At 61.7% G+C, this 48,646-nt stretch carries 40 protein-coding genes, 2 tRNA genes and 3 pseudogenes (1 of these 45 running past the window's edge); 31 read left to right on the forward strand and 14 right to left on the reverse strand.

The window, feature by feature from the left end; translation table 11 throughout:
- The 3 genes in view from asd to BLL36_RS13080 are tightly spaced (at most 58 nt apart) and all read right to left on the reverse strand, a layout consistent with a single transcriptional unit that may run on beyond the window.
- Positions 1–76, reverse strand: the start of a protein-coding gene (gene asd, locus BLL36_RS13070; protein WP_076951849.1) for an archaetidylserine decarboxylase. It extends 785 nt beyond the left edge of the window; only the first 76 of its 861 coding nucleotides appear in the window; it begins with the start codon at positions 74–76; the stop codon falls past the left edge of the window.
- 15 nt (positions 77–91) lie between these two features.
- Positions 92–907: a thiosulfate sulfurtransferase gene (rhdA, locus tag BLL36_RS13075; protein ID WP_076951850.1), complete on the reverse strand. Its 816-nt coding sequence runs from the start codon at positions 905–907 to the stop codon at positions 92–94.
- A gap of 58 nt (positions 908–965) precedes the next feature.
- Positions 966–2,501: an HDOD domain-containing protein gene (locus tag BLL36_RS13080; protein ID WP_076951851.1), complete on the reverse strand. Its 1,536-nt coding sequence runs from the start codon at positions 2,499–2,501 to the stop codon at positions 966–968.
- A 166-nt stretch (positions 2,502–2,667) separates the two neighbouring features.
- Here BLL36_RS13080 and motA point away from each other — a divergent pair, with 166 nt between their 5' ends.
- Both motA and motB read left to right on the forward strand, forming a co-directional pair.
- A complete protein-coding gene (gene motA / locus BLL36_RS13085; protein WP_016976894.1) occupies positions 2,668–3,519 on the forward strand; it encodes a flagellar motor stator protein MotA in 852 nt (283 codons plus the stop codon).
- Positions 3,520–3,522: 3 nt separating this feature from the next.
- Positions 3,523–4,542, forward strand: coding sequence for a flagellar motor protein MotB (motB, locus tag BLL36_RS13090; RefSeq protein ID WP_076951852.1), 1,020 nt, complete (start codon positions 3,523–3,525; stop codon positions 4,540–4,542).
- A 60-nt stretch (positions 4,543–4,602) separates the two neighbouring features.
- Here motB and BLL36_RS13095 read toward each other — a convergent pair whose 3' ends face one another.
- Together BLL36_RS13095 and rsgA are read right to left on the reverse strand one after the other, a co-directional pair.
- The gene (locus BLL36_RS13095) at positions 4,603–4,965 is read right to left on the reverse strand and encodes a type II toxin-antitoxin system PemK/MazF family toxin (protein ID WP_267903506.1); all 363 of its coding nucleotides are present in this window, start codon (positions 4,963–4,965) and stop codon (positions 4,603–4,605) included.
- A gap of 319 nt (positions 4,966–5,284) precedes the next feature.
- Positions 5,285–6,316: a small ribosomal subunit biogenesis GTPase RsgA gene (gene rsgA / locus BLL36_RS13100; RefSeq protein ID WP_003171340.1), complete on the reverse strand. Its 1,032-nt coding sequence runs from the start codon at positions 6,314–6,316 to the stop codon at positions 5,285–5,287.
- Positions 6,317–6,425: 109 nt separating this feature from the next.
- Here rsgA and orn point away from each other — a divergent pair, with 109 nt between their 5' ends.
- Together orn and BLL36_RS13110 are read left to right on the forward strand one after the other, a co-directional pair.
- The gene (gene orn, locus BLL36_RS13105) at positions 6,426–6,968 is read left to right on the forward strand and encodes an oligoribonuclease (protein WP_076951854.1); all 543 of its coding nucleotides are present in this window, start codon (positions 6,426–6,428) and stop codon (positions 6,966–6,968) included.
- A gap of 178 nt (positions 6,969–7,146) precedes the next feature.
- Positions 7,147–7,761, forward strand: coding sequence for a trimeric intracellular cation channel family protein (locus BLL36_RS13110; RefSeq protein ID WP_076951855.1), 615 nt, complete (start codon positions 7,147–7,149; stop codon positions 7,759–7,761).
- Here BLL36_RS13110 and queG read toward each other — a convergent pair.
- Complete coding sequence (gene queG, locus BLL36_RS13115; protein WP_076951856.1) at positions 7,755–8,822, reverse strand: tRNA epoxyqueuosine(34) reductase QueG; 1,068 nt, start codon at positions 8,820–8,822, stop codon at positions 7,755–7,757. The genes BLL36_RS13110 and queG overlap by 7 nt on opposite strands.
- A gap of 63 nt (positions 8,823–8,885) precedes the next feature.
- Here queG and BLL36_RS13120 point away from each other — a divergent pair, with 63 nt between their 5' ends.
- The 13 genes and pseudogenes from BLL36_RS13120 to BLL36_RS31680 all read left to right on the forward strand — a co-directional run.
- Complete coding sequence (locus BLL36_RS13120; protein ID WP_076951857.1) at positions 8,886–9,746, forward strand: NAD(P)H-hydrate dehydratase; 861 nt, start codon at positions 8,886–8,888, stop codon at positions 9,744–9,746.
- Entirely contained in the window at positions 9,734–10,204 is a 471-nt protein-coding gene (gene tsaE / locus BLL36_RS13125) for a tRNA (adenosine(37)-N6)-threonylcarbamoyltransferase complex ATPase subunit type 1 TsaE (RefSeq protein WP_076951858.1), read from the forward strand. The genes BLL36_RS13120 and tsaE overlap by 13 nt, the downstream gene beginning before the upstream one ends.
- Before the next feature lie 15 nt (positions 10,205–10,219).
- The gene (locus tag BLL36_RS13130) at positions 10,220–11,641 is read left to right on the forward strand and encodes an N-acetylmuramoyl-L-alanine amidase (protein ID WP_076951859.1); all 1,422 of its coding nucleotides are present in this window, start codon (positions 10,220–10,222) and stop codon (positions 11,639–11,641) included.
- Positions 11,641–13,557, forward strand: coding sequence for a DNA mismatch repair endonuclease MutL (gene mutL, locus BLL36_RS13135; protein ID WP_076951860.1), 1,917 nt, complete (start codon positions 11,641–11,643; stop codon positions 13,555–13,557). The genes BLL36_RS13130 and mutL overlap by 1 nt, the downstream gene beginning before the upstream one ends.
- On the forward strand, positions 13,557–14,528 hold the full coding sequence (miaA, locus tag BLL36_RS13140; RefSeq protein WP_076951861.1) for a tRNA (adenosine(37)-N6)-dimethylallyltransferase MiaA: 972 nt from the start codon (positions 13,557–13,559) through the stop codon (positions 14,526–14,528). The genes mutL and miaA overlap by 1 nt, the downstream gene beginning before the upstream one ends.
- Before the next feature lie 94 nt (positions 14,529–14,622).
- Positions 14,623–14,883 carry an RNA chaperone Hfq gene (gene hfq, locus BLL36_RS13145; protein ID WP_016976904.1) on the forward strand — a complete coding sequence of 87 codons (261 nt, stop codon included), beginning with the start codon at positions 14,623–14,625 and terminating at the stop codon, positions 14,881–14,883.
- Between the two features lie 12 nt (positions 14,884–14,895).
- On the forward strand, positions 14,896–16,197 hold the full coding sequence (hflX, locus tag BLL36_RS13150; RefSeq protein ID WP_076951862.1) for a ribosome rescue GTPase HflX: 1,302 nt from the start codon (positions 14,896–14,898) through the stop codon (positions 16,195–16,197).
- A gap of 96 nt (positions 16,198–16,293) precedes the next feature.
- Positions 16,294–17,469, forward strand: a complete 1,176-nt coding sequence (gene hflK, locus BLL36_RS13155; RefSeq protein ID WP_076951863.1) for an FtsH protease activity modulator HflK — start codon at positions 16,294–16,296, stop codon at positions 17,467–17,469.
- Positions 17,469–18,335 carry a protease modulator HflC gene (hflC, locus tag BLL36_RS13160; RefSeq protein ID WP_076951864.1) on the forward strand — a complete coding sequence of 289 codons (867 nt, stop codon included), beginning with the start codon at positions 17,469–17,471 and terminating at the stop codon, positions 18,333–18,335. The genes hflK and hflC overlap by 1 nt, the downstream gene beginning before the upstream one ends.
- 293 nt (positions 18,336–18,628) lie before the next feature.
- Positions 18,629–19,816, forward strand: coding sequence for an ATP phosphoribosyltransferase regulatory subunit (locus tag BLL36_RS13165; protein WP_076951865.1), 1,188 nt, complete (start codon positions 18,629–18,631; stop codon positions 19,814–19,816).
- A gap of 54 nt (positions 19,817–19,870) precedes the next feature.
- Positions 19,871–21,160: an adenylosuccinate synthase gene (locus tag BLL36_RS13170; protein ID WP_076951866.1), complete on the forward strand. Its 1,290-nt coding sequence runs from the start codon at positions 19,871–19,873 to the stop codon at positions 21,158–21,160.
- Between the two features lie 1,114 nt (positions 21,161–22,274).
- Positions 22,275–22,328 (forward strand): annotated as a pseudogene (locus BLL36_RS31675) (hypothetical protein); the annotation flags it as partial.
- A 390-nt stretch (positions 22,329–22,718) separates the two neighbouring features.
- Positions 22,719–23,234, forward strand: a pseudogene (locus BLL36_RS31680) (methyl-accepting chemotaxis protein); the annotation flags it as partial.
- A gap of 123 nt (positions 23,235–23,357) precedes the next feature.
- Here the strand turns inward: BLL36_RS31680 and BLL36_RS13180 are convergent.
- The 4 genes from BLL36_RS13180 to BLL36_RS13195 form a co-directional block, all read right to left on the reverse strand.
- Positions 23,358–24,911, reverse strand: a complete 1,554-nt coding sequence (locus BLL36_RS13180; RefSeq protein ID WP_076951868.1) for an ABC transporter permease — start codon at positions 24,909–24,911, stop codon at positions 23,358–23,360.
- Positions 24,911–25,936, reverse strand: coding sequence for an iron ABC transporter substrate-binding protein (locus BLL36_RS13185; protein WP_076951869.1), 1,026 nt, complete (start codon positions 25,934–25,936; stop codon positions 24,911–24,913). Before BLL36_RS13185 ends, BLL36_RS13180 begins: the two co-directional genes overlap by 1 nt.
- A 145-nt stretch (positions 25,937–26,081) precedes the next feature.
- Positions 26,082–26,168 (reverse strand) — tRNA-Leu (locus tag BLL36_RS13190).
- Positions 26,169–26,322: 154 nt separating this feature from the next.
- Positions 26,323–26,409 (reverse strand) — tRNA-Leu (locus BLL36_RS13195).
- A gap of 224 nt (positions 26,410–26,633) precedes the next feature.
- On the opposite strand from BLL36_RS13195, the gene rnr reads away from it, so the two are divergent.
- From rnr to BLL36_RS13265, 13 genes are all read left to right on the forward strand, one after another.
- Complete coding sequence (rnr, locus tag BLL36_RS13200; protein WP_076951870.1) at positions 26,634–29,273, forward strand: ribonuclease R; 2,640 nt, start codon at positions 26,634–26,636, stop codon at positions 29,271–29,273.
- Positions 29,270–30,025 carry a 23S rRNA (guanosine(2251)-2'-O)-methyltransferase RlmB gene (gene rlmB / locus BLL36_RS13205; RefSeq protein ID WP_057724256.1) on the forward strand — a complete coding sequence of 252 codons (756 nt, stop codon included), beginning with the start codon at positions 29,270–29,272 and terminating at the stop codon, positions 30,023–30,025. Before rnr ends, rlmB begins: the two co-directional genes overlap by 4 nt.
- Before the next feature lie 305 nt (positions 30,026–30,330).
- The gene (gene rpsF, locus BLL36_RS13210; RefSeq protein ID WP_003236224.1) at positions 30,331–30,753 is read left to right on the forward strand and encodes a 30S ribosomal protein S6; all 423 of its coding nucleotides are present in this window, start codon (positions 30,331–30,333) and stop codon (positions 30,751–30,753) included.
- A 28-nt stretch (positions 30,754–30,781) separates the two neighbouring features.
- Entirely contained in the window at positions 30,782–31,012 is a 231-nt protein-coding gene (gene rpsR, locus BLL36_RS13215; RefSeq protein WP_002551829.1) for a 30S ribosomal protein S18, read from the forward strand.
- Positions 31,013–31,048: 36 nt separating this feature from the next.
- A complete protein-coding gene (locus BLL36_RS13220; protein ID WP_076951871.1) occupies positions 31,049–31,942 on the forward strand; it encodes a YybS family protein in 894 nt (297 codons plus the stop codon).
- An 18-nt stretch (positions 31,943–31,960) separates the two neighbouring features.
- The gene (gene rplI / locus BLL36_RS13225) at positions 31,961–32,407 is read left to right on the forward strand and encodes a 50S ribosomal protein L9 (RefSeq protein WP_003171376.1); all 447 of its coding nucleotides are present in this window, start codon (positions 31,961–31,963) and stop codon (positions 32,405–32,407) included.
- Positions 32,408–32,517: 110 nt separating this feature from the next.
- Complete coding sequence (dnaB, locus tag BLL36_RS13230) at positions 32,518–33,915, forward strand: replicative DNA helicase (protein ID WP_076951872.1); 1,398 nt, start codon at positions 32,518–32,520, stop codon at positions 33,913–33,915.
- 189 nt (positions 33,916–34,104) lie between these two features.
- Positions 34,105–36,408 carry a YgiQ family radical SAM protein gene (locus tag BLL36_RS13235; protein WP_076951873.1) on the forward strand — a complete coding sequence of 768 codons (2,304 nt, stop codon included), beginning with the start codon at positions 34,105–34,107 and terminating at the stop codon, positions 36,406–36,408.
- Positions 36,409–36,632: 224 nt separating this feature from the next.
- On the forward strand, positions 36,633–37,562 hold the full coding sequence (locus BLL36_RS13240) for an NAD synthetase (RefSeq protein WP_076951874.1): 930 nt from the start codon (positions 36,633–36,635) through the stop codon (positions 37,560–37,562).
- Positions 37,550–37,999 carry a hypothetical protein gene (locus BLL36_RS13245; protein ID WP_076951875.1) on the forward strand — a complete coding sequence of 150 codons (450 nt, stop codon included), beginning with the start codon at positions 37,550–37,552 and terminating at the stop codon, positions 37,997–37,999. The genes BLL36_RS13240 and BLL36_RS13245 overlap by 13 nt, the downstream gene beginning before the upstream one ends.
- Positions 38,000–38,186: 187 nt before the next feature.
- The gene (locus BLL36_RS13250; RefSeq protein ID WP_076951876.1) at positions 38,187–41,477 is read left to right on the forward strand and encodes a transglutaminase family protein; all 3,291 of its coding nucleotides are present in this window, start codon (positions 38,187–38,189) and stop codon (positions 41,475–41,477) included.
- 185 nt (positions 41,478–41,662) lie between these two features.
- Positions 41,663–44,149, forward strand: a complete 2,487-nt coding sequence (locus BLL36_RS13260; protein ID WP_076951878.1) for a circularly permuted type 2 ATP-grasp protein — start codon at positions 41,663–41,665, stop codon at positions 44,147–44,149.
- A complete protein-coding gene (locus BLL36_RS13265) occupies positions 44,146–45,039 on the forward strand; it encodes a transglutaminase family protein (RefSeq protein WP_076951879.1) in 894 nt (297 codons plus the stop codon). Before BLL36_RS13260 ends, BLL36_RS13265 begins: the two co-directional genes overlap by 4 nt.
- A gap of 141 nt (positions 45,040–45,180) precedes the next feature.
- Here the strand turns inward: BLL36_RS13265 and BLL36_RS31025 are convergent, their stop codons facing one another.
- Positions 45,181–45,357, reverse strand: coding sequence for a hypothetical protein (locus BLL36_RS31025; protein ID WP_165448089.1), 177 nt, complete (start codon positions 45,355–45,357; stop codon positions 45,181–45,183).
- Between the two features lie 334 nt (positions 45,358–45,691).
- Here BLL36_RS31025 and azu point away from each other — a divergent pair, with 334 nt between their 5' ends.
- On the forward strand, positions 45,692–46,138 hold the full coding sequence (gene azu, locus BLL36_RS13270; protein ID WP_076951880.1) for an azurin: 447 nt from the start codon (positions 45,692–45,694) through the stop codon (positions 46,136–46,138).
- Positions 46,139–46,275: 137 nt separating this feature from the next.
- Here the strand turns inward: azu and nadE are convergent, their stop codons facing one another.
- From nadE to BLL36_RS30500, 3 genes and pseudogenes are all read right to left on the reverse strand, one after another.
- Positions 46,276–47,103 carry an ammonia-dependent NAD(+) synthetase gene (gene nadE, locus BLL36_RS13275; RefSeq protein WP_076951881.1) on the reverse strand — a complete coding sequence of 276 codons (828 nt, stop codon included), beginning with the start codon at positions 47,101–47,103 and terminating at the stop codon, positions 46,276–46,278.
- 3 nt (positions 47,104–47,106) lie between these two features.
- Positions 47,107–48,321 (reverse strand): nicotinate phosphoribosyltransferase, encoded by a 1,215-nt coding sequence (pncB, locus tag BLL36_RS13280; RefSeq protein ID WP_076951882.1) that lies wholly within the window; start codon positions 48,319–48,321, stop codon positions 47,107–47,109.
- 213 nt (positions 48,322–48,534) lie between these two features.
- Positions 48,535–48,646, reverse strand: a pseudogene (locus BLL36_RS30500) (LysR family transcriptional regulator); the annotation flags it as partial.

Genomic DNA, 48,646 nt, shown 5'->3' on the forward strand with positions numbered 1-48,646 from the left:
CAATGCAGCCGGCCAGGCGCGACAGCAAGTGGTGCGGCAGCAAGTACTGGCTGAGGATAAACAACTGCTTTTTCATAACTGTCCTTAAACCTTAAATCTCGACGGGGGTGTCGGGGTGGTTGCCCCATTCGCCCCAGGAACCGGCATAACCTTTGACCCGCGGATAACCGAGCGCCTTGGCCACCAGGTAGGTGAAGCCAGAGCGGTGGTGGGTCTGGCAATGGGTGATGATTTCTTTGTCTTTGGTCAGCCCCAGGCCTTCGAGGATTTGCGGCATGTCGCGGCGGATGCGCAGGTTGCGCGCCTGGTCCATGCCGGCGGTCCACTCGAAATTCACGGCGCCGGGAATGTGCCCACCTTTGGCGGCGAGCACCTTTTCACCGGAGTACTCCAGCGGACCCCGCGCATCCCAGATGCCCAGGTCGGCCGCGCCCAGGCGGCTTTGCAGGTATTCGCGGGTGGCGGTGGGGCCGTCGTGCAGCGTCAGGCTGACCGGGCCGCCGACGGGCGCGGGCACATCGGTGGAGACAGGGTGTTTTTCTGCCAGCCAGGCCAGCAGGCCGCCGTCCAGGTAGTGGTATTTCTGGTGGCCGATCACGTCGAGCAGCCAGATGAAGCGCCCGGCCCAGCCGCCGCCTTCGTCGTCGTAGACCACGTAGGTCGCGTCCGGAGTGTGGCCCAGTTCACCGAACAGGGTTTCCAGGTCGGCTTTGGCCGGCAGCAGCCCAGGAGCAGGCGCCTGGCCCCATTGGGTGCGCTTGGGGTCAACGAAATGCGCGCCGGGGATATGCCCTTCGGCGTAGCGGACGGCACTGGTAAGGTCCACCAGGATCAGGTGTTCGGCCTCCAGGCGACCGAGCAGGTCGCTGGGTTCGATCACCAGCGGCAAGCCAGAGAAGTCAGGCATGTGAGGTCTCCTGGGCACAAAGGTTGGCGATAAAAGAGGGGCGATTGTAGCGCAAGCATCAGGTGCTGCGGTTGGTAAAGCAGTGCAGGGCCTTCTCGATACATTGGGCGGTTTTGCCGAAGGCTTGCACCGTGGTTTCCGAGAACGGCCCGCCGCCCTGGTCTGCCACCATCAGCATCACCACCTTGCCGTTGCAGCTCAGCGAGCGCAGCAGCAGGTGTTCGCCGGTAAACAGGCGACGCAGGATCGGCGGCAGCAAGGCCGAGAACTGCGCATGGTTGTCTGGATTGAGGCGCACCTGGGCGGACTTTTCCAATAGACGCTGCAGCAGCGTGCTGTTGGTCACGTCCAGGCTGAGGTTGGCGGCGTCCTTGGGCAGGCCGTCGACCTGATGCACGCGCAAGGTGCTCTGGGCACGATCGGTCATCAGCAGCATGACCCGCTGCATGCCACTGGCCACCAGGGCCTCCTTGGCGCAGGTGGTCAGGTGCATGGCGTTGGCAAAGCGGCTCGGCTCCACCAGCAGCTCGGTGCAGCGCTTGCGCCACAGGGCCAGGGACTCGGCGGTGGGCGGCGGCGCCGGCAGCAGGCCGCGATGGATCTTCTGCACGTGCCACGGCCAGATCAGCGACAGCGCCGGGTGCCACAGGTCGGGCATCAACGTGGTGCGGGCGTTGGTGACGGCTTGTTGGTGGACCTGTTGCTGAACGTCGCCCAAGGGTTGTTGCAGGTACAGCGCAGTCAGGTACTGCCAACGCTCGGTGTGCGGGCAGGTCCAGGACTCCTGAGCCGACATCGCCAGGCCGTTGGCCAGCAACACGGTGTTGGCCGGCTGGTTCAACCAGCGGCGCAGGTTGGGTTCGGCGTCAAGCAGCTGTTGATGACGCAGCGGGTCATCTTCGCGGGCGATATGCAGTGCCTTGACCAGCAGGCGTTGTTCGCTCAGCAGCAATTTATAGCCTTGGGATACCCAGATCGGCAGGTGCCAGGCTTCAGTCAGGCCGACGCACAGATCCAGCAGGCGCACGCCGAACAATTGCTGCTCGACCTCGCGGGCCGGCTGGTTCTTGTGGATAACCCGCAGCTCCCATTCTTCCAGGAGTTTGGGGTAGGCAACCGCCATCGGCCACATGGGTGAAAGAAACAGCAGGCTGCCCCAATGAATATCCTGCCACAGCCGCGCCAGGCGGCTGCCAAACAAGCCGTTGGCTTGCTGCGAAGCGTGCTGGCTCACCAGCAGCAATTGGCGCAACGCCACCGGAATCTCGTGGGCCGGTACCGCAGGCAGGCGCGCCAGCAGTTCTTCGGCGCGCTTGAGGCCCAGGCGGTTAAGCGCCACTTCGAGGTTTTCCGCCGGTTCCGCCAGGCTGCCATGGGTGTGGCTGTTGGCCTCGCGCATTACGCTGAGCACGAGGGCCGGGCTGTCTTGCATCAGCTCGGCAATATCTCGCAACGAGCTGCGGCTGTCGCGGATGCCTTTGCACACACGGTCGTGGCTGGCCTGGGGAACAGGCAGCAGCACCTCATCCAGGCGCTTGATCCAAGCGGCGAGAGAAGTGGGTTTTGCAGTTGGGACTGTCGTTTCATTGGCCATGGTTGGGGCGCGATCATCACTTGCTGTCAACACGCCCGGAGCGGGCCGAACTGGCTTTTCGCCTTAACGGCCTATAGTCTGGCGCAGTTTTGCCGATAAGAGGAACAAGAGTTTTCAGTTCCTCCCAATATGTCCATGAACCCGACGGCGCAAGTACTCATCTCCTATGGCTAAAATTATCGGCATCATCGTCGTCATCGCAAGCGTGCTTGGTGGCTACGTCCTGTCCCACGGTAAAATTGCTGCGCTGATCCAGCCCTTCGAAGTGCTGATCATCGGTGGTGCGGCGTTCGGCGCTTTCTTGCAGGCGAACCCTGGCTACATGACCATGCACGTGGTCAAGAAGTCGCTGGGTATGTTCGGTTCGCGCTTCACCCACACCTTCTACCTGGAGGTGCTGGGCCTGGTCTACGAGATCCTCAACAAGAGCCGCCGCGAAGGCATGATGGCCATCGAGGCCGACATCGAAGACGCCGCTGCCAGCCCGATCTTCGCCAAGTACCCGGCCGTGCTCAAGGATGAGCGCATGACCGCCTATATCTGTGACTACCTGCGCATCATGTCCTCCGGCAACATGGCCCCCCATGAACTGGAAGGCCTGTTCGACATGGAACTGTTCAGCCTTAAAGAAGAGCTGGAACACCCTTCCCACGCCGTAACCGGTATCGCCGACGGCATGCCCGGCTTCGGTATCGTAGCGGCGGTACTCGGTATCGTGGTGACCATGGCGTCGCTGGGCGAGGGCGACCAGGCCGCGATCGGCATGCACGTGGGTGCGGCGTTGGTGGGTACCTTCTTCGGTATTCTCGCGGCCTACGGTTTCTTCGGGCCCCTGGCGACCTCCCTGGCCCATGACGCCAAGGAAGAAATCAACCTGTACGAGTCGATCAAGGCCAGCCTGGTCGCTTCGGCTTCCGGCATGCCGCCATCGCTGGCGGTGGAGTTCGGTCGCAAGGTGTTGTACCCCAAGCACCGCCCAAGCTTCGCCGAGCTGGAACAAGCGGTTCGCGGTCGCTAAGCCATGGAAAACAACCAGCCGATAATCATCAAGCGCGTCAAGCGCTTCGCTGCGGGGCACCACGGCGGCGCCTGGAAAATCGCCTTCGCCGACTTTGCGACGGCGATGATGGCGTTCTTCCTGGTGCTGTGGCTGATGTCCACCGCCACGCCGGAACAGAAGATCGCCATCGCCGGCTACTTCAAAGACCCGATTGGCTTTTCGGAAAGCGGCACGCCCTTCGTAATCGATCTGGGCGGTTCGCCGCAATTGGCGCCGGAGCGCACCATCAATCCGGAAGTGCAGACCGAATCGCCGCAGGAAAAAATCCCGATCGAGCGCGATACTGTGGAAGCGATGGCCGAGCAGGTCGAGCAGGAACGCCTTGAACTGTTGCTGCAGGAACTGCAGAACAAGGTCGAGGAAAACCCGCAACTGCTGAAGTTCAAGGATCAGATTTCGTTCGAAATCACTCCGGATGGCTTGCGCATCCAGATTACCGACGCCGCCAACCGCCCGATGTTCGACTCCGGCAGCGCGCGCTTGAAGCCGTACTTCGAAGACATCCTGCTGGCCATGGCCGACACCATCAAGGCGGTGCCGAACAAGATCAGCATCAGCGGCCATACCGACGCCAAGCCCTACTCGGGCCAGGGCGACTTCGGCAACTGGGAACTCTCGGCCAACCGCGCCAACGCCGCACGCCGTGCGCTGGTGGCCGGCAGCTACCCGGACCCGCAAGTGGCGCGGGTGGTGGGGTTTGCGTCTTCGCAGCTGTTTGACGCGAAGGACCCGTTCAACCCGATCAATCGGCGTATCGACATCGTGGTACTGACCAAGAAAGCCCAGCGTGCGATTGAAGGTGACCAGCCGCCGCCACCGCAGCCGACCCCAGGCGCGGGCGCGCCAGGCGAAGTGCCCGCCGACCCGAACGCCATTCCCCCAGGGCAACAGCCGTTGCCGGCGCATGAGCTGCGTCAGAAGCTGAATCTGTTTGATGATGGCGGGGTGAAGGATCCTACGGTGCCTGGTACGGGGTCGTAGAACACTAGCGACAATCTCAACTGAAAACGCCCCGACTCATCGGGGCGTTTTCAGTTCTGGCTAGGGCGGGAGGTAGGCTTTGACACCACTGATCACTCCTCGCATGTCGTCGGTACACAGGCGTGGTACGAAATATTCTCGCCCTTTGGATCGGCTTTTTCTATGGAGCTTGTCGAGGCGCTCGAAGCTTACGGTGTAAATCATGTCGCACTTCACCCACAGTTCCTTGTAGCCATCAGATTGAAGTGGGTTAGTACGTAATAAGTGGTGCCAGTCGTGCTGTACCTCAGGTGCGGTAGAGGAGATCGGCACCACCGTGCAGAGCTTGCGATTGTGCGTAGCGGTAGGAGATATCACCACGACTTTGCGGATTTTGAGCATTTCTGGTGCGACGAAACCTCGCGTGAAGTCGCAGAGGAGCACGTCGCCCTGTTTGGGGTGATAGTAAAGAGCCAATCGTTAATGCCCCACAAAAAGCAAAGCCGCCCGAAGGCGGCTTCATTCGACACGCAGTGGAGCTTGCTTCGCCCCTTCTGCGCCGCTGGATCAACCCCGAAGAGGATCCAGACTCCTGCCAGCTTGCGCTGGTGACGGAGAGATTATGAGCATCAGACGTTTCGAATTCAAGCTGGCTTGCGTCGACGCGCCACCCAGTTGTGCCGAATTCTTGATGCCGGCGCCCGTTAAATCAATGGATAAGGGCGCTTTGCGATGCCATTTATATGTATCAGGAAATGGCCGCTCAGTAACTGCTCTCCGGCAAACTCGCAATAATCGACCGATAGCTGTTCATCCGCTGCTGCTGCACGCGGCCGTCTTCCAGCGCCTTGAGCAACGCACAGCCCGGCTCGCGGTCGTGCTTGCAGTCGCGGAAGCGGCAGGTGCCGATCAGGTCGTTGAACTCGATGAAGCCCGCTTCCACATCGCTGCGGCTGACGTGGCCCAGGCCGAATTCACGGATGCCGGGGGAGTCGATCAGTTCACCGCCGCCGGGGAAGTGGAACAACCGCGCGGTGGTGGTGGTGTGGGTGCCCTGGCCGGACAGCTCCGACAGCGGGCCCACGCGGGTGTCGACTTCCGGCAGCAGGCTGTTGACCAGCGAGGATTTACCCACGCCCGACTGGCCGACAAACACGCTGATGCGCCCGTCCAACTGCTGTTGCAGCTGTTCCATGCCGTTGCCGTGGTGCGCCGAGACTTCCAGCACCGGGTAACCGAGGGTGCGGTACACCGCGAGCAAGGCGTTGAGCGCCGGGGCGTTCTGCTCGTCGATCAGGTCGAACTTGTTCAGCAGCAACAGCGGGCGAATGCCGGCATGCTCGGCCGCGACCAGGTAGCGGTCGATCAGGTTGGCATGCGGCTCGGGCAGCGGCGCGAACACGATCACGATCATGTCGACGTTGGCCGCCACCGGCTTGAGCTGCCCGCGACTGTCGGGGCGGCGCAGTTCGGTGGTGCGCGGCAACTGGGCGACGATCACGCCGATGCCCTGGTTGCCGGCACGCCAGACGACTTTGTCGCCGGTGACCAGCGCCGGCAGGTTGGCGCGCAAGTGGCAACGAGACACCGAACCCGCGAGTTCGCCTTCAAGTGCCTCGACTTCGACCTGCACACCGAAGTGCGCGATCACCAGGCCCGTTTGTTCGGGGCCCAGGTCACCGCCCTCGAGCGCTTCCACGGCGGAGGACTCACGTTTGGCGGCGCGCGCGGCGCGCTCACCCTGAATCTTTTCGATGCGCCAGTTTTGGCGACGATTGAGCTGGCGTTTGGCCATTGGTGTTCCGTGTCGATAATGCAAAGGTTTAGATGAAACGGTCGCGAGTCTAGCACGGCCCTGCCTGCTAAACTGCGCAGCTACGCCAAGGTGCCAAGAGAATCAAGCCATGCAAAACCCACAGAACCTGATTTGGATCGATCTGGAAATGACCGGTCTGAACCCCGACACCGACGTCATCATCGAGATGGCGACCATTGTCACCGACAGCAACCTCAATACCTTGGCCGAAGGTCCGGTGATCGCGATCCATCACAGTGATGAAGTGCTGGCGACCATGGATGAATGGAACACTCGCACCCACGGTAACTCCGGCCTGACCCAGCGCGTGCGCGACAGCCGCATCAGCATGGCCGAAGCCGAAGCCGAAACCATCGCCTTCCTGGAAAAATGGGTGCCGAAGGGCAAGTCGCCGATCTGCGGCAACAGCATCTGCCAGGACCGCCGCTTTCTCTACACCCACATGAAGGCGCTGGAAAGTTACTTCCACTATCGCAACCTGGACGTTTCGACGCTGAAGGAGCTGGCTGCACGCTGGGCGCCAGAGGTCAAAGACAGCTTTCATAAAGGCAGCACGCATTTGGCGCTGGATGATATTCGCGAGTCTATTGCCGAATTGCAGCATTATCGCAAGCATTTCATCAAGGCGTGATTCAGTGGCGCCTGAACTGGCGCTATCGCAGGCAAGCCAGCTCCCACATTGGACCGAGTTGTCATGACGAGCGCGGAACAAATGTGGGAGCGGGCTTGCTCGCGAAGGGCGCGACTCGATCTTTCGCCGAACGCCCCCAAATAATTAGACAGCCAGCCCAATCGCAAGGATCGCCCTCATGCTGCTGATGCTCTACCTCATCGCCATTACCGCCGAAGCCATGACCGGCGCCCTGTCGGCCGGGCGGCGTGGCATGGATTGGTTTGGCGTGGTGCTGATCGCCTGCGTGACGGCGTTGGGCGGCGGTTCGGTGCGCGACGTGCTGCTGGGGCATTACCCGCTGACCTGGGTCAAGCACCCGGAATATCTGGTGCTGACCTCCATCGCTGCGCTGGTGACGATCTTCGCCGCGCCGCTGATGCGGCATCTGCGCTCACTCTTTCTGGCGCTGGACGCCGTTGGCCTGGTGGCCTTCACGCTGATCGGCTGCATGACCGCCCTGGAAATGGGCCACGGCATGTTGGTGGCGTCGGTCAGTGGTGTGATCACCGGCGTATTTGGCGGCATCCTGCGGGATATCTTCTGCAACGACATCCCGCTGATTTTCCGCCGCGAGCTGTACGCCAGCGTGTCGTTCCTCGCCGCCTGGTTCTATTTGTTGTGCCTGTACCTGGAACTGCCTGGCGAACAAGCCATCCTGCTGACTCTGTTCAGCGGCTTTCTCCTGCGTCTGCTGGCGATCCGGTTTCACTGGGAAATGCCCAAGTTCGTCTACAACGACGACGTTCACTGACGCTCGGCGTGCTGTTTGAGCGCCCATTCCACATGCTCGCGCACCAGCTCCGAGGGGTAATCCCGGCGCGCCTTCAAGGCCTCCAGCACGGGGATGCTTGACGGTGCATTGCCCAGGCCCACCGCCAGGTTACGCAGCCAGCGCTCAAAACCGGCGCGACGCAGGGGCGAGCCTTCAGTGCTGCTGAGGAATTTATCCTCGTCCCACATGAACAGCTCGGCCAGTTGCGCGTTGTCCAGATTGTGCCTTGGCTTGAAATCGCCTTCGGCGGTGGATCGGGCGAAACGATTCCACGGGCAAACGATCTGACAGTCATCGCAACCGAACACGCGGTTACCGATCAATGGGCGCAGGTCCTCGGGGATCGCGCTCTTGAGCTCGATGGTCAGGTAGGAAATGCAGCGCCGCGCATCCAGCACATAAGGGCCGACGAAGGCATTGGTGGGGCAGATGTCCAGGCAGGCGGTGCAGCGCCCGCAATGTTCGGTGCCGTGGGGCGGGTCGACCGGCAACGGCAAGTCGACAAACAGTTCGCTGAGGAAAAAATAACTGCCGGCCTTGCGATTGAGTACCAAGGTGTTTTTACCGATCCAGCCCAGGCCGGCTTGTTCGGCAATGGCTTTTTCCAGTACCGGCGCGCTGTCGACAAAGGCGCGAAAGCCAAAGGGGCCGATCTGGGCCTGGATGCGATCCGCCAGTTGCTGCACGCGCTTGCGGATCAGCTTGTGGTAGTCGCGGCCCAGGGCATAGCGCGAGATGTAGGCTTTTTCCGGCTGGGCCAGCCGTTGCGCCATGTGTGTGTCGCCGGGCAGGTAATCCATGCGCAGCGAGACCACGCGCAACGTGCCCGGCACCAGCTCATCGGGGTGGGAGCGTTTGCTGCCATGGGCGCCCATGTAGTCCATTTCGCCGTGGTAACCCGCGTCGAGCCAGCGTTGCAGGTGCTGTTCGTGCTCGGCCAGGTCCAGGCCGCTGATGCCGACTTGTTGAAAGCCCAGCTCGCGGCCCCAGTCTTTGATCGATTGGGCGAGGGCGGGCAGATCGGTGGTGATGGCAGGCATGAGACAAGGGAAACCGCAGGTTAGATAGGTATAATTCTGCCAGACATCGGAGCTTGAAGACGCATGCCGCAGACAAAACACGCAATAACCGACGTACAGCGCCTTTTACACGGCCATTTGCCGCAACTGCCTGCACGTTCCCCGGATGCTCATAAAGGCCAGTTCGGCCACCTGCTGGTCATTGGCGGTGACCGTGGTACCGGCGGCGCTGCGCTGTTGAGCGCCGAAAGCGCCTTGCGCAGTGGCGCGGGCGTGGTATCGCTGGCAACGCGCATTGAGCATCTTCCCGCTGCGCTGGCGCGTTTGCCGGAAGTCATGAGCGTGGGGGTGAGTTCGGCCAATCAAATGATGGGCTTGCTGGAAAAGATCTCGGTCATTGTGATCGGGCCCGGCCTGGGTGACGCGTCCTGGGGTAAAAGCTTGCTGTCCGTCGCCGCCAACGCGCAACAACCGCAAGTCTGGGACGCCGACGCCTTGAACCAACTGGCCACCGGCAGCGTCAGCCTGCCGCCCAACTGCGTGATCACCCCGCACCCAGGCGAAGCCGCGCGCTTGTTGGGCATCTCGACAGCCGAGGTTCAGGCCGATCGCCTTAAGGTGGCGCGCGCGTTGAGCCAGACCTTCAACGCAGTGGCTATCCTCAAGGGGGCTGGCAGTTTGATCGCCAGCCCGGACGGACGTGTTTCACGATGTGACCAAGGCCATCCGGCGATGGCGACGGCCGGGCTGGGCGACGTGTTGGCCGGGCTGGTAGGCGCACTGCTGGCCCAGGGCATGCCCGCCTATGAAGCAAGCTGCCTGGCCGTGTGGTTGCACGCCACGGCGGGGGATCGCCAGGGCACCTTTGGTCGAGGCCTGGCCGCCAGCGACCTGATACCGGCCATTCGTCAATTGTTGGAGGAACAGTCCCCGTGCCTGAAGTAATTCTTTTCCTGGCCGATGAAGAAGCCATGGTCAGCTTCGGCCAGCGCATTGCCCAGGTCACGGCCGGGGCGGGGCTGATCTTCCTCGAAGGCGATCTGGGGGCGGGCAAGACCACGCTGTCGAGGGGGATCATTCGCGGGTTGGGCCATGCCGGGGCGGTAAAAAGTCCGACGTTCACCTTGGTGGAACCCTACGAGATTGGCAACGTGCGAGCGTTCCATTTCGACCTCTATCGCCTGGTGGACCCCGAAGAGCTCGAGTACATGGGCATCCGGGATTACTTCGATGAAGATGCGTTGTGCCTGATCGAATGGCCAGATAAAGGCACAGGCTTTTTGCCAAAGCCGGACCTGACCATTACCATTACGCCGCATGAGCACGGACGTCGGTTGAAGTTGTTGCCCCAGAGCGCGCGCGGCCAGTCGTGGTGCGCCGCTTTGGCATTGGAATTCAAATAATTGGTGGGGTTAGGTATGCGCTTTCGCGCGTTGGTTGCTGTCGTGGGGGTGTTGCTTGCGGCAATGACTGTCAATGCTCTGGCTGCTTCACAGGTGAAAAGTGTTCGCCTGTGGCGGGCGCCGGATAACACGCGACTGGTGTTCGACCTGTCTGGCCCGGTCCAGCACAGTGTCTTTACCCTGACGGCGCCCGATCGCCTGGTGATCGACATCAACGGTGCAACGCTGGGCGGGCCGTTGAACGTGTCCACCGCCAACACTCCAATTACCGCGATGCGCTCGGCCCAGCGTACGCCGACCGACCTGCGCGTGGTGATCGACCTGAAAAAGGTCGTGACCCCAAAAAGCTTCTCCCTGGCGCCAAACGCCCAGTACGGCAACCGACTGGTGGTCGACCTGTTCGACAACGCCGCCGATGCCGCGCCGCCGCCTGCGCCAACGCCGAGCGTGGCAACTGTGCCGGCCGTTCCGGTCAACCCGTCGCAGCCACAGGTCAAGCTGCCACCACCGCCGCCGGCTCCGGCCGGCAAGCGCGACATTATTGTAGTGATCGACGCCGGTCACGGTGGTGAAGACCCTGGCGCGTCCGGCTCGCGTGGCCAGCATGAGAAAGACGTGGTACTGGCCATCGCCCGCGAGCTGCAGCGCCAGGTCAACGGCATGAAAGGCTACCGCGCCGAGTTGACCCGTACCGGCGATTACTTCATTCCGTTGCGTGGCCGTACCGAAATCGCGCGCAAGAAGGGCGCCGACCTGTTCGTATCGATCCACGCCGACGCCGCGCCGTCTACGGCTGCCTTCGGGGCGTCGGTGTTTGCCCTGTCGGATCGCGGCGCCACGTCCGAAACCGCACGCTGGCTGGCCGACAGTGAAAACCGTTCCGACTTGATCGGCGGGGCCGGCAACGTGTCCCTGGATGACAAGGACAAAATGCTCGCCGGCGTGCTGCTCGACCTGTCGATGACCGCTTCGCTGACGTCCAGCTTGAACGTGGGCCAGAAGGTCCTGAGCAATATCGGCCGGGTCACCTCGCTGCACAAGCAGCGCGTGGAGCAAGCGGGGTTCATGGTGTTGAAGTCGCCGGATATCCCGTCGATTCTGGTAGAAACCGGGTTTATCTCCAACGCCAACGAAGCCTCGAAGCTGGCCAGCGCCAGCCACCAGCAAGCCCTGGCGCGCTCGATCAGTGCCGGTGTTCGCCAGTTCTTCCAGCAGAACCCGCCGCCGGGCACGTATATCGCCTGGCTGCGTGATTCCGGCAAGATCGCCCAGGGCCCGCGTGACCATCGCGTGCAGCCCGGCGACACCCTGGCCATGCTGGCGGTGCGTTTCCAGGTCTCGGCGGCGACCTTGCGCAGCGCCAACAACCTGCGCACGGATGAGTTGAAAGTCGGCCAGGTGTTGACCATCCCCGGCACTGAATTGGCGGCGCAGTAATGAGCGAAACCCTCTTGAACAGCGGCTCGCGTATCGAGCTGCTTAGCCCACGCCTCGCCAACCAGATCGCTGCGGGCGAGGTGGTCGAGCGCCCGGCATCGGTGATCAAGGAACTGCTGGAAAACAGCATCGACTCCGGCGCCAAGCGTATCGATGTCGATGTGGAGCAGGGCGGTGTCAAGCTGCTGCGGGTGCGTGACGATGGCAGCGGCATTTCCGCCGATGACCTGCCGCTGGCCCTGGCGCGTCACGCCACCAGCAAGATCCGCGACCTGGAAGATCTTGAGCGCGTGATGAGCCTGGGCTTTCGTGGCGAAGCGCTGGCGTCCATAAGCTCCGTCGCGCGCTTGACCCTGACGTCGCGCACCCGCAGCGCCGAACAGGCCTGGCAAGTGGAAACCGAAGGCCGCGACATGGCGCCTCGGGTCCAGCCGGCAGCCCACCCGGTGGGCACGTCGGTGGAAGTGCGCGACCTGTTCTTCAACACCCCGGCGCGGCGTAAATTCCTCAAGGCCGAAAAAACCGAATTCGATCACCTGCAGGAAGTCATCAAGCGCCTGGCCCTGGCCCGTTTCGACGTGGCGTTTCACTTGCGCCACAACGGCAAGACCATTCTCAGCCTGCACGAAGCCCATGACGACGCCGCGCGTGCGCGCCGAGTGTCGGCGATTTGCGGCGCAGGGTTCCTGGAGCAGGCGCTGCCGATTGAAATCGAACGCAATGGCCTGCGCCTGTGGGGCTGGGTCGGGCTGCCGACCTTCTCCCGTAGCCAGGCGGACTTGCAGTATTTCTTCGTGAACGGCCGCGCGGTGCGCGACAAACTGGTGGCCCACGCGGTGCGCCAGGCGTATCGCGATGTGCTGTTCAACGGGCGGCACCCGACGTTTGTGCTGTTCTTCGAGGTCGACCCGTCGGTGGTGGACGTCAATGTGCACCCTACCAAGCACGAAGTGCGCTTCCGTGACGGACGCATGGTGCACGACTTCCTCTATGGCACCTTGCACCGCACCCTGGGCGATGTGCGCCCGGACGATCAGCTGTCGGCGCCGATCGTGACGGCGATGGTCCGGCCGAGCGGGCCGGAAGCCGGCGAGTTCGGACCCCAGGGCGAAATGAGCCTGGCGGGCAACCTGCTGCAATCGCCGCAACCGCAACCTTCCTATGCCGCACCAGGTTCTGGCGCGGGCTCGGGTTATCAGTACCAATACACGCCACGCCCGCAATCGACGGTGCCGGTGGCCGAGGCCCAGGCTGCGTATCGCGAATTTTTTGCGCCGTTGCCAGGTGCCGAGCCGGGCGCTGCGGTCGCCTTGCCCGAAGGCGGTGGCGACATTCCACCGCTGGGTTATGCGCTGGCGCAGCTCAAGGGCATCTATATCCTCGCGGAAAACGCCCACGGGCTGGTGCTGGTGGACATGCACGCCGCCCATGAGCGGATCATGTACGAGCGCCTCAAGATTGCCATGGCCAGTGAAGGCCTCAGCGGCCAGCCGCTGCTGGTGCCGGAATCCCTGGCGGTCAGCCAGCGTGAAGCCGATTGCGCCGAAGAGCACCACGCGGTGTTCCAGCGGCTGGGCTTTGAACTGCAACGCCTGGGTCCGGAAACCCTGGCTATCCGCCAGATTCCCGCGCTGCTCAAGCAGGCCGAGGCCAATCGTCTGGTCGCCGACGTATTGGCTGACTTGATGGAATACGGCACCAGCGACCGTATCCAGGCGCACATCAACGAACTGCTGGGCACCATGGCCTGCCATGGCGCCATCCGCGCCAATCGCCGTCTGGCCCTGCCGGAAATGAACGGCCTGCTGCGCGACATGGAAAACACCGAGCGCAGCGGGCAATGCAACCATGGCCGACCGACCTGGACCCAAATGGGCCTGGACGATCTGGACAAACTGTTCCTGCGCGGCCGTTGATGAGTGCCTTGCCCCCTGCGATCTTCCTGATGGGCCCCACGGCCGCCGGCAAGACCGACCTGGCCATCGAGCTGAGCAAGGTGCTGCCATGCGAGCTGATCAGTGTCGACTCCGCGCTGGTCTACCGAGGCATGGACATCGGAACCGCCAAGCCTTCAAAGGAATTGCTGGCCCAGTATCCGCACCGTTTGATCGACATCATCGACCCCGCAATGAGCTACTCGGCGGCGGATTTTCGTACCGATGCCCTCGCGGCCATGGCTGAAATCACCGCGCGCGGCAACATTCCGCTGCTGGTGGGCGGCACGATGCTCTATTACAAGGCTTTGCAGGAAGGCCTGGCGGACATGCCGCCGGCGGATCTCCAGGTGCGCGCTGAGCTTGAAGACGAGGCTGCACGCCTTGGCTGGCAGGCCCTGCACGACCAATTGGCGGCGGTAGACCCCGTGTCGGCCGCGCGCATTCACCCCAATGACCCCCAGCGCCTGAGTCGCGCCCTGGAAGTCTGGCGTGTCAGTGGGCAGACCATGACCGAGCATCGGCAGCGACAATCTGCGCAAAGTGCTGACGCAGGCGCATCTGGACACTCACAATTGCCCTATACTGTGGCCAATCTGGCCATCGCTCCGGCAAATCGCCAGGTGCTGCATGAACGAATTGCACAAAGATTCACAAATATGTTGGAACAGGGGTTTGTGGACGAGGTCGTAGCTTTGCGTTCCAGAGGTGACCTGCATCCAGGGTTGCCTTCGATACGTGCCGTAGGCTACCGCCAAGTCTGGGATCATCTGGATGGCAAGCTGACGTCAGCCGAAATGCAGGAGCGTGGCATCATTGCCACACGCCAATTGGCGAAGCGACAGTTCACCTGGTTGCGCAGCTGGAGCGATTTGCACTGGCTGGACAGCCTGGACAGCGACAATCTGTCACGCGCCTTGAAATACCTGGGAACGGTCTCCATATTGAGCTGAGTCCTTGCAATTGCCGTCTATCCTTGGGGGTGTGACGGCCTTGAGCTATCTATTTTCCGATTTTTTATTATTGATCCTTAAAGGAGTGCGGCACATGTCAAAAGGGCATTCGCTACAAGACCCTTACTTGAATACTTTACGTAAAGAGAAAGTGGGGGTTTCCATCTACCTGGTCAACGGCATCAAGCTGCAAGGCACGATCGAGTCGTTCGACCAGTTCGTGATCCTGCTGAAAAATACCGTCAGCCAAATGGTTTACAAACACGCTATCTCGACCGTCGTCCCTGTTCGTCCGATCCGTCTGCCTAGCGCAGCAGGTGATGAAGCAGCTGACGCTGAGCCAGGTAACGCCTGATAGGAGTCTCCTTTGTTCTTTGAGCGCCACGGTGGTGGTGAGCGAGTCATCCTCGTTCACTTGGATGGACAGGACCCTGAGGCGCGCGAAGATCCGCAGGAGTTTCAGGAGTTGGCAAATTCGGCCGGCGCCGAGACCGTTGCGTTTTTTAACGTGCCGCGTCATCGGCCAACCGCCAAATACTTGATTGGCAGCGGCAAGGTCGAGGAACTGCGCGACCTGGTCCACGCCGAAGAAGCCGATCTGGTGATCTTCAATCACACCCTCACGCCCAGTCAGGAACGTAACCTCGAACGTGTCTTCGAGTGCCGCGTGATCGACCGTACCGGCCTGATTCTCGATATTTTCGCCCAGCGCGCGCGTACCCATGAAGGCAAGCTCCAGGTCGAACTGGCCCAGCTTGACCACATGAGCACGCGGCTGGTCCGCGGCTGGACTCACCTTGAGCGCCAGGGCGGCGGTATCGGCATGCGCGGCCCGGGTGAAACCCAACTTGAAACGGACCGACGCCTGCTGCGGGTTCGCCTGCGCCAGATCAAGGGCCGTCTCGAGAAAGTGCGCAGCCAGCGCGAGCAGTCGCGACGTGGCCGCTCGCGCGCGGATATCCCTACCGTGTCCCTGGTGGGCTATACCAACGCCGGTAAATCCACGCTGTTTAACAATGTGACGAAGTCCGATGTGTATGCGGCCGACCAATTGTTCGCCACCCTCGACCCGACCCTGCGCCGTCTGGATCTGGACGACCTGGGGCCGATTGTCCTGGCTGACACGGTGGGCTTCATTCGTCACTTGCCGCACAAGCTGGTCGAGGCATTTCGGTCTACGCTCGAAGAGTCGAGCAATTCCGACCTGCTGTTGCACGTGATCGATGCGGCCGAACCGGATCGCATGTTGCAGATTGAACAGGTGATGCTGGTGCTGGGCGAGATTGGCGCCCAGGACTTGCCGATCCTGGAGGTCTATAACAAACTCGATTTGCTTGAAGGCGTTGAGCCACAAATCCAGCGCGATGAGAATGGCAAGCCCCAGCGGGTCTGGCTGTCGGCGCGTGATGGCAGTGGTCTTGAGTTGCTTGAACAAGCCATCGCCGAGTTGCTCGGCGGCGATTTGTTCATTGGCACCTTGCGCTTGCCGCAGCGTTTTGCTCGACTGCGTGCACAGTTTTTCGAGCTGGGCTCGGTACAGAAAGAAGAACACGACGAAGAAGGGGTCAGCTTGCTGGCCGTTCGATTGCCGCGCTCGGAACTGAATCGGCTGGTCAGCCGTGAAGGTGTTGTTCCGGCGGAGTTTCTCGAACAACACACTTTGCAATAAAAGCCTCCTAAAGCGGTTGTGCCGCAGTGGCAGGCATTCTGTAGCATTGGTCGGCGCGCCGTGGGTGCGTCTTTGCTTTATCAGATGGAGAGCGCTATGGCTTGGAATGAGCCGGGTGGCAACTCGAATAATCAGGATCCTTGGGGTGGTAAACGCCGCAATAATGGCGACCGCAAGGGGCCACCGGATCTCGACGAGGCCTTCCGAAAGCTGCAGGAAAGCCTGAATGGGTTGTTCGGTGGTGGAAAAAAACGTGGTGGTGACGGTGGCGGTCGTACAAGCAAGGGCGGTGGCTATGGCCTGCTGGGCCTGGGTCTTGTCGTGCTGGCGGCCGTGTGGCTGTACAGCGCCGTTTACGTGGTGGACGAGCAGGAGCAAGCCGTGGTGCTGCGCTTCGGCAAGTACTACGAAACCGTCGGCCCGGGCTTGAACATCTACTTCCCGCCGATCGACAAGAAGTACATGGAGAACGTCACGCGTGAGCGTGCCTACACCAAGCAGGGCCAGATGCTGACCGAAGACGAGAACATCGTCGAAGTGCCGCTGACCGTGCAGTACAAGATCAGCAACCTGCAGGACTTCGTGCTGAACGTCGACCAGCCGGAAATCAGCCTGCAGCACGCCACCGAAAGTGCCCTGCGCCACGTCGTCGGTTCTACCGCGATGGACCAGGTGCTGACCGAAGGTCGTGAGCTGATGGCCAGCGAAATCAAGGAGCGCCTGCAGCGGTTCCTCGATACCTATCGCACCGGTATCACCGTGACCCAGGTGAACGTACAGAGCGCAGCCGCACCGCGTGAAGTGCAGGAAGCCTTCGACGACGTGATCCGTGCCCGTGAAGACGAGCAGCGTTCGCGCAACCAGGCTGAAACCTACGCCAACGGCGTCGTGCCGGAAGCCCGTGGTCAGGCCCAGCGTATCCTCGAGGATGCCAACGGTTACCGCGACGAAGTGGTCTCCCGCGCCAAGGGTGAGGCGGACCGCTTCACCAAGCTGGTCGCCGAGTACCGCAAGGCACCCGAGGTTACCCGCGAGCGTCTGTACCTGGACACCATGCAGGAAGTCTTCAGCAACACCAGCAAGGTTCTCGTGACCGGCAGCAAAGGTGGGCAGAACAACCTGCTGTACCTGCCGCTGGACAAGATGATCGAAGGTGGTCGTAGCAGCACCGGCGCACCGTCCACCGGTTCCAATGCCGCTGCCAACGAAGCGAGCGCCCGTGCGGCCGCTGACTTGCTGCAACAGCAAACACGTACCAGGGAGAGTCGTTGATGAGCAATAAATCGCTGACCGCCCTGATTGTGGGCGTCGTCGTGGTCATCGCTGCCTGGAACTGCTTCTACATCGTCGCTCAGACCGAGCGTGCGGTGCTGCTGCAATTCGGTCGCGTGGTCCAGGCGGATGTCCAGCCGGGCCTGCATGTGAAAGTCCCCTACGTCAACCAGGTGCGCAAGTTCGACGCGCGCCTGATGACCCTGGATGCACCGACACAGCGCTTCCTGACCCTGGAAAAGAAAGCCGTGATGGTTGACGCCTACGCCAAGTGGCGCGTCAAGGATGCCGAGCGCTTCTACACCGCGACCTCCGGCCTCAAGCAGATTGCCGACGAGCGTTTGTCGCGCCGTCTGGAATCGGGCCTGCGCGACCAGTTTGGTAAGCGCACCCTGCACGAGGTGGTATCCGGTGAGCGTGATGCGCTGATGGCTGACATCACGCGTTCGCTGAACACGATGGCGGAAAAAGAGCTGGGCATCGAAGTGGTCGATGTTCGGGTCAAGGCGATCGACCTGCCCAAGGAAGTGAACCGCAGCGTGTTCGAGCGCATGAGCACCGAGCGTGAGCGTGAAGCCCGTGAGCACCGCGCCAAGGGTAACGAGCTGGCCGAAGGGATCCGTGCGGATGCCGACCGTCAGCGCCGTGTACTGTTGGCAGAGGCCTATCGCGAGTCTGAAGAGGCCCGTGGTGATGGTGATGCGCAAGCAGCGTCGATCTACGCCAAGGCCTACGGCCAGGACCAGGAGTTCTACGCGTTCTACCGTAGCCTGCGTGCCTACCGTGAAAGCTTCGCGAACAAGACCGACGTGCTGGTGCTGGACCCAAGCAGCGACTTCTTCCGCTACCTGGAAAAGTCCAAGTAACAGGCCTGTGATCCGATAGGACCCCTCCGTCGGGCGGCTAAAATGCCTGGCGGGGTGATCCTTTCAGAAAACGGGTGTATGATGCGGCAGCCGGGAAATTCCCGGCTTTTTTGCGTCTGCATGTTTGATTTGGCAGGCGTGACAGGTTTTTCGAGGAAAGTGCCCGACGAGGCCGGTTACAGGCCGTTCGTCACGTCGCTCTTGCGCGTGGTTTATGCAAGGGGGCGGGTATTTTCTGCTCTACTCAAGGCTCGGCCTAGGGCTGGCCGCCCGGATCAAAGGGGAATGGCGTAATGGCAACGGTAGACCGCTGGCTGCTGCCAGATGGCATCGAAGAAGTACTGCCACCAGAAGCTGCGCGCATTGAAGTAGCGCGTCGCCAGGTGTTGGATCTGTTCCAGAGCTGGGGCTACGAGTTTGTCGTGACCCCCCATATCGAGTACCTGGAATCCCTGCTGACCGGCGCGGGCCAGGACCTGGATCTGCGCACCTTCAAGGTCATCGACCCGCAATCGGGCCGGCAAATGGGCTTCCGTGCCGACATCACGCCGCAAGTGGCGCGCATCGATGCGCACACCCTGCGCCGCGAAGGCCCGAGCCGCCTGTGCTATGCCGGCAGCGTGCTGCATGCGCAACCGCGTGCACTGTCGTCTTCCCGTAGTCCGATCCAGTTGGGCGCCGAGCTGTACGGCGATGCCAGCCCGAGCAGCGACGTTGAAGTGATCAGCCTGATGCTGGCCATGCTGCAACTGGCTGACGTACCGGATGTCCACATGGACCTGGGCCACGTCGGTATCTACCGTGGCCTGGCCCGCGCGGCCGGTTTGTCCGGCGAAGCGGAGCAACAGTTGTTCGATGCCCTGCAACGCAAGGCTATCGATGAAGTGATCGCCCTGACCGAAGGCGTGCCTGCGGACCTCGCCGGCATGCTGCGTGCGCTGGTCAATCTGTGCGGTGGCCGTGAAGTGCTGGTGGCTGCGCGCGAACGCCTGGCCAATGCGCCGGCGCCGGTGCTGGCGGCTCTGAACGATTTGCTGGCGATTGCCGAGCAGTTGTCCGCGCGCTTCCCGCAGTTGCCGTTGTATTTTGACCTGGGCGAGTTGCGCGGCTACCACTACCACACCGGTGTGGTGTTCGCGGTGTTTGTACCGGGTGTTGGCCAAGCCATCGCCCAAGGCGGTCGTTATGACGATATCGGCGCCGACTTCGGTCGTGCACGTCCGGCAACCGGCTTTTCCACCGACTTGAAAACCCTGGTGACCCTGGGGCGTGCTGAGGTCGAGCTGCCGTCTGGTGGCATCTGGATGCCCGACAGTACGGACGCAGCACTCTGGCAGCAGGTTTGCCAGTTGCGCAGTGAGGGTCAGCGTGTCGTCCAGGCCTTGCCTGGGCAACCATTGGCCGCCGCCCGTGAAGCGGACTGCGACCGGCAATTGATTCTGCAGAACGGGCTTTGGCAAGTAACGCCACTGGCTTCTTGAGTTTTCCTGCCGGCCATCGCCGGCACCAAGTTTGCGCGAATGAGGACAAGTGTTATGGGTAAGAATGTCGTAGTCCTGGGCACCCAATGGGGTGATGAGGGCAAAGGCAAGATCGTTGATCTGCTGACCGAACATGCTGCCGCCGTAGTGCGCTACCAAGGTGGCCACAACGCTGGCCACACCCTGGTCATCGATGGCGAAAAAACCGTATTGCACCTGATCCCGTCGGGTGTGCTGCGCGAAGGCGTGCAGTGCCTGATCGGTAACGGCGTGGTGGTTGCACCGGACGCCCTGTTGCGTGAGATCACCAAGCTGGAAGAGAAAGGCGTACCGGTGCGTGAGCGCCTGCGTATCAGCCCGTCCTGCCCGCTGATCCTGTCCTTCCACGTTGCGCTGGACCAGGCCCGTGAAAAGGCCCGTGGCGAGCTGAAGATCGGCACCACCGGTCGTGGCATCGGCCCGGCCTACGAAGACAAGGTGGCGCGTCGTGGCCTGCGTGTGGGCGACCTGCTCAACATGCCGCGCTTCGAAGACAAGCTGCGTGAACTGGTGGATTACCACAACTTCATGCTGGTGGGTTACTACAAAGAGCCGGCCATCGAGTTTGAAAAGACCTTGGCCGAGTGCAAGGAATACGCCGAGCTGCTCAAGCCGTTGATGCTGGACGTGACCGCCGAGCTGCACGACCTGCGTCGCGCCGGCAAGGACATCATGTTCGAAGGCGCCCAGGGTTCCCTGCTCGACATCGACCACGGCACCTACCCTTACGTGACCAGCTCCAACACCACCGCTGGCGGCGTTGCGACCGGTTCGGGCGTTGGCCCGATGTTCCTGGACTACATCCTGGGCATCACCAAGGCCTACACCACACGCGTAGGTTCGGGCCCGTTCCCGACTGAGCTGTTCGACGCAGTCGGCGCGCACCTGGCCAAGCAAGGTCATGAGTTCGGCGCGACCACCGGCCGTGCTCGTCGTTGTGGCTGGTTCGACGCCGTTATCCTGCGTCGCGCTATCGACGTGAACAGCATCTCGGGCATCTGCCTGACCAAGCTGGACGTGCTCGACGGTCTGGAAGCGATCAACATCTGCACCGGTTACAAGAATGCAGAAGGCAATGACGTTGCCCCGACTGACGCTGACAGCTACGTAGGCCTGCAGCCTGTGTACGAAGAAGTGCCGGGCTGGACCGAATCGACCGTGGGCGCCAAGACCCTGGAAGAGTTGCCGGCCAACGCCCGTGCCTACATCAAGCGTGTAGAAGAACTGATCGGCGCACCGATTGACATTATTTCGACGGGCCCGGACCGCAACGAAACCATCGTTCTGCGTCACCCGTTCGCTTAATAAGCTGTTGATGTAAAAAGCAAAGGGCTCCTCAGGGAGCCCTTTGTCGTATCAGTTCTCCAAGCGGCACGACCCTTGCTATGTTTCTCTCTTTCGCGGTGCTATCAAATTAATGGCACCCGTGGTGGAGGGATTCCCGATGTCTGCCGTTCTCTCATTGTTACAAAGCCGTCTGTTGCGGCCGGTGTTCGTTACCCTAGGTATCGCTCTTTTGGTGCAAGTGCTGGTAGCCGTCGCTCTCACACGAAGCACGGTCACGGCGCTGGAAGCTGATCTGGGCAATCGCCTGGGCATCGACAGCCAGAAACTGTCCGGCGAGCTGGCGCAGGCTGGCCAGGAAGTCACGTCCAGCCTCGATAGCTTGTCCACCAGTACCCGGCAGCGTTTGACTGCCGGGCTGTCGACGCGCCTGCAGGAAGAGCAGAAGCAACTGCGTGCGACCCTGGAAAAAGACCTGAAAGACTCCGCCAATGATATGGCGCAACTGCTGGCCTCGGTGGCGCCTCGCGCCATGTGGGATAACGATGTGCCGACGCTGTCGGAATTTGCTCGGCGCGCGCAGCGCAATCCCAACGTGCTGTTCGTGGTGTATGACGACGCGGCGGGTGAGCATTTGACCCGCTACCTGAATCGTGAGAATCCGATCAACCAGGCGCTGCTGGCCAAGGGCGCGGGTGATCGCGCGTTGGACAAAGTGTTGGATGCGGCCAGGAGCGACCCTTCCGTGTACTACGTCGAGGCCTCCATCAGCCCCAACGGGGTGGAGATCGGCAAAGTCCGCATGGGCGTGTCGACCGCGTCGGTCGAGGCCGACCTGCAGGCACTGGACAAGCGTTTCGCCGCGCTGATTGCCAGCGGTGATCAACTGGTTGGCGACAGCCTCAAAGGCGCAGCGGCCGACAGCGCTGCCGCCATGGGCGCGCGCCTGCAATCGGCGCAAGCCACGGCCACCCAGATGACCGCCAACACCACCAGCGCGGTTCAGGACGCTGCTGGCACCTTGCGCTGGCGCATCGGCATGGGCCTGGCGCTGGTCGGTCTTGGCGTATTGCTGCTGATCGCCATTGTGCTCGGTCGCCGTGTGGTCAACCGCCTGAAGCTGTTGATCGCCGCCATGGATGACCTGGCGGCGGGCGAGGGCGATCTCACCAAGCGCGTGCAGATCAGCAGCAAGGACGAGATTGGCGCCATGGCGTCTGCGGTCAATCGCTTTGTGGATAAGTTGCAGCCCATCGTGCGCGAGGCGGGCGATGTGGCCCAGCGTACCGGCGTAGAAATCGGCGCCATGACCTTGCGCAACGCCGGGGCCGATGCTGCGGCAGGCTTGCAGCGCGATGAGGTGGCCGAGAGCCTGCGCGCGCTGTCGCAGATGGCCGATGAGGCGCAGGCCGAAAGCCATGCGATGCAGGCGGCGTTGCAGCAGGTGGTGGATATCCGCCAGGCCACGGATGAGAACTCGCGCACGTCAACCGAAGTGGGCGGCTTGATCGAGGCGTTGGCGGGCCAGGTGCAGGCAGGTTCCCAAGTCATCGAGCGGTTGGCGCAGCAAAGCGAGCAGATAGAAGTGGTGTTGACCGTGATTCATGGAATCGCCGAGCAAACCAATCTGCTGGCGCTCAATGCCGCAATCGAAGCGGCCCGTGCCGGCGAAACCGGGCGTGGCTTTGCCGTGGTCGCAGACGAGGTGCGTGCGCTGGCGAGCAAGACCCAAAGCTCCACCGGAGATATCCAGGCACATATCGTCGCGTTGCAGCAGGGGGCTCGGGAGGCGGTGGAAACCATCGGCAAGGCCGGGCGCCAGGCCGACGAAGGCTTGCGGGTGCTGCGCGACAGCGTGCGCTTGCAGCAGACGGTGCAGGCTTCGGTGGAGCAGGTGCATGCGGCGATTGGCTTGGCGACGCGCGCTGCCGAGCATCAGGCCCAGGGCGCCCATGCGGTGCGCGGGCGGGTCGAGGTGATCCATGCCCAGGCCGAGCGTGCCGCGCAGGCGGTGGTGGAGACGACGGCCAGTGGCAAGGTGCTGGATGGGTTGGCGGCGCAGTTGAAGGCGAGTTTGGGGCAGTTTCGGGCCTAGCGTGGTCAGTTCGGGCCCTTTCGCGAGCAAGCCCGCTCCCACATTTGATCGGGTTCCAACTTTGGAATGCATTCCAATGTGGGAGCTGGCTTGTCGGACCGCCGCACCGCTGCGATAACGGTCTCAGCGGCTCAGATACATCCGAGTCGTCAGCAAATAAACCGGCAGCCCCGACACCAGAATCAACAGCGCCGCATAAGGCGCCGCTGCCGCAAACTCCACATTCGAGGTATGCGCCCACACCGCTGTCGCCAAGGTATTAAGCCCGGTCGGACTGAGCAGCAACGTCGCCGTCAATTCCTTCATCGCATCCAGAAACACCAGCGCAAACGCCGCGCCCAGCGCCGGGAAGATAATCGGCAAGGTCACCCGGCAAAACGCACTGAACGATGACGCTCCCAGTGTCCGCGCAGCCTCTTCCAACTGCGGTGCGGCCTTGTTCAGTGCCGTGCGAATCGGCGCCTGGGCCAGCGGCAAAAACAGCAGTGCATACGCAATCAACAGTAACGCCGATGTCTGGTACAGCGCCGGCACGTAATGCAGGGCGAAATACACCAGGGTCAGTGCGATCACCAGGCCAGGCAGGGCGTGGAGCAGGTACGGCAGGCGCTCGGCCCAGATCGCCAGTTGGCCTTTATAGCGCACCACCAGCAATCCCACCGGCACCGCCAGCACCAGGCACAGCGCTGCGCCGCCCAGAGACAGTGCCAATGAAGACAGCAGCGCCTCACTGATCTGCGCCACCGGGAATGCGGCGGAGGAACCCACCGCCAGCCAATAGCCGAGCATCCCCAGCGGAATGCCGCTGCCGATGATCGCCAGCGCCAGGCAGTACACCTGGCCCAGCGCTGCCCACTTGCCCAGCCGGACCTGCTCGGCATGCCGCGCCGCGCCCTGGCCGATACGCACGTGTCGGCCCTTGCCGCGCACGCGCAGCTCCAGCCACAGCAGCGTCAGGCACATCACCAGCAGCACCGCCGAAAGCATCGCGGCATTCGCGTTGCTGAATTCCAGTTCGAACTGTTGGTAGATTGCCGTGGTGAACGTCTGCAACCCGATGATCGACAGCGCGCCGAATTCCACCAGCATATGCAGCGCAATCAACAGCGCCCCAGCCAGCAGCGATGGCCACAACAACGGCAAAGTGATGTGAAAGAATACGCCCCAGCGATTCAACCCCAGGGTGCGGGCTGACTCTTCCAGCGCGGGATCAAGATTGCGCAGCGTCGCCGCCACCGGCAGGAACACCAGCGGGTACTTCGACAGGCTCATCACCAGGATGGCGCCGGCCAGCCCTTCGAAATTGGCGCTCAGCGACACCCAGGTAAAACTGCTGACAAACGCCGGCACCGCAAACGGCAGGCACAGGACCACGCCCCAGATGCGCCGCCCCGGCAGATTGCTGCGCTCCAGCAGCCAGGCCAGGGAAAGCCCGACAACGGCGCAGGCCAAGGTCACTCCAATCATCAGCGCCAGGGTATTGCGCAGCAGTCCGAAGACATACGGACGCCACAGCAGATGTACCGCCTGCGCCCAGCCGGCCTGCCAGGCCTTGAGCCCGACATACGCCAGTGGCAGCAGGCTCAAGCCAACCAGAAGCAGCACGGGCAGCAGCAGCCAGATCGAAGGGCGTTTGCGCCGAGGGCTGAACCCCGCAGCGCTTAGCGATGGGTTCATCAGTTCAAGCCAACGTCGCGTTCCAGGTCCAGGGCTTCTTCGGCGTTGCCCAGGTCGGCGGGGGTGACTTTCGGCGGTTGCAGCTCGCTGAAAGGCTTGAGCCCGCGATTGGACTCCATGCCTTTGCGCAGTGGGTACTCGGCTGAGGTATTGGTGATGACGCGCTGGCCTTCTTCACTGGCCATGAACGCCAGCAGTTGCTGGGCTTCCTTGGGGTGCTTGCTGGATTTGAGTGCCGCGGCCGAAGACACGGTGATCAGCCCGCCAGCGTCGCCGTTGGTGAAGTAGTGCAGTTGCGAATCCAGGTTGGTTTTTTCTTTCTTCAGGGCAAACCAGTAGTAGTTGTTCACCAGGACGGTGGCCACTTCGCCGTTTTCCACTGCTTTAAGGGCGACCATATTATTGCTGTACACCTTGCCGAAGGCGCGCAGGCCGGTCAGCCATTCTTCGGCGGCTTCGCGACCGTGCAGCTTGATGATCGCCACGGCCTGTTCCTGGAACGCGCCGCTGGTGGGCACGAAACCGACTTTGCCTTGCCACTCGGGGCCGGCGAAATCCAATACCGATTCCGGCAGGTCTTTTTCAGCGATCAATTTGGGGTTGAAGGCCACGACGCGCGTGCGTGCGGTGACGCCCATCCAGTCGCCGTTGGTGCCGACGTAATCCTTGGGCAGCACGTCGAGGGTGCTGGCGTCGATCTTGGTCAGCAGGCCTTGCTCGCCGAGTTTGTTCAGCGGCGGAGACTCTTCGGTGTAGATCACGTCGGCAGGCGAGCGGTCGCCTTCTTCCACGACTTGGCTGGCCAGCTGGTTGCTGCTGCCTTTGCGCACGTTGACGTGAATGCCGGTCTTGGCCTCGAAGGCCTTGGCGAGCTCATCGCCGACTTCTTTGTGCTGGCCGTTGTAGAGGGTCAGGGAAATCTTGTCGGCGCAATAGGCGGTGGGCGAGAGCAGGGTCAGGCCGAGCAGGGTGAGGGTCAGGCCACGCAGAAGGGATGTTGTGAGTCGGTTATCGCGGATCATCATCCGAAGTGTTCCTCGCTTATATGCAACAAATCATTGCAAGGATAAACGATAAAACTTCTCAAGTGCGGCGCAGGGAGGTATCGGGGGTGGAGTTTTTTAGCCCCCGGAAACGAAAAAACCCGCTTTCGCGGGTTTGATCTGAATTTGGTGCCCAGGAGAAGACTCGAACTTCCACGACCTTGCGATCACCAGCACCTGAAGCTGGCGTGTCTACCAATTTCACCACCTGGGCATTTATCAGCAGCGCTTGCGCCGTTGATGGGACGAACTATACGGAGGGCTTTTTGATCTGTAAACCCCTGATTCGAAAATATAAATCAAGTTTTTCCGTTGAAAATCAAAGGCCTGAAACGAAAAAACCCGCTTTCGCGGGTTTGATCTGAATTTGGTGCCCAGGAGAAGACTCGAACTTCCACGACCTTGCGATCACCAGCACCTGAAGCTGGCGTGTCTACCAATTTCACCACCTGGGCAGCATCAACAACGTTGCCGTCGTCGATGGCGCGCACTATACGCAGCGTACTTTTGGCTGTAAACCCCTGCCATGAAAAAAGCCTGGAAAATTTCGCCAATGGTCGTGCAAGGTGCTTCCCAGGGGCTGCAAAGGGCTTTAAAAGGCTTGATGACGTCTGAAATTTCCCGTTTCAATACGCGTATGCCAAACTAACCCGCATATAGACAAGGTGAAAACTCTCTAATGGCCGATTGGCAGTCCCTCGATCCCGAGGCCGCTCGTGAAGCGGAAAAATATGAAAACCCTATTCCTAGCCGCGAACTGATCCTGGCGCACCTCGCCGATCGAGGTTCGCCTGCTAGCCGCGAGCAGTTGGTTGAAGAATTCGGTCTGACCACCGAAGACCAGCTCGAAGCCCTGCGCCGCCGTTTGCGTGCCATGGAGCGCGACGCCCAACTGATCTACACCCGCCGTGGTACTTACGCGCCGGTGGATAAGCTCGACCTGATCCTGGGCCGCATCGCCGGCCATCGTGATGGTTTCGGCTTCCTGATCCCGGACGACGGCAGCGATGACCTGTTCATGAGCCCGGCGCAAATGCGCCTGGTGTTCGATGGCGACCGTGCCCTGGCGCGCGTTTCCGGCCTGGACCGTCGCGGTCGCCGTGAAGGTGTGATCGTGGAAGTGGTGTCCCGTGCCCATGAGTCCATTGTCGGCCGTTACTTCGAAGAAGGCGGTATCGGCTTTGTGGTGCCGGATAACCCGAAGGTCCAGCAGGAAGTGCTGATCACCCCAGGTCGCAATGGCGCCGCCAAGGTCGGCCAGTTCGTCGAGGTGAAGATCACCCACTGGCCAACCGCGCGCTTCCAGCCGCAGGGCGATATCGTTGAAGTGGTCGGCAACTACATGGCGCCGGGCATGGAAATCGACGTTGCGTTGCGCACCTACGATATTCCTCACGTCTGGCCTGAGGCTGTGCTCAAAGAAGCCGCCAAGCTCAAGCCTGAAGTCGAAGACAAAGACAAAGAAAAACGCATCGACCTGCGTCATCTGCCGTTCGTCACCATTGACGGCGAAGATGCCCGCGACTTCGATGATGCGGTCTACTGCGAGGCCAAGCCGGGCAAGCTGCGCCTGTTCTCCGGCGGCTGGAAGCTGTTTGTCGCGATTGCCGACGTGTCCAGCTACGTGAAGATCGGTTCGGCACTGGACAACGAAGCCCAGGTGCGCGGCAACTCCGTGTACTTCCCTGAGCGCGTGATCCCCATGCTGCCCGAGCAGCTGTCCAACGGCCTGTGCTCGCTGAACCCGAAAGTCGACCGCTTGGCCATGGTGTGCGAGATGACCATCTCGAAAACCGGCGAAATGACCGACTACCAGTTCTATGAGGCGGTGATTCACTCCCAGGCGCGCCTGACCTACAACAAGGTCAGCACCATCCTGGAAACGCCGAAGACCAGCGAAGCCAAGGCCCTGCGCAGCGAATATGCCGATGTGGTCCCGCACCTCAAGCAGCTTTACTCGCTGTACAAAGTGCTGCTGGGCGCCCGTCACACCCGTGGCGCGATCGATTTTGAAACCCAGGAAACCCGGATTGTCTTCGGTTCCGAGCGCAAAATCGCCGCGATCACCCCGACGACGCGTAACGATGCTCACAAGCTGATTGAAGAATGCATGCTGGCGGCCAACGTGGCCACTGCAGAGTTCCTCAAGAAACACGAGATCCCTGCCCTGTACCGGGTGCACGACGGCCCGCCGCCGGAGCGTCTGGAAAAACTGCGCGCCTTCCTCGGTGAGCTCGGTCTGTCCCTGCACAAAGGCAAGGATGGCCCGACGCCGAAGGACTACCAGGCATTGCTCGCGAGCATCAAGGACCGTCCGGATTACCACGTGATCCAGACCGTCATGCTGCGCTCCTTGAGCCAGGCGGTGTACAGCGCGGATAACCAGGGCCACTTCGGCCTGAATTACGAGGCGTATACCCACTTCACCTCGCCGATTCGTCGTTACCCGGACCTGCTCACGCACCGCGCGATCCGCAGCGTGATCCACTCCAAGCAGAACACCCCGCACGTCAAGCGCGCCGGTGCCATGACCATTCCGAAAGCGCGGATCTATCCGTACGACGAAGCGGCCTTGGAGCAGTTGGGCGAACAGTGCTCCATGAGCGAGCGCCGTGCCGACGAGGCCACGCGCGACGTGGTGAACTGGCTCAAGTGCGAGTTCATGAAGGACCGCGTGGGCGAGTCGTTCCCAGGCGTGATCACCGCCGTGACCGGCTTTGGTCTGTTTGTCGAGCTGACCGACATCTATGTCGAAGGCCTGGTGCACGTCACCGCCTTGCCGGGCGACTACTACCACTTCGACCCTGTGCATCACCGCCTGGCGGGCGAGCGCACCGGTCGCAGCTTCCGCTTGGGCGACACCGTGGAAGTGCAAGTCATGCGCGTCGACCTCGATGAGCGCAAGATCGACTTCGGCATGCCTGATAAGCCCGCGGAAGCGCCGGGCAGTCGTAAAAAACGTGGCAGCGAAGCGACTCCGGCCAGCAAAGGCAAGGGTGCTCCAGCGAAAGCTAAACCTGCGGCCACCGAGCCTGCGCCAGCCAAGCCCGGCCGTCGCTCGTCGACCAAGGAAAAGGCCCCTGAGGCCTATCGCCCAAGCGATGCGGCGGCGAAAAACGCCGAACTGCGCAAGAGCCGTGAGTTGAAGCAGCAGTTGCTCAGCGAAGCCAAAAGCGGTGGTAAAGCGGCGTCTGGGGGAAAGTCCCAAGGGGCGGAAAAACCGTCGAGCAAGCCGAGTAAACACCGTAAAGGCCCGCCCAAGGCGGGTTCGGCTCCCGCCAAGAGCGGCGGGTCGCGCAAACCTAAGGCCAAGCCATGAGTCTGGAAAAAATCTACGGCGTCCACGCCGTAGAAGCACTGCTGCGTCACCACCCTAAACGCGTCAAGCAAGTGTGGTTGGCAGAGGGCCGCAGCGAGCCGCGCGTACAAGCGCTGGTCGAGTTGGCCACGCAAAACAAGGTTGCCATCGGCCAGGCCGAGCGTCGTGAAATGGACGTGTGGGTGGAAGGTGTGCACCAGGGCGTGGTTGCGGACGTCAGTCCGAGCCAGGTCTGGGGTGAAGCCATGCTCGACGAGCTGCTGGACCGTACCGAAGGCGCGCCGCTGCTGCTGGTACTGGACGGCGTGACCGACCCGCACAACCTCGGTGCCTGCCTGCGTTCGGCGGATGCAGCCGGCGCGCTGGCGGTGATCGTGCCCAAGGACAAGTCGGCCACCCTCACGCCGGTCGTGCGTAAAGTGGCCTGTGGCGCGGCGGAAGTCATTCCGCTGGTGGCCGTGACCAACCTGGCGCGCACCCTGGAAAAACTCCAGCAGCGCGGCCTGTGGATCGTGGGCACGGCAGGCGAGGCCGAGGTCAGTATTTATGACCAGGACCTCACCGGCCCGACCATCCTCATCATGGGCGCCGAAGGCAAGGGCATGCGTCGCCTGACCCGCGAGCATTGCGATTACCTGGTGCACTTGCCGATGGCCGGCAGCGTCAGCAGCCTGAACGTGTCGGTTGCGACGGGTGTGTGCTTGTTCGAGGCTCGGCGTCAGCGTGGCGCAAAGGCTAAAGCCAAGAAGTAATCTCATTGCATGCGCCGGCTTCTGTGGGAGCTGGCTTGCCTGCGATGGCATCACTTCGGTTTAACTGAAAGACCGAGGTGCCTGCATCGCGGGCAAGCCCAGCTCCCACAGTTGTTTTGAGGTGTTTGGGAGATTGTTCAAATAATCACCAATTGCCTTGCGCGCTTTCTCCCCCTTCTCTACAATTGCGCCCCTTGCCTTCCTGGCAGGCACGCATGTGCCTCTCTGCGGCAGGATCCATAAGTGTCATTCACTCCTTGTCTGACCGTTTTTGAGCGGCAGGCTACAACCCGTAAGGAGCATTCATGCGTCATTACGAAATCATCTTTTTGGTCCACCCGGATCAAAGCGAGCAAGTCGGCGGCATGGTTGAGCGTTACACCAAGCTGATCGAAGAAGACGGCGGCAAAATCCACCGTCTGGAAGATTGGGGCCGTCGTCAACTGGCCTACGCAATCAACAATGTTCACAAGGCTCACTACGTGATGCTGAACGTTGAGTGCACCGGCAAGGCCCTGGCCGAGCTGGAAGACAACTTCCGCTACAACGATGCAGTGATCCGTAACCTGGTCATCCGTCGCGAAGAAGCCGTTACCGGCCAATCCGAGATGCTCAAGGCTGAAGAAAACCGCAGTGAGCGCCGTGAGCGTCGCGACCGTCCTGAGCACGAAGGCGCTGATAGCGCTGATAGTGATGACAGCGACAACAGCGATAACGCTGACGAGTAATCCACGGACCTTTTAAGGAGCCTATCAAATGGCACGTTTCTTCCGTCGTCGTAAATTCTGCCGCTTCACCGCTGAAGACGTGAAGGAGATCGATTACAAAGATCTCAACACTCTGAAAGCCTACGTATCCGAGACCGGCAAAATCGTTCCAAGCCGTATCACCGGTACCAAAGCACGTTATCAGCGTCAGCTGGCCACCGCTATCAAGCGCGCCCGCTTCCTGGCCCTGCTGGCCTACACCGACAGCCACGGCCGCTGAGACCGGGCAGTCGACAAGTAGTAAGGGATTGAATGCATGCGCGCCTTAGCTGAGTTCATCATGCGCGGTCGTGTGCAGGCCACTCTGGTAGTGGCTGGATGCGCAGCATTGCCGTTGTTGTATTGGTTGGGTGCCGCCGCTGGATGCCTCGTGCTTCTGCGGCGCGGTTTGCAGGATGCCATTGGCGTCCTGGCCCTGGGAGTGTTGGCCGCCTTGATCTGGTGGCTGCAACTGGGCGAACCCAAGGTACTTCTGGTACTGCTGGGGTCGTCGAGCCTTGCGTTGGTTTTGCGCGCAAGTGAGTCCTGGGTCCGCACGCTGCTGGCCAGCGTGGCATTGGGGTTGGTGTTTTCGGTGTTGATTGACGCGGCTTTCCGCCCGCAAATCGAGGCGCTGGCGCAAGAGATCGTCAAGATCCTGCCGCTGGCCTTCGGGGAACTCTACCAGCAGTTTTCGGTAGATGAGCGAGCGCGACTGGCAACACTGATTGCACCGGCCCTGATCGGCCTGATGGCGGTAATGATGCAGATCGTCAGCGTGCTGAGCCTGATGCTTGGGCGATATTGGCAGGCGTTGTTGTACAACCCGGGTGGTTTTGGTCGCGAGTTTCGCAGTATCAGAATCCCCGTGGGCCCGGCGATGTTGCTGCTGGCACTCATGGTCATCGGACCGAACCTCGGTTCACAGATGGCCCTGATGGTGCTGTTTTGCAGCGTACCGCTGGTGTTTTCCGGGCTGGCCCTGATTCATGGGCTGGTCGCGCGCAAGCGCCTGGCCAAGTTCTGGCTGGTGGGGATGTACGTGACAATGTTGTTGTTCATGCAGCTGATCTATCCGTTACTCGTGGTTTTGGCCATTGTCGACGGCCTGATTGATTTTCGCGGACGTCTGGCATCGAAAGATGTCGATAGCGCGAACGGTGAAGGTTAAAAGTTAGAGGATTTTCACATGCAACTGATCCTTCTGGAAAAAGTCGCCAACCTGGGCAACCTGGGCGACAAAGTGAACGTTAAGGCCGGCTACGGTCGTAACTACCTGCTGCCTTACGGCAAAGCCACCGCTGCAACCGCTGCCAACCTGGCTGCGTTTGAAGAGCGCCGTGCGGAGCTTGAAAAAGCCGCAGCAGACAAAAAAGCTTCGGCTGAAACGCGCGCTGCCCAACTGGCTGAGCTGGAAGTGACTATCACTGCCACCGCCGGTGACGAAGGCAAGCTGTTCGGTTCGATCGGCACCCACGACATCGCTGATGCACTGACCGCCTCCGGCGTTGAAGTGCAGAAGAGCGAAGTTCGTCTGCCGAACGGCACCATCCGCAACGTAGGCGAATTCGACGTAGCCGTGCACCTGCACGCCGAAGTTGAAGCCACCGTACGCGTTGTCGTGGTAGCAGCTTAAGCAGCACCTGACTGGGTGGCACCTCGCGTGCCAGCCGGTTAACATCGGGCACGATCCTGTTTACAGGTCGTGCCTTTTGTTTTTCTACACACCCCTAATTCCAAGTGGCCATGAACGATATTTCAGCTCCCGAGCAATACGATCTGCAAACCGCTGCCCTGAAGGTGCCGCCGCATTCCATCGAGGCCGAACAGGCCGTGCTCGGTGGTTTGATGCTGGACAACAACGCCTGGGAGCGCGTGCTGGATCAAGTCTCGGACGGTGACTTCTATCGGCATGACCACCGCCTGATCTTCCGCGCCATCGCCAAGCTGGCCGACCAGAACTCACCGATCGACGTGGTGACCCTGGCCGAGCAGTTGGACAAGGAAGGCCAGACCTCCCAGGTCGGCGGCCTGGGCTACCTCGGTGAGCTGGCGAAAAACACGCCGTCCGTCGCCAACATCAAGGCCTATGCCCAGATCGTCCGCGAGCGGGCCACGCTGCGCCAGTTGATCGGCATCAGCACCGAAATCGCCGACAGCGCTTTCAACCCCGAAGGCCGCACTGCCGCCGAGATTCTCGATGAGGCCGAGCGGCAGATCTTCCAGATCGCCGAGGCCCGCCCGAAAACCGGCGGTCCGGTCAGCGTCAACGACCTGCTGACCAAGGCCATCGACCGTATCGACACCCTGTTCAATACCGATGCGGCCATTACCGGGATCTCCACCGGTTATACCGATCTGGACGAGAAAACCAGCGGCCTTCAGCCGTCCGACCTGATCATCGTCGCCGGCCGTCCGTCCATGGGTAAAACCACCTTTGCGATGAACCTGGTGGAAAACGCCGTGTTGCGCAGCGATAAGGCGGTGCTGGTGTACTCCCTGGAGATGCCAGGCGAATCGCTGATCATGCGGATGCTCTCGTCCCTGGGGCGCATCGACCAGACCAAAGTGCGTTCCGGCCAACTGGAAGACGACGATTGGCCGCGCCTGACCTCGGCGGTCAACCTGCTCAATGACCGCAAACTGTTCATCGATGACACCGCCGGCATCAGCCCTTCGGAGATGCGCGCCCGTACCCGCCGACTGGTGCGTGAGCACGGTGATATCGCGCTGATCATGATCGACTACCTGCAGCTCATGCAGATCCCGGGCTCCAGCGGCGACAGCCGGACCAACGAGATTTCCGAAATCTCCCGGTCCCTGAAAGCCCTGGCCAAGGAATTTAACTGCCCGGTGGTGGCGCTGTCCCAGCTCAACCGTTCCTTGGAACAACGTCCCAACAAGCGCCCGGTGAACTCCGACTTGCGTGAATCCGGAGCGATCGAGCAGGATGCCGACGTGATCATGTTCGTGTACCGCGACGAGGTGTATCACCCCGAGACGGAACACAAGGGCATTGCCGAGATCATCATCGGCAAGCAACGGAACGGCCCCATCGGCTTTATCCGCCTGGCGTTCATCGGCAAGTACACGCGCTTCGAGAACCTGGCGCCGGGCAGCTATAACTTCGATGACGACGAGTAGTTTCAAGCGCCTGTAAGGGCCTCATCGCAGGCAAGCCAGCTCCCACAATGATTTGTGGATACAGGCAAATGTTGGGGCTGGCTCGCCTGCGATGGCGTCACCACAATTCCGACCATTACCGTCGGAATTGGTCAAATTTTGTGCTATATTCCGCGCCCGCGATTTTTCATCTCAACACCGGTCACCGTCATGCAAACAGCCAAGCCGTTATTTGACTATCCCAAGTACTGGGCCGAATGTTTCGGTCCTGCGCCATTCCTGCCGATGAGCAGGGAGGAGATGGATCAGCTTGGCTGGGATTCGTGCGACATCATCATCGTTACCGGTGATGCCTACGTGGACCATCCGTCGTTCGGCATGGCGATCATTGGCCGGCTGCTGGAGTCCCAGGGCTTTCGCGTCGGGATCATTGCGCAGCCGAACTGGCAGTCCAAAGACGACTTCATGAAGCTCGGCGAGCCGAACCTGTTCTTCGGCGTCGCGGCCGGCAACATGGACTCGATGATCAACCGCTACACCGCCGACAAGAAAATCCGCTCCGACGACGCCTACACCCCCGGCGGCATGGCCGGCAAACGCCCGGACCGCGCGAGCCTGGTGTACAGCCAGCGCTGCAAGGAAGCCTACAAGAACGTGCCGATCGTACTCGGCGGCATCGAAGCCTCCCTGCGCCGCATCGCCCACTACGACTACTGGCAGGACCGGGTGCGCAACTCGATCCTGATCGACGCCACCGCCGATATCCTGCTGTATGGCAACGCCGAGCGCGCCATCGTCGAAGTCGCCCAACGCCTGTCGTGGGGCCACAAGATCGAAGACATCACCGACGTGCGCGGCACGGCGTTCATTCGCCGTGATACGCCGGCGGGCTGGTACGAAGTGGACTCCACGCGCATCGACCGGCCGGGCAAGGTCGACAAGATCATCAACCCGTACGTGAATACCCAGGACACCCAAGCCTGCGCCATCGAGCAGGAGAAAGGGCCGGTGGATGATCCGGACGAGGCCAAGGTGGTGCAGATCCTGGCCAGCCCGCGCATGACCCGCGACAAGACCGTGATCCGCCTGCCCTCGGTGGAAAAGGTCCGTGGCGATGCGGTGCTCTATGCCCACGCCAACCGCGTGCTGCACCTGGAAACCAACCCAGGCAACGCCCGCGCCCTGGTGCAGAAGCACGGCGAAGTGGACGTGTGGTTCAACCCGCCGCCCATTCCGATGACCACCGAAGAAATGGACTACGTATTCGGCATGCCTTACGCACGTGTCCCGCACCCGGCGTACGGCAAGGAGAAAATCCCGGCCTACGACATGATCCGCTTCTCGGTGAACATCATGCGTGGCTGCTTCGGCGGCTGCACCTTCTGCTCGATCACCGAACACGAAGGCCGCATCATCCAGAACCGCTCCGAAGAGTCGATCATTCGCGAGATCGAAGAGATCCGCGACAAGGTTCCGGGCTTTACCGGCGTGATTTCCGACCTCGGGGGCCCGACCGCGAACATGTATCGCATCGCCTGCAAGAGCCCGGAAATCGAATCCGCGTGCCGCAAGCCGTCGTGCGTGTTCCCTGGTATCTGCCCGAACCTGAACACCGACCACTCGTCGTTGATCCAGCTGTACCGTAGCGCCCGTGCCTTGCCGGGGGTGAAGAAAATCCTGATCGCCTCCGGCCTGCGCTACGACCTCGCCGTGGAATCGCCGGAATACGTCAAGGAGCTCGTCACCCACCACGTCGGCGGCTACCTGAAGATCGCCCCGGAACACACCGAGGAAGGTCCGCTCAACCAGATGATGAAGCCGGGCATTGGCAGCTATGACAAGTTCAAGCGCATGTTCGAGAAGTACACCAAGGAAGCGGGCAAGGAGCAGTACCTGATCCCGTACTTCATCGCCGCCCACCCCGGCACCACCGATGAAGACATGATGAACCTGGCCCTGTGGCTCAAGGGCAACGGCTTCCGCGCCGACCAGGTGCAGGCGTTCTACCCGTCGCCGATGGCCACTGCCACCGCCATGTACCACTCGGGCAAGAACCCGCTGCGCAAGGTCACCTACAAGAGCGACGCGGTAACCATCGTCAAGAGCGAAGAGCAACGCCGCCTGCACAAGGCGTTCCTGCGCTACCACGACCCGAAAGGCTGGCCGATGCTGCGTGAAGCGCTGACCCGCATGGGCCGCGCCGACCTGATCGGGCCGGGCAAGGACCAGTTGATCCCGTTGCACCAGCCGAGCACCGACAGCTACCAGAGCGCCCGTCGCAAGAACTCGACGCCGGCCGGCAGCCACAAGGTCGCCAAGGAAACCACCACCAAGATCCTCACCCAGCACACCGGCCTGCCGCCTCGCGGCAGCGACGGCAGCAACCCGTGGGACAAGCGCGAACAAGCCAAGGCCGCGGCGCAGGCGCGCAATAAGCAGGCGGCCAAGGAACGCACCGATGCGGCCAAGGGCAAAGGCGGCAAGCCTACCCGCAAGCCGGTGGTGCCGCGTTGATTGCAACCTGAACAAACAGAACGCCAGCCTCAGTGCTGGCGTTTTGCTTTCTGGCAGGCGGGTAGCCTGTTTGTTAAGGTGGCGCCCATTAGATTGCTATCGCAGGCAAGCCAGCTCCCACCCTTGACCTCGTTCCCGCATGAGCATGCGGTCAACATGTGGGAGCTGGCTTGCCTGCGATAGCGTCAGTCCAATCACCACCCCTTTCAAGGAAGAACCTCTCCATGGGCAACCCCCTGGCCGGCATCGGCATGGACTCCAACCGCTCCCAGTTCATGGCGCGCCAGCGCATTGAAAGCCAGATCAACCTGCCGCGCCTGTTTGCGGCCATCGACGCCGACCCCGGGATTGTCGGCGCGGGTGTGGTGTATATCGATGCCGACTTCAACATCGTCACCCTGCGTGAATTCAAGCCCATCTGCAGCATCCAGCCCAAGCGCATCATCCTGCGGGAGGCGCAAAACTACGTTGCGCCGACACAGTTCGCTCAACATGTGGCGAGCAATCCGAGAGAGTCCAGGCTGATCGGCGAGGCGGTGAACACCGGGATCTCGTGCCTGGGCGCGGTCATCAGTTGGGCTGCGATTGCCAGCGGTACCCTGCTGGTGCCGTTCAGCGCGGGCGCCAGTTCCGTCGTTGTGGTGATAGGCTACGCGGCGGCGGGCGCGAGTTCACTGCAGTGCATCAATGGCCTTGCCCGCACGACGCTCGAGGTGGCCAAGCCCGAGGTCAACGATTGGCTCGACAGCGAAGGCTGGTACCAGAATGCTTCCATCGTGCTCGACGCAGCGTCGCTGGTCGGCGTGGGCGCTTCGACCCTGACGACGGTCAAGCTGGTCAGGGCCGCCAAAGCCTCGACGGGCAAGAGCCTGCGTGAAGTGCTGCGCGGTTTGAATCGCCAGGAAAGAGCCAAGCTGACCAAAGAACTGTTGAGCATCAACGATCCCAAATTGACCTCGAAGCTACTCAAGCTCAAGCAAGCGTCGGGTGAGCTCACCAAGCGTTTCACCCCCACGCAGCTCAAGCACGGCACAACGACCCAGATCAAGGACGCCCTGAGCGCAGTCATAGGGTTCGGCGGGAGCGCCTACTCCGGAAATGTCAAAACAATCGCGATCGGGCTGTACGAGGAAGCCAAAGAATGGGCGAATTGATGACGCTGCGAGACTTTTTCAAGCATTACTTTCTGACGTTTCTGAGCGGCGTATTTGCGGCGTATTTTTCATTGGCGTTGGCCATGGCGTTGGCGTTCGTCACCTATTTTGATGATGCACCCCTTGCTCAAGTGGGGCTCAAGATCATGCTGGCTGGGGCAGTGCTCACGCTGCTCACGGTGCACAGCAACTTTATGATTCTACGGGGCAAGCCCGGTTGGGCATGGGTGATGGTCGGTCTCTACGCCGCCTGCCTGCTGTTTGTGTTGCCGATGATCCAATACGGCCCTCACCGGGTTCTTTATGGGTTGGCGCTGGTTTTTCCACTGTTCGGGCTGCTGATACTCAACAGTAAGGGGCAGCGCGAGATGCGCGCCAGACTCGTGGAAATCCGCCACCTGCGTCAAGCCCTCGGCGCCCGGCACAAGGCCCGGTGACTGGGTAGATTCACCACCTCCTTTCACACGTTCGCCACAAATATGTGCGGCACTTGCACCATGGCGTCACCGCTGGCGCCGTTTTGGTGCTGTACTGCACCGGGTCTTACGATAAAGCGCAACGACGGCTGCTCTGGCATAAGTCTTGCGCACGTTGTGTCCATGCCCTGGCTCGCAGGAGGCCGCCGTGTCGATTCATGTCGCGTTGCACCACGTCACGCATTACCGCTACGACCGCGCTGTCGAACTCGGCCCGCAAATTGTGCGTTTGCGCCCGACGCCCCACAGCCGTACGCGGATTCTGTCCTACGCGCTGAAAGTGCTGCCCGAGCAGCATTTCATCAATTGGCAACAAGACCCTCAGGGCAATTACCTGGCGCGATTGGTGTTCCCGGAAAAAACCGCTGAACTGCGCATCGAAGTCGACCTGGTCGCCGAGATGGTGGTGTTCAACCCGTTCGACTTTTTCCTTGAGCCCTACGCCGAAAAAATCCCCTTCAGCTACGCGGCCGATGAACAGCGCGAGTTGGCGCCGTACCTGGAAACCTTGCCGCTGACGCCGAAGTTTGCTGCCTACCTGGCCGGCATCGACCGCACGCCATTGCCGGCCGTGGACTTTCTGGTGGGCCTCAACCAGCGTCTTGCCGCCGATATCGGCTACCTGATCCGCATGGAACCAGGCGTGCAAACCCCGGAATTCACCCTGCAAAATGCCTCCGGCTCCTGTCGCGACTCCGCCTGGCTGCTGGTGCAATTACTGCGCAACCTCGGCTTGGCGGCGCGGTTTGTGTCTGGCTACCTGATCCAGCTCACCGCCGACGTCAAGGCACTCGACGGGCCCTCCGGCACCGAAGTGGACTTCACCGACCTGCACGCCTGGTGCGAAGTGTATTTGCCCGGCGCCGGCTGGATCGGCCTGGACGCCACCTCCGGGTTGTTCGCCGGTGAAGGGCATATCCCGTTGGCCTGTAGTCCCGATCCATCCTCGGCGGCACCGATCAGTGGGCTGGTGGAACCGTGCGAGTGCCAATTCACCCACGAAATGTCGGTGGAGCGGATCTGGGAAGCCTCTCGGGTCACCAAGCCTTACACCGAGGAGCAATGGCTGGCGATCCAGGCCCTGGGCCGGCAGATCGATGGCGACCTGCTCAAGCACGACGTGCGCCTGACCATGGGCGGCGAGCCGACCTTTGTCTCCATCGACGACCCCGACGGTGCCGAGTGGAACACCGCTGCGCTCGGGCCGGACAAGCGTCGTCTGTCCGCCGAGCTGTTCCAGCGCATGCGCGCACATTACGCGCCTCAAGGCCTGGTGCACTTCGGGCAGGGCAAGTGGTACCCCGGCGAGCAATTGCCGCGTTGGTCGCTCAATTGCTACTGGCGCCGTGACGGCGTGCCGATCTGGCACAACAGCGCATTGATCGCCGATGAGCAACAGCACTACGGCGCCGACGGCGCCATGGCCGGGCGTTTCCTGGCCAGCGTCGCCGAACGCCTCAAACTGCCTGCGCGCTTTGTATTCCCGGCCTTTGAAGATAATTTCTACTACCTGTGGCGCGAAGGCGCGTTGCCGCAGAACGTCACCGCCCAGGACCCGCGCCTGAGCGACGACCTGGAGCGCGAGCGCCTGCGCAAAGTGTTCGCCCAAGGGCTGGATAAAATCATCGGCCAAGTGCTGCCACTGGCGCGTACGGCGGCCAATGACCGCTGGCAGAGCGGGCGCTGGTACCTGCGCGACAACCATTGCCGCCTGGTGCCGGGCGATTCGCCGCTGGGCTACCGCCTGCCCCTGGCCTCGCAACCTTGGGTCACGGCGGCCGAGTATCCGTTTGTGCATCCGACCGATCCTAACCAGGACCAGCCGGAGCTGCCGGGTACCGCTCAACTGCAAAACCATGGCCAACCCGCACCGAACGATGAGCGTGTGCCAAAAATCGATGAGTCCGCCGATTGGCTGACCCGCACCGCCCTCTGCGCCGAGGCACGGGAAGGGCGCCTGTATCTGTTCATGCCGCCCTTGGAGCGCGTCGAAGACTATCTGGAACTGGTGGCCGCCATCGAGGCGACCGCCCAAGAGCTGCAGTGCCCAGTGTTGCTCGAAGGCTACGAGCCGCCGGCCGATACGCGCCTGAGCAACTTTCGCGTCACGCCGGACCCGGGTGTCATCGAGGTCAACGTACAGCCTTCGGCCACTTGGGATGAGTTGGTGGAGCGCACTGAATTCCTCTACGAAGAGGCGCGGCAAACCCGTCTCACCACCGAGAAATTCATGATCGACGGACGCCACACCGGCACCGGCGGCGGTAACCATTTTGTATTGGGTGGCGCGACGCCCAAGGACTCTCCCTTCCTGCGCCGGCCCGATCTGCTGCGCAGCCTGATCAGCTATTGGCATAACCATCCCTCGCTGTCTTATCTGTTCTCCGGCCTGTTCATCGGCCCGACCTCCCAGGCGCCGCGGGTGGATGAAGCGCGCAACGATGCGCTGTACGAGCTGGAAATCGCCTTTGCGCAAATGCCCGAGCCCGGCGAAGAGTGCCCGCCATGGCTGGTGGATCGCCTGCTGCGCAACCTGCTGATCGACGTGACCGGCAATACCCACCGCGCCGAATTCTGCATCGACAAGCTCTACTCGCCGGACGGTGCCACCGGCCGCCTGGGCCTGCTGGAGCTGCGTGCGTTTGAAATGCCGCCGCACGCGCGCATGAGTCTGACCCAGCAACTGTTGCTGCGTGCCTTGGTCGCGCGGTTCTGGCGCGAACCCTATGCACCGCCGAAACTGGCACGCTGGGGCACCGAACTGCATGACCGCTTCCTGTTGCCGCACTTTATCGAGCAGGATTTCGCCGACGTGATCGCCGAGCTCAACGCCGCCGGCTACCCGCTGCGCGCCGAATGGTTTGCCGCGCACCTGGAGTTCCGTTTCCCCAAGGTCGGCGACTACGCCGTCAATGGCATCGAACTGGAGCTGCGCCAGGCCCTGGAACCCTGGCATGTGCTGGGCGAGGAGGGCGCGGTGGGCGGCACGGTGCGGTATGTGGACTCGTCCCTCGAGCGCCTCCAGGTCAAATTGACCGGGCTGCCACCGCAGCGCTACCTGCTGACCTGCAATGGCATCCCGGTACCGTTGCAGCCCACCGGGCGAGTCGGAGAGTTCGTCGCCGGCGTGCGCTACCGCGCCTGGCAACCGGCCAACTGCCTGCAACCGACCATCGCGGTGCATGCGCCGTTGGTGTTCGATTTGCTGGATACCTGGATGCAACGCTCGTTGGGCGGCTGCCAGTATCATGTGGCGCATCCGGGCGGGCGCAATTACGACAGCCTGCCGGTGAACGCCAATGAGGCGGAGAGCCGCAGGATGGCGAGGTTTTTCCGGTTGGGACATAGTCCTGGAAAGCTTCCGGTGCCTGGCGTGACGATTAATGACGAATTACCGATGACCCTCGATTTACGGCGTCACCCCAATAAAAATGACTGAACGCAATTCAAAATGTGGGAGCGGGCCGGTGTGGGAGCTGGCTTGCCTGCGATAGCATCACCTCGGTTTGCCTGGCACACCGAGGTGCCTGGATCGCAGGCAAGCCAGCTCCCACACAAGTCACACACACTGGATCGCAATGAATTTGAGTTAACCTGAGCCCCCTTGCCCCTGCCGAGCGTTCCATGTCCGATTTGCTCGACCGTTACCCGCTGACCGCGGGCACTTATCACGAACTGCTGGACCACGGCGGCGCGGTGCGTGCCCATTGGCGGCGCCTGCTCGACCACCTGCAACGCAGCACGCCCGCGCAACTGGCCCAGCGCCAGGCGCTGCTGACCCGGCAGATCCAGGAAAACGGCGTGACGTACAACGTTTACGCCGACCCCAAGGGCGCCGACCGCCCGTGGGAGCTCGACCTGCTGCCCCACGTGCTGGCCGCTGATGAATGGCAGCACCTGTCAGCCGGTATCGCCCAGCGCGCGCGCCTGCTCAATGCGGTGCTGGCGGATCTGTATGGCCCGCAACGCCTGATCAAGGAAGGCTTGCTGCCGGCCGAGCTGGTGTTCGGTCACAACAATTTTTTATGGCCGTGCCAGGGCATCCGGCCGCCGGATGGGGCTTTCCTGCACCTCTATGCGGTCGACCTGGCGCGTACGCCGGACGGTCGCTGGTGGGTCACCGCCGACCGCACCCAGGCGCCTTCGGGGGCGGGGTACGCGTTGGAAAACCGCACCATCGTGTCCCGCGCGTTTCCGGACCTGTACCGCGACCTGCAGGTGCAGCACCTCACCGGGTTCTTCCGAACCCTGCAGGAAACCCTGGCCCGCCAGGCGCCCGGTGATGACCAGCCGCCGCTGATCGTGCTGCTTACGCCTGGGCGCTTCAACGAAAGCTATTTCGAACACCTCTACCTCGCCCGCCAGCTTGGCTACCCCCTGGTGGAAGGCGGCGACCTCACCGTGCGCGACAGCACCGTGTTCCTCAAGACCCTCAGCGGCCTGCGCCGGGTGCACGCGATCATGCGCCGCCTCGACGATGACTTCTGCGACCCTCTGGAGCTGCGCACCGACTCGGCCCTCGGCGTGCCCGGCCTGCTCGATGCCGTGCGCCAAGGCAATGTGCTGGTGGCCAATGCCCTGGGCAGCGGCGTGCTGGAGTCGCCTGGTTTGCTGGGATTCCTGCCGAAGATCAACCAATTCCTGTTTGGTGAAGAATTGATCCTGCCGTCCATCGCGACCTGGTGGTGCGGCGAGGCGCCGGTACTTGCCCAGGCGCTGGAGAAACTTCCCGAGCTGCTGATCAAGCCTGCATTTGCATCGCAAAGTTTCGCCCCGGTGTTTGGCCGTGACCTGGACGACGCGCAACGCGAGGCCTTGGCTGAACGCATGCGCGCACGGCCCTACGCCTACGTGGCCCAGGAGTTGGCGCAATTGTCCCAGGCACCGGTGTGGCACACCGTGGATGACCACCTGCAACACCGCGCCATCGGCATGCGCGTCTACGCCGTGGCGAGCGATGACGGCTATCGCGTGCTGCCGGGCGGGCTCACGCGAGTGGCCGCCGAGGCCGATGCCGAGGTGGTGTCGATGCAACGCGGCGGCGCCAGCAAGGACACCTGGGTACTCGGCGAGCGCGCAGCCGGTGCCGAACATTGGCGTGCACAACGTGCAATCGGTGCCCATGACCTGGTGCGCCGCGACCCGTATCTACCGTCCCGCGTCGTGGAAAACCTGTTCTGGTTCGGCCGTTACTGCGAGCGCTGCGATGACAGCGCGCGCTGGCTGCGCATCGTGCTGGCGCGTTATGTGGATGGCGACGATCCATTGGCCTTGCAAGCAGCCGTGGCGCTTGGTGAAAACCTGCGCCTGCTGCCGGAAGAGGGCGAGCTGCCCGAGCGCCTGCTCGCCGCCTTGCTCGGTGATGACTGGCCATCGAGCCTGCGCGCCAACCTGCAACGCTTGCAGTGGGCGGCGTCCCAGGTGCGCGGCAAGTTGTCCCGGGAAAACTGGCAGGCCCTGGTGGAACTGCAGCGCGAAGCCCTGGAGCTGGAAAGCGAGGCGCCGGACTTTGGCGAACTGCTGGATTTTCTCAACCGTCTGGTGATGTCCCTGGCGGCGCTGTCCGGGTTCGCCCTGGACGACATGACCCGCGACGAAGGCTGGCGCTTTTTGATGATGGGCCGTCGCATCGAACGCCTGCAATTTCTCAGCAGCAGCCTGGCGGCATTCCTGCGTGGCGTGGCGGTGTTCGATCAGGCCGGGCTGGAGTGGTTGCTGGAATTGGGCAACAGCAGCATCACCTATCGCTCGCGCTACCTGGCGGTGCCCCAGTTGATCCCGGTGCTCGACCTGCTGCTGCTCGACGAGCAGAACCCCCACGCGGTGTTGTTTCAGCTCAAGCTGGTGAGCCGCACCCTGCGGCGTCTCAACGATGACTTTGGCGTGCCTCGGGAAACCGGCCTCGGGCCGTTGGTGGAGCGCCTGGCGCGCTTCGACCTGGGCTGCCTGGAGAACCCGCTGTTTGGCGAGTCCAGCGTGCGTGCCGCGTTGGACGGTCTGGCCGACCTGTTGCAGGCGGTCGCCGATGAGAGTGGGCAAGTGTCGGACCGCCTGGCGTTGCGCCATTTCGCCCATGTGGATGCGGTCAGCCAGCAAACGGTGTCGGTATGACGAGTGCGCGCTACCAGATTTTCCACGATACCCACTACCACTACGACAGCCCGGTGTCCCTGGCCCAGCAGCTGGCGCACCTGTGGCCACGGCCGTGCGCCTGGCAACGTTGCAGTTCGCAGCAATTGGATATCGTCCCGGAACCGACTTCGCGTCGCGATGAGCTGGATGTGTTCGGCAATCCCATCACGCGGCTGGCGTTCGAACGGCCCCACGACGAACTGCTGGTGAACGCCGGGCTGACCGTGGAGGTGCTGGCGCGGCCGACGCTGGATTTCCAGCAATCGCCGGCCTGGGACCAGACCCGCGACAGCCTGACCTACAGCAGCCAGGCCATGTCCCTTGAGCTGATCGAAGCCTGCCGCTTCCGTTTCGAATCACCCTACGTGCACCTGAAACAAACCTTCGTCGAGTTCTCCGAAAGCTGTTTTCCCGCCGGCACGCCGCTGCTGCTGGGCGTGCAAGCGCTGATGGAAAAGATATTCAGCGAATTCACCTTTGATGCCGAAGCCACTCAGGTCGCTACGCCACTGGTGGAAGTGCTGGAGCGCCGCCGTGGCGTGTGCCAGGACTTCGCCCACCTGATGCTCGCCTGCCTGCGCTCACGCGGCCTGGCGGCGCGTTACATCAGCGGCTACCTGCTCACCCAGCCGCCGCCCGGGCAGGCACGGATGATCGGCGCGGATGCGTCCCATGCGTGGGTCTCGGTGTATTGCCCGATCTCGGGTTGGGTGGATTTTGATCCGACGAATAACGTGCAGCCAGCACTGGAGCACATCACCCTGGCCTGGGGCCGGGACTTTTCCGATGTGTCGCCGTTGCGCGGGGTGATTCTGGGAGGAGGCAGCCATGACCCGGAGGTGCGGGTGACGGTGATGCCGCTGCAATAGCAGGTTGTGACGCTGGCTTGTGTGGGAGCTGGCTTGCCTGCGATGGCAGCGCCCCGGTGTAACCGATAGACCGAGTCGCCTGCATCGCGGGCAAGCCCGGCTCCCACATTAAGCCGGGTTCAGCAGGTACTGCGCTGTTGCTCAGGCCTGAGGCGGTGTTTCAGCTTCGTCACTCGCCACTTCGCCTTCCGCTTCCGGGTTCAGTGCAGCGGCCTCTTCTTCTGCGGTGGCTTTCTTGCGTTGCAGTTTTTCCTCTTTCTTCTGTTCCTTGGCCAAGTCTCTCTGACGTTTGGCGAAGGAGTAATTAGGTTTGGCCATGAGCGGTCCTCTAGGGTCGAAGGTGAGGGTGGCGGCGCGCAGCTGCCTTTGGGCTGCCATGGTAGCAGCTTAGCAGCGTGCTTTGCTTTCACTTACCGCAGGCGTACGCAGCCAGCAGGCCGTTGAACAGTTGATTGAGGTGCATGGCGCGGACTCCGATGGGTGGTGCGCCGATCATAGGCAGGTGGCGGTACTTTGGCTGGTAGATTGTGTTGATAAGTCTGATAGCCTAAAGTTGTATACAATCTGTTGATTCAGATCATAAGAATTTCTGCCTGCTTCAGGCACCCTTTGTCGCAATACGCGTTTTTTAAACCCTGCCTTGGAGATTCACATGTTTGCCAAACTCGTTGCTGTTTCCCTGCTGACTCTGGCGAGCGGCCAGTTGCTTGCCGCAGAGTGCAAGGTCACCGTCGACTCCACTGACCAGATGTCCTTCAACACTAAAGCCATCGAAATCGACAAGAGCTGCAAGCAGTTCACCGTTGAGCTGACTCACTCCGGCAACCTGCCGAAAAACGTGATGGGCCATAACTGGGTGCTGACCAGCGCCGCCAACATGCAACCCGTCGCCACCGACGGCATGGCCGCCGGCATCGACAAGGATTATTTGAAGCCAGGTGATGACCGCATCATTGCCCACACCAAGATCATCGGTGCAGGCGAGAAAGATTCGGTGACTTTTGACGTGTCGAAGCTGGCCGCCGGGACTGACTATGCGTTTTTCTGCTCGTTCCCGGGCCACATCTCGATGATGAAGGGCACTGTGACCGTCAAGTAAGACCGCGTTATCGTTCATCGCAGGCAAGCCAGCTCCCACAGTTGACCGGATTCCAGCATGAGAATGCGGTCGAAATGTGGGAGCGGGCTTGCCTGCGAAAGCGGTGTGGCAGTCAAAGCAAAACTTCCTGACTCACCTCACGGCGCAAACGGCATCACCCGCTTGTGCTCGGTCTTGCGATACGTCTCGCTAATGATCCGGAACGCTTCCTCCCGCACCGGCTCACCGTGCAGGAACGCATCGATCTCGGCATAGGTCACGCCATGTGACGCCTCGTCCGGCTTGCCCGGTGACAGGTCTTCCAGATCCGCCGTCGGCACTTTCTCCACCAGCGACTCCGGCGCGCCAAAGTGCCGCGCAATCGCCCGCACCTGGTTTTTCACCAAGCCGCTCAACGGCGCCAGGTCGCATGCGCCATCACCGAACTTGGTGAAAAAGCCCATCACCGCTTCCGCCGCATGGTCGGTACCGATCACCAGGCCACCGGCCGCGCCGGCGATGGTGTACTGCGCCACCATGCGCATCCGCGCCTTGGTGTTGCCCAGCACGAAATCGCGGGACACCGCCGCCTTGCCTTCAAACGCTGACACTTCATTGGCCAGGGCTTTCACCGCCGGGCCGATGTTCACGGTGTGGCGCTCATCCGGCTCGATAAAGTCCACCGAGGCCTGGGCGTCGAGTTCATCGAACTGGGTTTCATAAGGCAGGCGCACGGCGATAAAGCGGTAGGCCTCATCACCGGTGCTGGCGCGCAGTTCCTGCATCGCACGTTGGGCGAGCAGGCCTGCGGTCAGGGAGTCGACGCCTCCGCTGATGCCCAGCACCAACGCTTTGAGCCCGGAATTTCGCAGGCAATCCTGGATAAAACGCACGCGCCGGGCAACCTCGGCCTCAAGGGCGGCCTGGTCTTTGAACGGCGCCTGGACCTTGAGCTGCTGCGCAATCTCACGCTGTACGGCTTGCATGATTCACTCCTTGCTGGATAGGGCAGGTACTTTGAAAACGTGACGCAAATAGGCGACGAAATTCGGGTCGGTGCAGTGGGTCTTGCCCGCTTCATCGGAAATCTTCGCGACGGGCTGGCCATTGCAGGCGGTCATTTTAAGCACGATGCTCATCGGCTCGACACCTGGAATATCGCAGGTCAGGTTGGTGCCGATACCAAAACTCACGTTGATGCGGCCACGCAGCGCACGGAAAATCTCCAGGGCCTTGGGCAGCGTCAGGCTGTCGGAGAACACCAGGGTCTTGCTCATCGGCTCGATGCCAAGCTTGTGATAGTGGGCGATGGCTTTTTCCGCCCACTGCACAGGGTCGCCGGAGTCATGGCGCAAACCGTCGAACAGCTTGGCGAAGTACAAGTCGAAGTCGCCCAGGAACGCGTCGGTAGTGATGCAATCGGTCAGGGCAATGCCAAGCAGGCCACGGTATTCGCGGACCCAGCAATCCAGCGCGGCGATCTGGCTGTCGATCAGGCGCGGGCCGAGTTGCTGGTGCGCCATGATCCATTCATGGGCCATGGTGCCCAGCGGTTTCATGTCGAATTCACGGGCCAGGTGCACGTTGCTGGTGCCGACAAAACGCCCGGGGAAGTCATGCTTGAGCACGCTGACCACTTCTTCCTGCACCCGGTACGAGAAGCGCCGGCGCGTGCCGAAGTCGGCCACTTGCAGTTCCGACAGCTCGTCGCTGCCGGCGTTGGCGGTCAGCCAGTCGAACTTGCGGTACAGCTGCTCGCGGGCCTGTTCGAGGATCACGGTCTGGTAGCGGTAGCGGTTACGCACTTCGCTGACGATGGCCAGCATCGGCACTTCAAACAGGATCACATGCAGCCACGGTCCGCGCAGGCGGATAAACAGCTCACCGTTTTCGATACCGGTCTGCACGTAGCGCAGGTTGAAGCGGAACAGCCCGAGGAAGCGCAAGAAGTCCGGCTTCATGAAGCTGATGCGTTCCAGGAAACCCAACTGGTCCGGGCTCAGGCTCAGCTCGGCGAGGCGTTCGATCTGGTAGCGGATCTCCGCCAGGTAAGGGCGCAGGTCTTCGCTGTTACGGCAACGGAACTCCCATTCAACTTCCACGTTGGGGTAGTTGTGCAGCACCGCCTGCATCATGGTCAGCTTGTAGAAGTCGGTGTCGAGCAAGTTCTGCACGATGCGATCGGCAAACACACTCTCGCTCATAACGGGAATCTCCAGACGGGTCGACGACGGGCGCCGGCCTTTACGCACAATTGAGGAAGGGAGCTAGTGGCGCATAGACCTGTGTTGTTTTGCCAGTGATTTTTTCAGTGAATCCACTGCCGCCATCGCAGGCAAGCCAACTCCCACAGGTGAATGCATTCCACGTGTGGGAGCTGGCTTGCCTGCGATGGCGGTGGTGCAGGCAAAAAAGAGCTAAACCTGCTCCATCATCCACTTCACAAACTCGCGCACTTTGGGCACTTCCGCCGAATGCTCCGGGTAGGCCAGGTAATACGCATCCTGGCTTGGCATTGCGTGCTGCCAC

This window comes from Pseudomonas cedrina subsp. cedrina (genome assembly GCF_001983175.1).
Classification (GTDB): Bacteria; Pseudomonadota; Gammaproteobacteria; order Pseudomonadales; family Pseudomonadaceae; genus Aquipseudomonas; species Aquipseudomonas cedrina.

Coding starts and splice junctions, on each gene's coding strand:
- motB (WP_076951852.1), top strand. CDS start 3,523: ATGGAAAACAACCAGCCGATAATCATCAAGCGCGTCAAGCGCTTCGCT.
- dnaB (WP_076951872.1), top strand. CDS start 32,518: ATGAACGATATTTCAGCTCCCGAGCAATACGATCTGCAAACCGCTGCC.
- BLL36_RS13220 (WP_076951871.1), top strand. CDS start 31,049: ATGCGCGCCTTAGCTGAGTTCATCATGCGCGGTCGTGTGCAGGCCACT.
- BLL36_RS13120 (WP_076951857.1), top strand. CDS start 8,886: ATGCCGCAGACAAAACACGCAATAACCGACGTACAGCGCCTTTTACAC.
- BLL36_RS13170 (WP_076951866.1), top strand. CDS start 19,871: ATGGGTAAGAATGTCGTAGTCCTGGGCACCCAATGGGGTGATGAGGGC.
- hfq (WP_016976904.1), top strand. CDS start 14,623: ATGTCAAAAGGGCATTCGCTACAAGACCCTTACTTGAATACTTTACGT.
- pncB (WP_076951882.1), bottom strand. CDS start 48,321: ATGAGCGAGAGTGTGTTTGCCGATCGCATCGTGCAGAACTTGCTCGAC.
- rpsF (WP_003236224.1), top strand. CDS start 30,331: ATGCGTCATTACGAAATCATCTTTTTGGTCCACCCGGATCAAAGCGAG.
- BLL36_RS13110 (WP_076951855.1), top strand. CDS start 7,147: ATGCTGCTGATGCTCTACCTCATCGCCATTACCGCCGAAGCCATGACC.
- nadE (WP_076951881.1), bottom strand. CDS start 47,103: ATGCAAGCCGTACAGCGTGAGATTGCGCAGCAGCTCAAGGTCCAGGCG.
- BLL36_RS13080 (WP_076951851.1), bottom strand. CDS start 2,501: ATGGCCAATGAAACGACAGTCCCAACTGCAAAACCCACTTCTCTCGCC.
- BLL36_RS13260 (WP_076951878.1), top strand. CDS start 41,663: ATGTCCGATTTGCTCGACCGTTACCCGCTGACCGCGGGCACTTATCAC.
- rnr (WP_076951870.1), top strand. CDS start 26,634: ATGGCCGATTGGCAGTCCCTCGATCCCGAGGCCGCTCGTGAAGCGGAA.
- BLL36_RS31025 (WP_165448089.1), bottom strand. CDS start 45,357: ATGGCCAAACCTAATTACTCCTTCGCCAAACGTCAGAGAGACTTGGCC.
- mutL (WP_076951860.1), top strand. CDS start 11,641: ATGAGCGAAACCCTCTTGAACAGCGGCTCGCGTATCGAGCTGCTTAGC.
- azu (WP_076951880.1), top strand. CDS start 45,692: ATGTTTGCCAAACTCGTTGCTGTTTCCCTGCTGACTCTGGCGAGCGGC.
- BLL36_RS13130 (WP_076951859.1), top strand. CDS start 10,220: ATGCGCTTTCGCGCGTTGGTTGCTGTCGTGGGGGTGTTGCTTGCGGCA.
- orn (WP_076951854.1), top strand. CDS start 6,426: ATGCAAAACCCACAGAACCTGATTTGGATCGATCTGGAAATGACCGGT.
- BLL36_RS13165 (WP_076951865.1), top strand. CDS start 18,629: ATGGCAACGGTAGACCGCTGGCTGCTGCCAGATGGCATCGAAGAAGTA.
- rlmB (WP_057724256.1), top strand. CDS start 29,270: ATGAGTCTGGAAAAAATCTACGGCGTCCACGCCGTAGAAGCACTGCTG.
- BLL36_RS13265 (WP_076951879.1), top strand. CDS start 44,146: ATGACGAGTGCGCGCTACCAGATTTTCCACGATACCCACTACCACTAC.
- miaA (WP_076951861.1), top strand. CDS start 13,557: ATGAGTGCCTTGCCCCCTGCGATCTTCCTGATGGGCCCCACGGCCGCC.
- BLL36_RS13180 (WP_076951868.1), bottom strand. CDS start 24,911: ATGAACCCATCGCTAAGCGCTGCGGGGTTCAGCCCTCGGCGCAAACGC.
- rplI (WP_003171376.1), top strand. CDS start 31,961: ATGCAACTGATCCTTCTGGAAAAAGTCGCCAACCTGGGCAACCTGGGC.
- BLL36_RS13245 (WP_076951875.1), top strand. CDS start 37,550: ATGGGCGAATTGATGACGCTGCGAGACTTTTTCAAGCATTACTTTCTG.
- rpsR (WP_002551829.1), top strand. CDS start 30,782: ATGGCACGTTTCTTCCGTCGTCGTAAATTCTGCCGCTTCACCGCTGAA.
- rhdA (WP_076951850.1), bottom strand. CDS start 907: ATGCCTGACTTCTCTGGCTTGCCGCTGGTGATCGAACCCAGCGACCTG.
- BLL36_RS13240 (WP_076951874.1), top strand. CDS start 36,633: ATGGGCAACCCCCTGGCCGGCATCGGCATGGACTCCAACCGCTCCCAG.
- BLL36_RS13235 (WP_076951873.1), top strand. CDS start 34,105: ATGCAAACAGCCAAGCCGTTATTTGACTATCCCAAGTACTGGGCCGAA.
- BLL36_RS13185 (WP_076951869.1), bottom strand. CDS start 25,936: ATGATGATCCGCGATAACCGACTCACAACATCCCTTCTGCGTGGCCTG.
- queG (WP_076951856.1), bottom strand. CDS start 8,822: ATGCCTGCCATCACCACCGATCTGCCCGCCCTCGCCCAATCGATCAAA.
- motA (WP_016976894.1), top strand. CDS start 2,668: ATGGCTAAAATTATCGGCATCATCGTCGTCATCGCAAGCGTGCTTGGT.
- rsgA (WP_003171340.1), bottom strand. CDS start 6,316: ATGGCCAAACGCCAGCTCAATCGTCGCCAAAACTGGCGCATCGAAAAG.
- hflK (WP_076951863.1), top strand. CDS start 16,294: ATGGCTTGGAATGAGCCGGGTGGCAACTCGAATAATCAGGATCCTTGG.
- hflC (WP_076951864.1), top strand. CDS start 17,469: ATGAGCAATAAATCGCTGACCGCCCTGATTGTGGGCGTCGTCGTGGTC.